This is a genomic window from Citrobacter sp. Cb023 (genome assembly GCF_030336805.1).
GTDB classification, from domain to species: domain Bacteria; phylum Pseudomonadota; class Gammaproteobacteria; order Enterobacterales; family Enterobacteriaceae; genus Citrobacter; species Citrobacter braakii.
Genome location: NZ_JAOWCV010000037.1, coordinates 57,672 through 115,342, shown reverse-complemented (window position 1 = coordinate 115,342; position 57,671 = coordinate 57,672). Strand labels below are relative to the sequence as shown.

Annotated in this window: 54 protein-coding genes, 1 tRNA gene and 1 pseudogene (2 of these 56 cut by a window edge); 28 read left to right on the top strand and 28 right to left on the bottom strand. The window is 48.1% G+C overall.

The annotated features are described in order from the left end of the window. From OGW44_RS13390 to OGW44_RS13365, 6 genes are all read right to left on the bottom strand, one after another. Nucleotides 1-248: the 5' portion of a RusA family crossover junction endodeoxyribonuclease gene (locus OGW44_RS13390; protein WP_185654504.1), read on the bottom strand. The gene continues 139 nt to the left of window position 1, outside the view; the window shows 248 of its 387 coding nt (coding positions 1-248); its start codon is at nucleotides 246-248; its stop codon lies beyond the left edge, outside the window. Beyond that, a complete protein-coding gene (locus OGW44_RS13385) occupies nucleotides 245-1,564 on the bottom strand; it encodes a phage N-6-adenine-methyltransferase (protein WP_185654503.1) in 1,320 nt (439 codons plus the stop codon). Before OGW44_RS13385 ends, OGW44_RS13390 begins: the two co-directional genes overlap by 4 nt. Further along, on the bottom strand, nucleotides 1,561-2,418 hold the full coding sequence (locus OGW44_RS13380; RefSeq protein WP_185654502.1) for a conserved phage C-terminal domain-containing protein: 858 nt from the start codon (nucleotides 2,416-2,418) through the stop codon (nucleotides 1,561-1,563). Before OGW44_RS13380 ends, OGW44_RS13385 begins: the two co-directional genes overlap by 4 nt. Continuing rightward, the gene (locus OGW44_RS13375; RefSeq protein ID WP_185654501.1) at nucleotides 2,408-2,587 is read right to left on the bottom strand and encodes a DUF4222 domain-containing protein; all 180 of its coding nucleotides are present in this window, start codon (nucleotides 2,585-2,587) and stop codon (nucleotides 2,408-2,410) included. Before OGW44_RS13375 ends, OGW44_RS13380 begins: the two co-directional genes overlap by 11 nt. A gap of 172 nt (nucleotides 2,588-2,759) precedes the next feature. After that, the gene (locus tag OGW44_RS13370) at nucleotides 2,760-3,326 is read right to left on the bottom strand and encodes a YmfL family putative regulatory protein (protein WP_101701439.1); all 567 of its coding nucleotides are present in this window, start codon (nucleotides 3,324-3,326) and stop codon (nucleotides 2,760-2,762) included. A gap of 28 nt (nucleotides 3,327-3,354) precedes the next feature. Then, nucleotides 3,355-3,552 (bottom strand): Cro/CI family transcriptional regulator, encoded by a 198-nt coding sequence (locus OGW44_RS13365; RefSeq protein ID WP_185654500.1) that lies wholly within the window; start codon nucleotides 3,550-3,552, stop codon nucleotides 3,355-3,357. A gap of 99 nt (nucleotides 3,553-3,651) precedes the next feature. Here OGW44_RS13365 and OGW44_RS13360 point away from each other — a divergent pair, with 99 nt between their 5' ends. Next, nucleotides 3,652-4,308: a LexA family protein gene (locus tag OGW44_RS13360; RefSeq protein ID WP_101701440.1), complete on the top strand. Its 657-nt coding sequence runs from the start codon at nucleotides 3,652-3,654 to the stop codon at nucleotides 4,306-4,308. A 195-nt stretch (nucleotides 4,309-4,503) separates the two neighbouring features. Further along, nucleotides 4,504-4,626: pseudogene (locus OGW44_RS25805) on the top strand (hypothetical protein); the annotation flags it as partial. Nucleotides 4,627-4,722: 96 nt separating this feature from the next. Here OGW44_RS25805 and OGW44_RS13350 read toward each other — a convergent pair. After that, complete coding sequence (locus OGW44_RS13350) at nucleotides 4,723-4,962, bottom strand: hypothetical protein (protein ID WP_070810425.1); 240 nt, start codon at nucleotides 4,960-4,962, stop codon at nucleotides 4,723-4,725. 305 nt (nucleotides 4,963-5,267) lie between these two features. Between OGW44_RS13350 and OGW44_RS13345 the strand changes: the two genes are divergently transcribed. The 10 genes from OGW44_RS13345 (at nucleotide 5,268) to OGW44_RS13300 (ending at nucleotide 10,335) form a co-directional block, all read left to right on the top strand. Continuing rightward, the gene (locus OGW44_RS13345; protein ID WP_001515608.1) at nucleotides 5,268-5,639 is read left to right on the top strand and encodes a YfdP family phage-associated protein; all 372 of its coding nucleotides are present in this window, start codon (nucleotides 5,268-5,270) and stop codon (nucleotides 5,637-5,639) included. Nucleotides 5,640-5,695: 56 nt separating this feature from the next. Beyond that, nucleotides 5,696-6,523 (top strand): YfdQ family protein, encoded by an 828-nt coding sequence (locus OGW44_RS13340; RefSeq protein ID WP_185654499.1) that lies wholly within the window; start codon nucleotides 5,696-5,698, stop codon nucleotides 6,521-6,523. A 128-nt stretch (nucleotides 6,524-6,651) separates the two neighbouring features. After that, on the top strand, nucleotides 6,652-7,191 hold the full coding sequence (locus tag OGW44_RS13335; protein WP_161623388.1) for an HD family hydrolase: 540 nt from the start codon (nucleotides 6,652-6,654) through the stop codon (nucleotides 7,189-7,191). Beyond that, nucleotides 7,179-7,355, top strand: a complete 177-nt coding sequence (locus tag OGW44_RS13330; RefSeq protein WP_185654498.1) for a hypothetical protein — start codon at nucleotides 7,179-7,181, stop codon at nucleotides 7,353-7,355. The genes OGW44_RS13335 and OGW44_RS13330 overlap by 13 nt, the downstream gene beginning before the upstream one ends. After that, nucleotides 7,352-7,606 (top strand): hypothetical protein, encoded by a 255-nt coding sequence (locus OGW44_RS13325; protein ID WP_048217441.1) that lies wholly within the window; start codon nucleotides 7,352-7,354, stop codon nucleotides 7,604-7,606. The genes OGW44_RS13330 and OGW44_RS13325 overlap by 4 nt, the downstream gene beginning before the upstream one ends. After that, nucleotides 7,603-7,947, top strand: coding sequence for a hypothetical protein (locus OGW44_RS13320; RefSeq protein WP_185654497.1), 345 nt, complete (start codon nucleotides 7,603-7,605; stop codon nucleotides 7,945-7,947). Before OGW44_RS13325 ends, OGW44_RS13320 begins: the two co-directional genes overlap by 4 nt. Beyond that, on the top strand, nucleotides 7,940-8,383 hold the full coding sequence (locus tag OGW44_RS13315) for a hypothetical protein (protein ID WP_161623386.1): 444 nt from the start codon (nucleotides 7,940-7,942) through the stop codon (nucleotides 8,381-8,383). Before OGW44_RS13320 ends, OGW44_RS13315 begins: the two co-directional genes overlap by 8 nt. 1 nt (nucleotide 8,384) lies before the next feature. Next, nucleotides 8,385-8,954, top strand: coding sequence for a 3'-5' exonuclease (locus tag OGW44_RS13310; protein ID WP_161623385.1), 570 nt, complete (start codon nucleotides 8,385-8,387; stop codon nucleotides 8,952-8,954). A gap of 38 nt (nucleotides 8,955-8,992) precedes the next feature. After that, nucleotides 8,993-9,199 (top strand): hypothetical protein, encoded by a 207-nt coding sequence (locus OGW44_RS13305; protein WP_024135505.1) that lies wholly within the window; start codon nucleotides 8,993-8,995, stop codon nucleotides 9,197-9,199. Beyond that, nucleotides 9,160-10,335 (top strand): site-specific integrase, encoded by a 1,176-nt coding sequence (locus tag OGW44_RS13300; protein ID WP_161623384.1) that lies wholly within the window; start codon nucleotides 9,160-9,162, stop codon nucleotides 10,333-10,335. Before OGW44_RS13305 ends, OGW44_RS13300 begins: the two co-directional genes overlap by 40 nt. A gap of 40 nt (nucleotides 10,336-10,375) precedes the next feature. Here the strand turns inward: OGW44_RS13300 and OGW44_RS13295 are convergent, their stop codons facing one another. From OGW44_RS13295 to OGW44_RS13285, 3 genes are read right to left on the bottom strand one after another with little or no spacing between them, the layout of a single operon-like run. Further along, the gene (locus OGW44_RS13295) at nucleotides 10,376-10,762 is read right to left on the bottom strand and encodes a protein-export chaperone SecB (protein WP_101701370.1); all 387 of its coding nucleotides are present in this window, start codon (nucleotides 10,760-10,762) and stop codon (nucleotides 10,376-10,378) included. Between the two features lie 3 nt (nucleotides 10,763-10,765). Then, nucleotides 10,766-11,194, bottom strand: a complete 429-nt coding sequence (locus tag OGW44_RS13290) for a hypothetical protein (RefSeq protein WP_161623383.1) — start codon at nucleotides 11,192-11,194, stop codon at nucleotides 10,766-10,768. Beyond that, complete coding sequence (locus tag OGW44_RS13285; protein WP_161623382.1) at nucleotides 11,191-11,748, bottom strand: hypothetical protein; 558 nt, start codon at nucleotides 11,746-11,748, stop codon at nucleotides 11,191-11,193. The genes OGW44_RS13290 and OGW44_RS13285 overlap by 4 nt, the downstream gene beginning before the upstream one ends. Before the next feature lie 208 nt (nucleotides 11,749-11,956). Between OGW44_RS13285 and OGW44_RS13280 the strand changes: the two genes are divergently transcribed. Together OGW44_RS13280 and OGW44_RS13275 are read left to right on the top strand one after the other, a co-directional pair. Further along, nucleotides 11,957-12,059 (top strand) — tRNA-Leu (locus OGW44_RS13280). Between the two features lie 190 nt (nucleotides 12,060-12,249). Beyond that, on the top strand, nucleotides 12,250-12,432 hold the full coding sequence (locus OGW44_RS13275) for a hypothetical protein (protein ID WP_049271027.1): 183 nt from the start codon (nucleotides 12,250-12,252) through the stop codon (nucleotides 12,430-12,432). A gap of 190 nt (nucleotides 12,433-12,622) precedes the next feature. Here OGW44_RS13275 and OGW44_RS13270 read toward each other — a convergent pair whose 3' ends face one another. Both OGW44_RS13270 and OGW44_RS13265 read right to left on the bottom strand, forming a co-directional pair. Continuing rightward, nucleotides 12,623-13,369: an SDR family NAD(P)-dependent oxidoreductase gene (locus OGW44_RS13270; RefSeq protein WP_016157243.1), complete on the bottom strand. Its 747-nt coding sequence runs from the start codon at nucleotides 13,367-13,369 to the stop codon at nucleotides 12,623-12,625. Between the two features lie 70 nt (nucleotides 13,370-13,439). Continuing rightward, nucleotides 13,440-14,129 (bottom strand): helix-turn-helix transcriptional regulator, encoded by a 690-nt coding sequence (locus tag OGW44_RS13265; protein WP_047414848.1) that lies wholly within the window; start codon nucleotides 14,127-14,129, stop codon nucleotides 13,440-13,442. Between the two features lie 456 nt (nucleotides 14,130-14,585). On the opposite strand from OGW44_RS13265, the gene OGW44_RS13260 reads away from it, so the two are divergent. After that, on the top strand, nucleotides 14,586-14,942 hold the full coding sequence (locus OGW44_RS13260) for a KPN_00521 family repetitive protein (RefSeq protein WP_016157245.1): 357 nt from the start codon (nucleotides 14,586-14,588) through the stop codon (nucleotides 14,940-14,942). A 58-nt stretch (nucleotides 14,943-15,000) separates the two neighbouring features. On the opposite strand, the gene OGW44_RS13255 is transcribed toward OGW44_RS13260, so the two are convergent. Further along, nucleotides 15,001-16,434: an EAL domain-containing protein gene (locus OGW44_RS13255; RefSeq protein WP_185654496.1), complete on the bottom strand. Its 1,434-nt coding sequence runs from the start codon at nucleotides 16,432-16,434 to the stop codon at nucleotides 15,001-15,003. Between the two features lie 116 nt (nucleotides 16,435-16,550). Next, nucleotides 16,551-23,489 carry an autotransporter outer membrane beta-barrel domain-containing protein gene (locus OGW44_RS13250; protein WP_185654495.1) on the bottom strand — a complete coding sequence of 2,313 codons (6,939 nt, stop codon included), beginning with the start codon at nucleotides 23,487-23,489 and terminating at the stop codon, nucleotides 16,551-16,553. A gap of 973 nt (nucleotides 23,490-24,462) precedes the next feature. On the opposite strand from OGW44_RS13250, the gene OGW44_RS13245 reads away from it, so the two are divergent. The 5 genes from OGW44_RS13245 (at nucleotide 24,463) to OGW44_RS13225 (ending at nucleotide 31,146) form a co-directional block, all read left to right on the top strand. Beyond that, a complete protein-coding gene (locus OGW44_RS13245; RefSeq protein WP_049271013.1) occupies nucleotides 24,463-25,233 on the top strand; it encodes a winged helix-turn-helix domain-containing protein in 771 nt (256 codons plus the stop codon). After that, nucleotides 25,223-25,735 carry a FidL-like protein gene (locus tag OGW44_RS13240; RefSeq protein WP_185654494.1) on the top strand — a complete coding sequence of 171 codons (513 nt, stop codon included), beginning with the start codon at nucleotides 25,223-25,225 and terminating at the stop codon, nucleotides 25,733-25,735. Before OGW44_RS13245 ends, OGW44_RS13240 begins: the two co-directional genes overlap by 11 nt. A 263-nt stretch (nucleotides 25,736-25,998) precedes the next feature. Beyond that, nucleotides 25,999-26,565 (top strand): Slp family lipoprotein, encoded by a 567-nt coding sequence (locus tag OGW44_RS13235; protein WP_049271008.1) that lies wholly within the window; start codon nucleotides 25,999-26,001, stop codon nucleotides 26,563-26,565. 278 nt (nucleotides 26,566-26,843) lie between these two features. After that, on the top strand, nucleotides 26,844-28,001 hold the full coding sequence (locus tag OGW44_RS13230; RefSeq protein WP_185654493.1) for an efflux RND transporter periplasmic adaptor subunit: 1,158 nt from the start codon (nucleotides 26,844-26,846) through the stop codon (nucleotides 27,999-28,001). Nucleotides 28,002-28,029: 28 nt separating this feature from the next. Beyond that, nucleotides 28,030-31,146: an efflux RND transporter permease subunit gene (locus OGW44_RS13225; RefSeq protein ID WP_185654492.1), complete on the top strand. Its 3,117-nt coding sequence runs from the start codon at nucleotides 28,030-28,032 to the stop codon at nucleotides 31,144-31,146. A 361-nt stretch (nucleotides 31,147-31,507) separates the two neighbouring features. On the opposite strand, the gene OGW44_RS13220 is transcribed toward OGW44_RS13225, so the two are convergent. Continuing rightward, nucleotides 31,508-31,855: an HdeA/HdeB family chaperone gene (locus OGW44_RS13220; protein ID WP_131346601.1), complete on the bottom strand. Its 348-nt coding sequence runs from the start codon at nucleotides 31,853-31,855 to the stop codon at nucleotides 31,508-31,510. After that, complete coding sequence (locus OGW44_RS13215) at nucleotides 31,855-32,451, bottom strand: DUF308 domain-containing protein (RefSeq protein WP_047358942.1); 597 nt, start codon at nucleotides 32,449-32,451, stop codon at nucleotides 31,855-31,857. Before OGW44_RS13215 ends, OGW44_RS13220 begins: the two co-directional genes overlap by 1 nt. 280 nt (nucleotides 32,452-32,731) lie before the next feature. On the opposite strand from OGW44_RS13215, the gene OGW44_RS13210 reads away from it, so the two are divergent. Then, nucleotides 32,732-33,358: a YfdX family protein gene (locus tag OGW44_RS13210; RefSeq protein WP_016154099.1), complete on the top strand. Its 627-nt coding sequence runs from the start codon at nucleotides 32,732-32,734 to the stop codon at nucleotides 33,356-33,358. A gap of 74 nt (nucleotides 33,359-33,432) precedes the next feature. Here the strand turns inward: OGW44_RS13210 and OGW44_RS13205 are convergent, their stop codons facing one another. The 6 genes from OGW44_RS13205 to dpaL all read right to left on the bottom strand — a co-directional run bounded on the left by OGW44_RS13205 (nucleotide 33,433) and on the right by dpaL (nucleotide 43,221). After that, nucleotides 33,433-36,675: an ATP-binding protein gene (locus OGW44_RS13205; RefSeq protein ID WP_185654491.1), complete on the bottom strand. Its 3,243-nt coding sequence runs from the start codon at nucleotides 36,673-36,675 to the stop codon at nucleotides 33,433-33,435. A gap of 4 nt (nucleotides 36,676-36,679) precedes the next feature. After that, nucleotides 36,680-37,294, bottom strand: coding sequence for an acid-sensing system DNA-binding response regulator EvgA (gene evgA / locus OGW44_RS13200; protein ID WP_016157256.1), 615 nt, complete (start codon nucleotides 37,292-37,294; stop codon nucleotides 36,680-36,682). Between the two features lie 466 nt (nucleotides 37,295-37,760). Beyond that, nucleotides 37,761-39,047 (bottom strand): MFS transporter, encoded by a 1,287-nt coding sequence (locus tag OGW44_RS13195; protein WP_047358943.1) that lies wholly within the window; start codon nucleotides 39,045-39,047, stop codon nucleotides 37,761-37,763. 78 nt (nucleotides 39,048-39,125) lie between these two features. Beyond that, nucleotides 39,126-40,718 (bottom strand): N-acyl-D-amino-acid deacylase family protein, encoded by a 1,593-nt coding sequence (locus OGW44_RS13190; RefSeq protein ID WP_047358944.1) that lies wholly within the window; start codon nucleotides 40,716-40,718, stop codon nucleotides 39,126-39,128. A 67-nt stretch (nucleotides 40,719-40,785) separates the two neighbouring features. Beyond that, nucleotides 40,786-41,970, bottom strand: coding sequence for a YgeY family selenium metabolism-linked hydrolase (locus OGW44_RS13185; protein ID WP_047499508.1), 1,185 nt, complete (start codon nucleotides 41,968-41,970; stop codon nucleotides 40,786-40,788). A gap of 36 nt (nucleotides 41,971-42,006) precedes the next feature. Further along, the gene (dpaL, locus tag OGW44_RS13180) at nucleotides 42,007-43,221 is read right to left on the bottom strand and encodes a diaminopropionate ammonia-lyase (protein ID WP_431819029.1); all 1,215 of its coding nucleotides are present in this window, start codon (nucleotides 43,219-43,221) and stop codon (nucleotides 42,007-42,009) included. A 376-nt stretch (nucleotides 43,222-43,597) separates the two neighbouring features. Between dpaL and OGW44_RS13175 the strand changes: the two genes are divergently transcribed. After that, on the top strand, nucleotides 43,598-45,346 hold the full coding sequence (locus tag OGW44_RS13175; protein ID WP_137366520.1) for a sigma-54 interaction domain-containing protein: 1,749 nt from the start codon (nucleotides 43,598-43,600) through the stop codon (nucleotides 45,344-45,346). 79 nt (nucleotides 45,347-45,425) lie between these two features. Here OGW44_RS13175 and OGW44_RS13170 read toward each other — a convergent pair whose 3' ends face one another. Further along, entirely contained in the window at nucleotides 45,426-45,926 is a 501-nt protein-coding gene (locus OGW44_RS13170; RefSeq protein WP_016154103.1) for an anti-virulence regulator CigR family protein, read from the bottom strand. 309 nt (nucleotides 45,927-46,235) lie between these two features. Between OGW44_RS13170 and melR the strand changes: the two genes are divergently transcribed. The 6 genes from melR (at nucleotide 46,236) to galE (ending at nucleotide 53,145) form a co-directional block, all read left to right on the top strand. Beyond that, nucleotides 46,236-47,174, top strand: a complete 939-nt coding sequence (melR, locus tag OGW44_RS13165) for a transcriptional regulator MelR (protein ID WP_016157262.1) — start codon at nucleotides 46,236-46,238, stop codon at nucleotides 47,172-47,174. Nucleotides 47,175-47,367: 193 nt separating this feature from the next. Beyond that, the gene (gene nhaC, locus OGW44_RS13160) at nucleotides 47,368-48,828 is read left to right on the top strand and encodes a Na+/H+ antiporter NhaC (RefSeq protein ID WP_016154105.1); all 1,461 of its coding nucleotides are present in this window, start codon (nucleotides 47,368-47,370) and stop codon (nucleotides 48,826-48,828) included. A 124-nt stretch (nucleotides 48,829-48,952) separates the two neighbouring features. Continuing rightward, nucleotides 48,953-50,125, top strand: a complete 1,173-nt coding sequence (locus tag OGW44_RS13155) for a MalY/PatB family protein (RefSeq protein WP_016157263.1) — start codon at nucleotides 48,953-48,955, stop codon at nucleotides 50,123-50,125. 154 nt (nucleotides 50,126-50,279) lie between these two features. Further along, nucleotides 50,280-50,915, top strand: a complete 636-nt coding sequence (locus tag OGW44_RS13150) for a carbonic anhydrase (RefSeq protein WP_016157264.1) — start codon at nucleotides 50,280-50,282, stop codon at nucleotides 50,913-50,915. 208 nt (nucleotides 50,916-51,123) lie between these two features. After that, on the top strand, nucleotides 51,124-52,062 hold the full coding sequence (locus OGW44_RS13145; protein WP_016154108.1) for a glucosamine inositolphosphorylceramide transferase family protein: 939 nt from the start codon (nucleotides 51,124-51,126) through the stop codon (nucleotides 52,060-52,062). A gap of 66 nt (nucleotides 52,063-52,128) precedes the next feature. Next, nucleotides 52,129-53,145, top strand: coding sequence for a UDP-glucose 4-epimerase GalE (galE, locus tag OGW44_RS13140; RefSeq protein ID WP_047414821.1), 1,017 nt, complete (start codon nucleotides 52,129-52,131; stop codon nucleotides 53,143-53,145). A 46-nt stretch (nucleotides 53,146-53,191) separates the two neighbouring features. Here galE and OGW44_RS13135 read toward each other — a convergent pair whose 3' ends face one another. The 5 genes in view from OGW44_RS13135 to OGW44_RS13115 are tightly spaced (at most 31 nt apart) and all read right to left on the bottom strand, a layout consistent with a single transcriptional unit that may run on beyond the window. Continuing rightward, on the bottom strand, nucleotides 53,192-54,583 hold the full coding sequence (locus OGW44_RS13135) for a DUF4832 domain-containing protein (RefSeq protein ID WP_185654490.1): 1,392 nt from the start codon (nucleotides 54,581-54,583) through the stop codon (nucleotides 53,192-53,194). A gap of 31 nt (nucleotides 54,584-54,614) precedes the next feature. Next, nucleotides 54,615-55,022, bottom strand: a complete 408-nt coding sequence (locus tag OGW44_RS13130; RefSeq protein ID WP_016154111.1) for a hypothetical protein — start codon at nucleotides 55,020-55,022, stop codon at nucleotides 54,615-54,617. Between the two features lie 2 nt (nucleotides 55,023-55,024). Then, nucleotides 55,025-56,137 carry a glycosyltransferase family 4 protein gene (locus OGW44_RS13125; RefSeq protein WP_185654489.1) on the bottom strand — a complete coding sequence of 371 codons (1,113 nt, stop codon included), beginning with the start codon at nucleotides 56,135-56,137 and terminating at the stop codon, nucleotides 55,025-55,027. A 1-nt stretch (nucleotide 56,138) separates the two neighbouring features. Further along, nucleotides 56,139-57,350, bottom strand: coding sequence for a glycosyltransferase family 4 protein (locus OGW44_RS13120; RefSeq protein WP_049043335.1), 1,212 nt, complete (start codon nucleotides 57,348-57,350; stop codon nucleotides 56,139-56,141). A gap of 14 nt (nucleotides 57,351-57,364) precedes the next feature. After that, nucleotides 57,365-57,671, bottom strand: partial view of a glycosyltransferase family 2 protein gene (locus OGW44_RS13115; RefSeq protein WP_016157269.1) — the 3' portion only. 683 nt of this gene lie beyond the right edge of the window; the window shows 307 of its 990 coding nt (coding positions 684-990); its start codon lies off the right edge, out of view — the gene reads right to left on this strand; its stop codon occupies nucleotides 57,365-57,367.

Below are 57,671 nucleotides of genomic sequence, written 5' to 3'. Positions count from 1 at the left end.
AACAGGGCTTTGTTGTAATTATCGATATCCCGACGGCGCGCATCCGGCGGGTACAGAGTGATTTCAACCGCTGCCAGTTCAGTCGATGGCTTCGGGAGACGTCGTAATTGCTCAATGATCGCCACGCAGGCAGCGCTCTGGTATTTACGGCCATCAGCGCTAATGAGGTGACGACCGGCCAGCGGCCCCTTGTTAGGGGCGCGCCAGTAAGTGTTCACGCTCGGAGGAAAAGGCAGGATCAGTTTCACGCGGCCTCTCCCCGCATATTGCGAACAAGTTCAGAAGCGGCAGTAATGATTTCGCTGGTGGCCGTTCGTTCCAGCCAGAGTTGATTGATGTTGGCTTTCAGCTTGTTCTGCTGTGAATCATCCAGCATGTCAGCGCCATCCACCTGATCGAATACAATTCCAACCTCCAGCGGCCAGATACGGGACTCGGGATGCGGATCGGCTACTGGTTTAGCTTTATCACGGATGTGCATGCGGATCTGGCGAATATTGGACCAACTGGAAACATCCAGGCTTCCCATAGCTGCAATGAAATCAGTACTGTTCATGCCATATTCACCGGATGCTTCAAGGGCAACAGTGCGAATACGTTCCGACATATCCAAGCGTGTAGCGGAGTCATCGAATTGAATCGACAAAAGCCACTCATCCACACCGAACAAAATGCTTTCGCGGATGAGCAGCTTAGCCTTGTCGATCGTTAATGGTGATACCTGTGCAAACTCAGGTGCATCGACCGAATCAGCCGCCCAGGTATGCCCGAACTTCGACTCACTAAAGGCGTATTCTTCTTTATCGCCGAACGCAGCTCTAACGCATGCCCACGCCTCGACACCGCTGATAGCAAAAATATCTTTTTGGGTTAGTGGCAACTCTGCTACTGACTTATCTGCTACAGGTGGTGTGACAGTTGCAGGTTGAGACTTGCTGGCAGCAAATTGTGCCAAAGCCATAAACGCCCGCCCTTTTGCCTCCAGTTCTGTGCGGTTGATATAGCTGAACCGCTCACCACGCCACGACTTATCGAATACAGCTATGGCACCGGCAAAAAACGCGCTGGTGGGCTTCTGTTTTTCGTCAGCAGGTATAAACCACACTGGCAGATCGAACCCAATGCGCCCACGGATGAATACGATGTGATCGGCATCTTCCGGCCACCACGTTTCGCTCGGCGCAGCTTTTATCAGGAACACATAACGACCGCCCTTTTCGCGCTGGGCTGCTGCGTAGTTCATGATGTGCGTCATGCCGGTGATCGCCTGTTTCTCGTGGTACTGCGAACGGCTATACGGTGGGTTGCCATAACCTACACCGCCCAGTTCTGCCAGACGATCAGACCAGTCCTGTGTCAGTGCATTATCTTCGGCGGTGTACCATGCCGGGCACTTCGCGTTGTCGTCGTCAGCAAACAAGTCCAGAACTAATGGACCAAATAGCGCGTTGATACCCCAAAAAAGCATATCCGGTGTCCGCCACTGATCGCCAACCTCTTTCAGTTCGTGGGCTGGTTTGTTGCGCAGTGCCGCCAGAGCCTGGCAATATTTGTTTAACGTCATCCTCTGAACCCCTCTGGAATCGTTGTTTCAACCGGACCAAAAGCCATCACATCGCGCTTTTTCGCGCCCCAGTCAGCGCGTTTAGGCCGTCCCTTCTGCTCCCAGCGGGTAGCGCTTTGCAGATAGCTCTCGAATTTCTTCGGGCCGAACAGCGTTTCCGGGCGCATGTACTGGTACTGCTCGTCGTTCTCGTGCCAGTGCTCATGCTTCAGGTCGATAACAAGTTGCAGGTCTGCAACGCTGTATCCCTCACGCAGTCGGGCACGGATGTTCTCCAGGGATGTTTTTGATTTCTGATACCGGGATCCGCTGATCTGGTTCAAATGGGTCAGAACCAAAATTGCCTGGTCAGTAATCACGACTTCAGGGTCTGGTTGCGCTGCAACCGGACAAGAGGGTTTTGAAGTTAATTGTGGATCTTGTTTTGATTTTACTGACGGATCCCCGCCAGATTCTGACGGGTCAAAACCGCCATTTTTGCCAGATTTCGACGGGTCAGTTTTTGAGGCGTCAAATTTTGATGCTTCAGATTTTGACGTGTCAGAATCTGACAGTTGAGAAAATGCAGCAGCCTGAAGTTTCGCCACATTCAGGCGGTACACGTTCGACGCATTACGGTTTCCATTACGGCGCTGTGTACGCGTGAGCCAGCCATCTTTTTCAAGCTTTGCGATTGCCGTTCTGATAGTGCTCGGCCCTGCGCCAAGCTGACGAGCAATAGTTTCAATGGACGGCCAGCACACGCCCTCATCGCTGCTGAAATCAGCGAGGCGAGCCATGATCGCGACACTAGACAACTTCATGCCCGACGCCGCGCAACCATCCCATACGTAGCCGGTTAATTTAGTGCTCATGATCGTCCGTTATCTCCCTGAACTTTTGCCTGAAATGCTCAAGTGGGCTGAAGCATTCGTGCGGGTAGCCATCACGCAGATAGATAACGCGCTGTGTTTCTGGCTCCCAGCGGATAACACGGACTGGCACTCCACGGTGGTCTTTGAACCTTCGGTTAAGATCGCGCACAGGCGTTTTGCCCTCCGGTTATAGACCCCCACAATTGAAACCGCCCTACTGTGGTTACAAGGAACCCAGCGGTTTGATAATCTGCGTTCATACCGAAACAACGGAGTACCCGAAACCGGGATCATCCTGAGTTGCGGTAGACGGTTAAAAGCCGTTAAACTGCTCATGCGGATTATTTCTCCATACTCGAAGAGTTGTTCGCCAAGGCGCCCGGAGCTGCACACTCGCGGGCGTCACTCTTTTCTGGCGCGCAGAAAACACGGAATAGCAGCGTCAAATGCTCCTGCCACTTAGCCATTACCTGATAACTGTTCTCTTCAATCTGCTCACGTTCTGCCGGATCAATAACCCCGTCGGCGGTTGCCTTACGCAGGTACTGCGAGTGTTTGCCAATCCATTCGATTGACTCCATCAGACGCTGGTTGATATCGCCGTTATCAAGATCATCTACTTCCACCAGCGGAACGAATACACCACCACTACGGCGGGCTATCGCATCGGTGACATACTTAGTACCGCTCGCATCCTGAAGCACCATCGCCCACTCAAGCGGGAAAATTTGATCACCTTCGTTACGTAGTCGGTTATAGAGTGCATCCGTTGAGAGTTTTCCAGCGCGGTACAGACCAAGCCATTCAGCTGCTTCGGCATACCCACCAGACATTTCGGCGATCGTTCTTTTGATTGCAGCCACCAGCCAAGCTGGTTGTCGCTCTACTTTCCAGTGTTGTTTATCCACGGTTGTCCCCTAATTTCTGTGGTTTTAATCACGCAGCCGAATGATTACGCTTTTCATAAAGGGATTGGTTAACTTTCAAATCACCTTTCGTCAGCGCCTGGATCTCAAATGCCCTCCCCTTTGGGATAACTTCATCCCAGCCCGATACAGATGCGTGGGAGATATTCAGCGCCTTGGCGGTTTTCCCTACGCCACCGAAGTAAGAGATAACGTCATTCTTTTTCATTTTTCCCTCTGGAGTTAGGTCATGCAGTGCATAAATAGTAGGATATCTTACATAAAATGGTCAAGCACTCCTACATTAGAAAATGGTAGGATTGCCTACATGAAAATGAATGATCGAATCCGAAGCAGACGAAAAGAGCTGAAGATGACGCAATCTGTCCTGGCAAAGCTTGTCGGGGTAAACCGCGTCACGATCACCGGCTGGGAATCTGGTGACTATAAACCTGGCGGTGAGAACCTTCAGGCGCTTGCTGCTGCTCTTGAAAAGACACCGCAGTGGTTGCTGGAGGGTAAGGATGACGGGAAACAACAACCGCCAACAATGAACCCAGAGCAGAGATTCGGAATTAGATCAGTTCCCGTTTTAACGTGGGTGCAAGCCGGGGAATGGACTGCCAATAGTGGTGCGATAACGGAACGAGACATTCAAGACTGGGTTTACACTTCAGCAGCTGTTTCAGAGAGCGCTTTTGCACTAATAGTCCGCGGTGACTCAATGACTAACCCAAATGGCGCACCAAGCATCCCGGAGGGCTCTCTCGTCGTCGTAGAACCTGACTTTGGAGATGCCAGCCAAGCAAATGGTAAAATTGTCATTGCTCAGCTAATGGGAAGTGACGAAGCCACTATAAAAAAATTCGTCATTGATGGTCCGCTTAAATACCTTGTACCTCTCAATCCCAACTACAGGATGCTCGAGGTAAACGGCAACTGCCGTTTGGTCGGATTAGTAAGACAAGTGATAATGGATTTATAAGGAAACCGGGTTATCCCGGTTTTTTTTCACCCCTCAATGTAAGTTATCCAACATTTCCTCTTGACCTTTCTTTGTAAGTTATCCTACATTAAATAAACAAACAGCGAACAGGCAGGACGCCCACGAAGTAGCCGCCCGGGGCATATGAAGGCCGGGATGATTCGCTAACACATAAAAATTGCATAGGAGTTCACGGTGGACGCAAACGAACTGAAGCACATCATTGCTCTACTGCTGGAAGATGCTAAGCGAGTTCAACAGCTCGAGCCGAATTCCGGGACTGAATCGCGCATTCAGCTTGCGCAAACAGCATTAAAAGAGGACCAGCAGGACATAAATGGAAAGAAGCGCCTCAATGGGGTCGAAATTGTTGAGGCGATTTTAGAGCGAAGGGAAAGAACGGCACATCTCGATTCAGAACGGCTCGGTAGGGTCGCTATTTAATGGATCCAACAACCTTATCGTCCTGAGGTAAGTTTCGCGCTCTTTTTCAGTGATATCAGGCTTTTCAAATAGCGCGCGGAAATGGGCGATAGAACTTTCAAGCTCTTTAGTATGTGGTCCTTCAGCCTCTGTAATAGCAATAGCCAGCCTTGATATAGCCAACTCAATGGCATCGAGCCTGGCATGGTTGAGATAAGTAACATTGCTCATAAAAAAAATTCCTTCGTGGTTGTAGCGACTTAGAAGGATACCACCGCGCCTGATGTGGTTAAAAGCAGGCTAAAGCAATAACAAGTAACTCCCTGTTCTGGCGGCCCGGTGTTTTCCCATTTGTCCGGTAACCGCCAGCCTTTTTCAGGGCACAACAGAAAAGGGCATCACCGGGCGACGGGCTCATAACCCAATCCACCCGGGCAAGAGGATGGCGATTGCAGTCGCCGACAAATGCAGGTGTCCTTCTCTGTTGTGTATGGAGAAAGTTCGGCGGTTGCAGCCGCCTTAACGAGGGTAAAACCATGAGTAATGACCGCATGACCGTAGTGCCAGATTTTCTTGGCGAACTGGATGCCGGCGTGTTCATGAACAAAATCGCGGCAGCACTTAATACCACCGCGCTTGGCGTTCTGAACAATGGCAACAAAGGCAAAGTAGTCCTCACCTTTGATTTTGAGCGCATGGGTAATTCCGTTGAAGAGAAGCGCGTAAAGATCAAGCACAAGCTGAACTACAGCACCCCGACACCGCGTGGTAAGGCTTCCGAAGAGGACACAACCGAAACCCCGATGTGGGTCAACAAAGGCGGGAAGCTCACTATCCTGCAGGAAGATCAGGGCCAGCTGTTCGGGATCACTGGCGCGGTGGATGGAAAGCTTAAAGCGGCTCAGTGATCCGCAACAACAAACTCACTGATACCACTTTGATCATCAGTTAATAAGGAATTTTTATGTCTCAGTTAGACAGCGGTACATTTCAGCAGGTAAAAGACCTGGTCCTTTCTGGCTACCACCTGAATGATATTCAGGACCTGGCTTGCCCGACCGCATTGCTGCCAGATGGCACTAGCGTTGAAAGCCTTGAGCGCTTTTCTCTGGAGCGTTTCCGCTTTCGTGGCGCAATGACCACAACCAGTATTGACGACTTCGCACGTTATTCTAAAGGTTACGCCAGCGACAGTGAGCCAGCTCGTTGCTTTATTGACGCTGACAACATGACCGCCCGTTCAGTGTTCAACATCGGCACACTGGATAATCCCGGTCACGCCGATAACGTGGCTTCAATCACCCTGAAGAAAACCGCCCCGTTCCGCGCGTTACTGCAGATCGACGGTCAACGTCTGAAGCAAAAGCAAATCGCCGAATGGCTTGAAGACTGGAGCGATTACCTTCTGGCGTTTGATGCTGATGGCAATACGATGCAGATTTCCCAGGCGGCTCAGGCTGTACGTCGTATCACTATTCAACAAGCAACCCAGCAGGACCATGAAACTGGTGATTTCGCTGGTAAAAAATCCCTGATGCAAAGCGTTGAAGCTAGCAGCAAAGACGTAATGCCTGTGGCGTTCGAGTTCAAATGTATGCCGTATGAAGGCCTGGGCGAACGCCGCTTTAGCTTGCGTAACAGCCTGCTGGCCAGCGATGAACCCTGCTTTGTTCTGCGCATTGTCCAACTTGAAGCTCAGGAAGAAGCGATCGCCAACGAATTCCGCGATTTGCTGATCAGCAAGTTCGAAGGCGAATCAGTGGAAACTTTCATCGGTAACTTTAAAGCCTAATTGCTCTGCATTAAATCCCCGGCGCCGCGGGGATTTATTGAAGCGTAATTCCATTAATTATCGCCAACCGGCGAGGGATTCGTGCAACCAAAATCTGCGTGGTGCAGCGCGCCAATATGGAGAAAACCATGAGCTACATTCAGACATTATCCGGCAAAAAATTTAACTACCTGACCGCCACTATCGACGATATCGATGTTGAGGATATCGCGACTGCTCTTTCCAACATCTGTCGATTCGCTGGGCATCTTCCAGAGTTCTACAGCGTGGCCCAGCACTCTGTGCTTGTAAGCCAGATTGTGCCGCCAGAGTTCGCCTTTGAAGCGCTGATGCACGACGCTGCGGAGGCATATTGCCAGGATATTCCTGCCCCGCTCAAAGCCCTGTTACCTGACTACCAACGCATGGAAACTTATGTTGATGGTCTTATCCGCTTTAAATTCGGTATCTCTCTCGAACAAGCTGCTGTCGTGAAATATGCCGATCTAACCATGTTAGCCACCGAGCGCCGTGATCTGGAAATCGATGACGGTTCGAAGTGGGAAATTCTCGAAGGTATTCCCTGCTCTGATCTCGTTCAGGTTATCCCTCTCCGCCCTGGTCAAGCCTATGGCCTGTTCATGAATCGCTTTAACGAGTTGATGGAGCTGCGCCAATGCGCCGCATGAAGGTAAAAGAACTCGTAGCGGAGGCTTATGCCTCTGTTGCTGAATTGCCACCAAAGCATGCACCGCTTATGCGCGAAGTCGTCACCAGACTGGAAGCTACGTTCGCAGCATTAAAAGAGTCTCTGGTGCAACTGGAACAGGAACGTAAAGGTAAAACGCCATGACCGTATTTGAATATCTCCAGGCTCATCCGAATACCACCAGCGGTGAAATCGCCAAAGGTATGAACAAAAAGACACCCGCGGTCGCTGGCGCATTATCGCAACTCTATGGCACCGGCCGGATCGTGAAGTCTGGTGTTCGCAAGGGCATTCCAACATACCGTGTTAACGATATGCCGTTTGGGTGCAGTAACAGCCTAACCATGATGTTTAACCAGTTATTGAATAGAGCCAGACAGGGATCAGCACAATGAGTAAATCACTGAGCGCACGTTACATCCGTCGCTGGACTGTCGAATTTAAAAGCCGCTGCGACTCAAAACACAGTCCGTACTGGCGTAAGCACCACCTTCGCAGTTACATCCGGGAATGCGCCATGACCACCGCTTATTCCATGGTCGAGCGTATGGCAGAGGATAATGCAATGGTAGATTTTCAGGGGACTAATCGCGGATGGTCGCCGGAGTTCTCTGCCTGGTACCACGAACGCCGTGAACAGTATCTCAAAGAGGCGCGCTACTACCTGAACGAAGACGCCACCAATGACGAAGTCGACGAGGAAATCCAGAACGAGCTGGGGGCATGGAATGACTAAAAGCACAATCCACCCGGCGCATGGTCCTGTATCACTCGATCGCCTGCACCTGATACGCGAACACCTGCAGCATGATACCCAGTACTCAAACGGCGGGAACAGAGCTTACATTCTCGCTGATATGTTGAATGTGATTGATGAGGTGCTAGCATCGAGGAACGCAGAGCCAGTATTTTTCATCGAGGTTGACGGAGACGACTGGATACAGGCTGGCAGGATTCCGGGCAGTACGTTTGATTTTAATAATCTGCCGGATGGCGTCAATAAGCTCTGGGCCGCCCCGCAGCCAGCGCCAGTAGTGCCGGATGAAAAACCGATGCCAGAAGCGTCGAAAATGCATGCCATAGACGCTGTAGCTGCAATCGCTGAAGTCAGGGGATGGAACGCCTGCCGCGCCGCAATGCTTAAAGCAGCACCAAAAAAGGAGAATATTTAACGTGAACAATTTAATGATCGACCTTGAGTCTATGGGCAAAAAACCGAATGCCCCTATCGTCTCCATTGGTGCCGTATTCTTCGATCCGCAAAGCGGTGAATTGGGTCAGGAGTTTTACACCGCCGTTAACCTTGAAAACGCTATGGAGCAGGGAGCGGTGCCAGATGGTGACACTATTCTGTGGTGGTTAAGACAAAGCTCAGAAGCACGATCAGCAATCTGTGTTGATGATGCGATGCCAATATCGTCTGCCCTATCTGAACTGAGCCATTTCATTAATCGGCATTCTGATAACCCAAAATATTTAAAGGTTTGGGGCAATGGAGCTACTTTCGACAACGTTATATTGCGCGGCGCATATGAGCGCGCCGGCCAGGTTTGTCCGTGGCAATTTTGGAACGATCACGACGTCAGAACCATCGTCACATTAGGCAGAGTTGTGGGTTTCGATCCAAAGCGAGATATGCCATTCGATGGGGTTGCACATAACGCACTGGCTGATGCCCGCCACCAGGCGAAATATGTTTCAGCGATTTGGCAGAAACTAATCCCAACCACCAGTAACAGCTAAAATTTTCCCCGGGTGCAGCCGGGGTAATGGAGAAATATATGCTGAGCCTCGATTGTGTTCCCATCTCAACTTATTGCAAAGAGACTGGCGAAACCCCGGATGCCATCAACAAACGTGTGCAACGTGGAGTATGGCGTGAAGGGGTTCAGGTGCTAAAGGTCGACGGCGTTAAGGAAAGATGGATTGATCTTAGTGAGGTTGCAAAATGGGCACGACAGAATCGCCTAAGCTCCCGCGCGGCGTAACTATTAGGAAACATCGCAACGGCGAAACCATCAATATTACTTTCACTTATAAAGGGGTTAAATGCCGTGAGCCCCTTTCTAATCTGGACGTAACCCCTAAAAACATCAAATATGCCGAGCGCACACTCGGCGAAATCCATAACAAGATCGAAAGGGGGACTTTTGTTTATGCGGAATACTTTCCCCGTTCTACCCGGTTAAAAATTTTCGGCAACGCTGCCGCAGGCAAAACGGTGAAGATGTACCTGGACGAGTATCTGATAATCTGTGAAACGAGGAAACTATCTCCTTCGACAATTGGTGGATATAAGAAATGCCGAAGCGCGCTGTCATCACTTCATATTTTTCCTGCAAGTGAGTTAACTCCAGCCGCATTGAAGACATGGATCCAGAGCCAGAAAACAACATTGAAGACTATCCGAAATCAGCTGTCATTCCTGCGTTCTGCTTTGGATGAGGCGGTGACGGATGGTGTGCTTCAGATTAACCCTGTATCACTGGTAACAGCCTCACGATACCAAAGTGATAAATCAGAGGCAGAAAGTAGTTATGTGGTTGATCCGCTATCACCAGCAGAAGTTGATACTTTGCTCTCTGCTGCTGGCAATAAGCAGTGGGAGAATCTTTTCCGGTTCGCGATACAAACAGGGCTGCGTAGTTCCGAATTGTGTGCTCTTCGTTGGCGTGATATTGACTTTGTAGGGAAGACAGCCCACATTCAGAACGCCAGCGTAGTTGGCGTCATCAAAGGAACAAAAACAAAGGCCGGTACGCGGAAAGTAGAACTGACTGAAGAGGCATTGGTAGCTTTAGCCAGCCAGAAACTGTTCACTTTTATGAAGGATGAAACGATATTCGAAGATCCAAAAAGTAACAAACCATGGGCGAATGCAGATGCCATAAGGAAAAAAGCATGGGTTCCAACTCTTCGTAAGGCCGGTATCAGATATCGCAATCCATACCAGACTAGGCATACCTATGCCACTAGACATATCAGTAGAGGGGCTAACTTGTTTTGGCTGTCTGGGCAGATGGGACATAAAGGCCCAGAAATGCTTTTCAGACATTATGGTCGATATATGGAAGAATATGACAAGTATGCGAACAGGAAGAAAGACATAATAATAAAATATTAGGACAAAATTATGTGAGAGCTGATAACCAGCTCTCGTTCAATCAATTATCTTGTAGCTTAGCATGTTCTACAAAATTGACCGCCGGCAATGATACCGACTCCAGCCCTGCATTTAACAATAAAGTAGCGACAAAAGCCCTCACATAAGGGTATGCAATTGCAGGAGCGTTAACAGAAGGATAATGAGAATCGAGAAAATCCTTGGTTATCTCTTCATCACACTGAAACAAGAATTTCTGGACAAAAAATAATTTGAATTTTTTATGAGATGTTAATTCAAAATCGAAAGAAATAACGAATGATTTTTTTTCATTCTCATTAAAAAGACAAGAATGGGTAAACGAAAAGTTATTACTTTTTTCTATTTCATCATCAAAATGTTCGATACTAAGGCTTTCAATATAATTATTTAATAATTGAAATTTCATTATCTATGCTGCCTGTGCAATGTCATTTGATTGACTTATAACTATCCCACCCGCAGCCATTGCCAGTAAAGCATTATCATACGAGCAGAAAAACGCCGCATCACGCGGCGTTGCTGTAAAGTTTAATTCTTGAGAGTCAATACTTTTTCCTACCGTGTAAGAATTAGAAATAAAAGTATTAGGCAAACTAATGTTTGGAGTGAACATTATATTAGATACAGATTGAGTAGCGACCAAATCACCAGAACTAAAGTGGCCGTCAAAAAACTGGATCTTAGGACCGACAACACCCATGGTTACATTTTGTAACGATTTTGTATCGTCAAGATCATCTTCAACTAACCCATAACGCTCCATCCTTTCAATGAGCACTTTTGGATCAGTAGACCTGATTGAGCTCAACGTCTTCTCAAGCCATTGATTGATGTTCATTGTACTTTCCTCCTTTCTACAGCATAGCGTATGCTCTTGATGCTTGCAGCGGGATCTTTTACACACATAACTCGACAGTTCGGTATCCCTGCATCAACTCCAAAATTTAATTCTTCAGCTGTAGTTTTAATATACTCTTTACGAACGATGGCGTCGACATCATGCTCACACATTACATAGTTGCAAAAGGCACATTTGTCAACAAGCATCTCACCGGTGGGCCTCTTGCCTTGTTCCTTAATGATCTTCATGTACTCATCCCTGATGAGATTCAGTGCGGCAATGTGTGTATCATCATTAAAATCAAGGAAAGATTCGGTTTCAATTAAAGCTTCAAGTACTGATAAAGAAGAATATCTAGGCCTGCTAGATGGGGCTCTTGAATTTGCCCACTGTGCTGCTTTTTCAATCGGCTCCAACAAACCTTTGGCTTCAATGAAGAAATAAGCACCAGAGCCAAGCCAATCTTTCTTTCCTGAACTAATCCGGAAAGTTGAAGACATTATAGATGAAGCGTTAAAAACACTCGTTCCATGGAAACCTGTCCACTGCATCCGATCACTCATCTTTTTCTAGTTTTTCCCGCCTTAAGCAGGGTAAAATAGGATGGCACATTCTATAGATTCATACTATTTGAAACAAGGGTTTTCAGCTAATTCTTACTCATATCTTGTTTTTTGGTACATCGAGGCCATGGCATCATGATTTATGATTGTAATCAAGACTCATCCATAAAATGTTATTGCGATCAATAGTCATAATGGGGCCGTAGAGTATCCACAGCTTTGGTTAAAACAAAAAAAACGATATAAAACAAATAAATATAAAACTTCGGACGCGGGTTCAACTCCCGCCAGCTCCACCAAAATTCTCCATCGGTGATTACCAGAGTCATCCGATGAAGTCCTAAGAGCCCGCACGGCGCAAGCCCTGCGGGCTTTTTTGTGCTCTCAATTTGTCCCGCGAAGTCCGAAGAGAACTAATTAAATCCGAACCTTTTAGGCACCTTGTTAGGCACCTCATAAAGCTTTATTGTTTTTGAGGTGCCTAAAACTATGGAAACCCGGCAATGGCAAGACAAACCAAACCTCTATCCGTTAAAGAAATCGAATCCGCCAAACATAATCAATGTAGCCGCCTCACGCGCCAAGAAAAACCTGTATGTGGTCGGCTCGGCTGCAGCTTGGGAGGGAACCGGCCTGCAGGTCCTGCAGCGACAACTGGCAGAATCAGCGTGACAATCTCCGAGGTGACCCTCACGTAACGGACCGGCCACTACGTGCCAGCAGCGGAAGTTATTAATAGCATGATGAATGGACCAATGGAGAGCCGATCATCCATACTCTTGTTAATCCAGACTGGAAATATTGTTATCACTAGCCCTACAACACAAGAGTTAACTCTATATTCTGACGCTTTAGAGGAATTTTACTCTGCTAAATAACCACCATCGATTGGATATACTCCTCCGGTACAGAACCCTGAATTGTCTGACAGCAAAAACAGAATGAAGTCTGCTATTTCTTGCATTTTTGCCATCCTTTTCATAGGGTGGCTATTTGCGAAACTACGTACGATATTTTCTGGAAATTCACTCATTCGTGGGGTTTGGACATAGCCCGGAGCGACTGCATTGATTCGAATGCCTTGACATGCAAACTCTAGCGCTGCGGTTTTGGTTAAACCGATTATACCATGCTTAGCCACGGTGTAAGGTGCTAATCCAGGAATGCCAACCAGACCATTTACTGCAGATAAATTAACTATAGAGCCACCAAATTTCATCATCTCAGGTATTTCATATTTTAGGCAGTAAAAAACGCCGCTCAATGAGGTGGCAATGACCTTATCCCAGTTTTCAACCGTCTGCTCGGTTATGTTTTTACCATGTTCACCTGTTAAGCCTGCGTTATTTACAGCACAATCAAGTCTGCCGAAATTTTTGATAACTTCATCTATCATTTGCCGTACTTGTTCGGGCTGTGACACATCACATCCGATCCCCAGCGCTTGTTGTCCCTGTGAAGATAATCGTTTCGCTTTTTGTTTAGCCTGCTCTGACGAGCGGGAGACAATAACGACCTTAGCTCCATGTTTGTGTAATTGCTCTGCGACTGCCTCACCTATACCTGCAGTACTTCCTGTTATGACAGCAACTTTATTCTGGAAATTCATAATTCACCCTATGAAGTCGAATTGAGTCTTTCATCTGGGTTAGTATACAAATTAGCTGTGACAGTTTTTGTCAGTACTCTTTCTCCTCGCAGATTCCTTCTTTTATTCTCCATTTTTTCAATAAAACTGTCCTGCTTTCTCTATATATGGAACCCAGTTGTACTATCTCTTCAATCTTGTCAGTTCTAAAATGACGAAAATCATTTCTCATCTCACACCATGCAACCAAAAGCCAGCATGACTCCATATATACCAATCCGATGGGCCATATGGCTCGAGAAGAGTAAGTATCTTTCTTGTCACAATACTTTATTTGGATTCTCTTGCGCTTTTTAATAGCATTGCGGATGTCTTCAAAAAACACCTCATTATTTTCTGAAGGGCCGATCAGATAAGATTGACTCTCAATAAGATTTTTTAATTCACCGGGAATGACAGCGTGGATTTTGGCAAGTGCATTCCTTGCGGTATTTTTAAAATCATAATCCGTATTATGAGATACCCAATTTAACCCAAGCGTAATAGCATTGATTTCTTCATGAGAAAGGTTTAAGGGTGGCAAATGAAAGTCAGACTTAATGATATAACCAATTCCAGCACCACCTTCAATGCACACGCCTTGATGCTGTAGCGTTTTTATATCTCTGTAAAGGGAGCGCACACTTATTCCTAATCTTTCAGAGAGAGTGGATGCAGTGATCGGATATCTTTGCGCCCTTAATATCTGTAGTAGTTCGAGAAGCCTTTCTGTTCTGGTCATGTTGATAAATCCATCTTGATTCTGAGACAAAATCTTAAAGCATCTGTTCGATAAGCATCTTAGTACAAAGTAAGCGTACACGCTTAAGTTGAACTTCCCCCTGGATTAAGGATAGCGTTGCATCAACCCGTTGAACTCACACCTCATAGAAGACCTTTAGCCCAGTTAGCCTGTCCGCTGTATGCCAGAGACGCTCTAAAAGTTGATGGTTCGTTTTGCAGGGAGACTTACACATACTTAATATGTCCATGCTTAATAACGACAACCACTTATTATTTAACCTAACACTGAGTGCGGCTTTTTGACCCACCACAAAATTACCGTATTGATCGCTCCCAGCTGCACAAAATGGATAAATACCGTTATCAGCACTTACAGTTTTTTCCTAAAGCCAGCGCTTCGTTCGTGTGCCATGCTTAATCACGCTAATAACTTATAACGCTAAGCGAGGATATTATGAAAAAGACAATTATCGCATTATCTGCAATTCTGCTGGCTTCTCCCGTTATTGCCGCGACGACACACGCAACTGATAATGATGTAGCCGCCGCACACGAAAATGCTAATACCGCAAAAGAAAAACTGCATCAGGCGCAGAATCAGGGCGAAGAGCAACAGTTAAAAGCAAAACATGCTGCTGAAGGTAAACAAGATGACCTGAGCAGTAAAGTGAGTGAAGGCTCACAAAAAGCCTGGAATACAACCAAAGAAGGTACTGAAAAAGGTTGGAATGCAACAAAAGAAGGTACCGAGAAAGGCTGGAATAAGACCAAAGAAGGTGCTGCCTCCGTTGAGAAAAAAGTCAGCGAGTAATCTTCCAGCCATTCAATAATAAAAAGCCGCTTTCGCGGTTTTTTATTATTAGCAATCCTTATAATAAACGTAGAAACGCATTAAAGGGTATTGGTTTACTGAACAGATACCCCTGCCCAAAGCTAACGTTAATCCGTCGCAGCCTCTCCATCTGTTCTTCACTTTCTATTCCTTCCGCCACCAGTGGGATCCTGGCCAGTTCAGACAGGTGAACAATATTGCTGATGATAGTATCACTCACGCCGCCTTTACCCAGTGAGTCGATAAACATCTTATCAACTTTCAAGAACCGCGGCGAAATGCGTTGCAGCGCAGCATAGTTAGAATATCCGGTCCCAAAATCATCCAGGGCTAGCGCAGCGCCTGCCTCTTTCAAGCGCCTCAGAACACTTTCACGGATCAGATTCTGCTGCCGTTCGGTGATTTCCAGCATTACGCCAATATGAAACAAGTTCATCCGCTGAATAAAGGCGATAGTGGCATCGGTAAATTCATGATCCTCCAGTGAAAGTGGAGGAACGTTAATACCGATATGAAATGGTATATCACTCTGAGCCCTAAGGCACCGCATATCAACCTCTACCTGCGTCAACAATTTTAGCGTCAGCGCATTGATCAAGCCGCTATGTTCAGCCGTGTGGATAAATTCGTTAGGGGGAATAATTCCCTGCTCAGGGTGATTCCAGCGAACAAGCACTTCAGCCCCGACGATTTTTCCGCAGGCGAGTTCAACGACGGGCTGATAAAACGGAATAAATTCATCATTATTAATCGCACGCTGCAGTATTTTTATCGGTGATATCCGCTGCGCCCGGCGTAAGTGGAAATATAACAGCAAAGACAGAACCACAAATAAAATAAGAAGATAATGATTATCCCGCACATAATCCGCAATGCCATCCTGTGAATCCGTCACAATCCAGAAAGGATAGTTTTGCGAGGCCATCTGCACGAAAGGATGTTTTTCTGGATACAATAAAAAATGCACATCAATTTTTTCTTTACGGGCAAAATCCATAAGAATTTTATCGATCGCCGCTTTATATACTGCAACAGCCACCACCTGCCCCTGAAACGGAAAATAGATTATATACATCTCCGTGTTCAGCCGATAAATCTGTTCAATCATCAGTGAATGTGTGGTCGTTCCATTGGAAATAATCCCCGGCGATTCTCGACCTTCAAGAGAAGAGCAGTTCCACTCACCGTTCCTGATGATACTGACTGAACGAATCTTCTCGCCAGACGCCGTTAGAAGACGCAATTTTCGTAGCAGATCGTCAGTGCAATTCTCTTGTATATGTGCGCTGGCTAACACAGCCAGTGTATTTACGTCGTCAAATATCGTATCGATTTCTTCGACCAGACTATTTATCGCGTGTTCTCTGACTAGTTGTCCCTCTCTATCCCATTGCTGCCATGAAGTCAGCACACCGGCCAGAAGAAAAAGCAACACCAGCATGATGGGTGTGATTTTCTTGGTTACAGACATGATTAACTCGTGTTGTTGAACAGAGCACCCCGAAGGACGCTTTTTGAGATTATTTCAGGAGGAAATGGCCAGACTGACATGCGCCAGTCTGGCTGAACTTGCCCGGTAGAATCAGCTTAGAAGTTCCATTTCACACCTACCATCGCAGCGCTGTCGTTATACCCTTTGTCGCCAGCCTGAACCCCGATATTGCCCCACAGATTAAGACGAGGACTTACCTGTCCCTCCACACCCACTTTTACCTCGGCAATATTTTTCGCTCCATCCTGGCGCACATTCACGCCATCCATGGTCGTACTGAAATCGCGTGAATTGTGCAGCCAGTTCAGCTCGGCAAACGGCTGGAATTCACGCTCTTTAGCGTTATCCATCTGGTGATGGCTCTTAATCCAGGTTTTCAGGCCCAGTCTGGTCTGCACATTACCATTACCGTTGCTGGTGATACGGGTACCGTTACTTTCACGATGGTCGTTCGCCTTCACTCCCATCCAGACTGCCTGCGCCTGAGGTTGTATGTACCATTCGTTCAGCGTTCCGTGACTGCCGGCAAACTCGCCCATTTTTTGGGCATACCCCATTTCCAGCGAAGCGGTAACCCCTTTCGATTTGTACGATTCGCCTTGCAGGTCATCGCCTTTAACATTGTTATCAAACCAGCTGTACTGAGCCCAGCTGTCCAGCCAGGCGCCGTTATGCGACGCATCATTGGCATACCACGTGGCATAAACGCCGGTGCTGTAGCCATTCACTGAGCCTTTTGAACGATAGCCCGTGCGTGAAGACTGGGTATTGCTGTGATCGTTACCGTAGCCCGCCATCACGCCAAGGTGCCAGCGATCAAGCCCATTCTGGCTCCATTGCGCAATGTCCCCCCCCAGTTGCAATACGTAACGGTTGCTCTGGGTTTTCAACTGGCCGCTACCGTCACGCCAGTTGTTGTGCCCACCGACGTGGCGCATCCACATGCTGGTGACTTTCTGCTCGCCGGTCAGGGCATCGATATACTGCGTTTCGCCCAGACGATCGTGCAAACGGGTGACGAACATGTTGTTGGCTGCCGCCAGGTTAGCCGTGTAGCTGCCGCCTTCCGGACGCAGATCTTTATCGGGATCTGGATCCGGGTTTGGCTGCGGATCGGGGTTGGTTTTACCGCTGGTCAGATACCAGTTGCCGCTGTTTTCATCCTGACCACGTCCAAGGCTGTAGTCATATGCCCCCGCCACAATACGGCCAGCCTGAATAAACTCACCGTCCGATACGCCATCAACATGGATAACTTCGATACCATCAATCGTTGCAGCACCTTTCCCACCGGCGTTAGTGACGCTGACAGAAGTAGTGCCACTGGTATCACCTTTCACCACCAGCTTATCCGTAACGGAATTGTCATCCCCCAGCGCAGTGTTTAAGGAAAGATGACCATCATTACCCGTGTAATTGCCATTGACCACCAGTTGATTACCGGCCTGCTGACCATTCACACCGGTTGCGAGGATACCGCTGTTAACCAGGTTTCCCTCTACAGTGAACAGGAGGTTGTCACCGGTCCCGGTACCCACCTGCAGCACACCGGCGTTATTCACATTACCTGCGACGCCCCCTACGCCCGAGAGCATCCCCGCCGTAGCAATGTTGACCTCGGTACTGGCAAGCGTGACTGGAGATGTGCCGTCACCCAGAACCAGGCCGCCCTGCTCAATATCCGTTTTCCCCGTCCAGGCGGCGTTATCACCGACAGTAATGGATCCGGCTCCCAGCTTGGTCACGTCGCCGCTACCATAAACGTCGTTATTAAGCTGCCAGGCGGTATTACTGTCCAGCACCAGTGAACCGCTATTGTGCACCTCTGCGCTGCCCAGATTTTCTGCTGTGAACGCGGTGAGCCGGGAATCCGCATCAATAGCAAATTGGCCCGTAAAGGCACTATTATTGCCCACCAGCGCGACATCACTTTCGGTAAGTTCAATCCGTCCGGCATCGCTGATGCTGTTGTAAAGCACACCTGCCGCCTTATTCATCGTCAGCGTTCCCGCCGCCACAATATCGCCCGTGCCGAGACCCAGCGTCGTGTTCATCAGCACGCGCGCACCTTCTGCAATGGTCGTTTTTGCCGTCAGCGTGCTGTTTTCACCGGTGATGGTCAGCGTATCGCCATTGATGTTTAGCGTGCCGCTTCCGGTCAATATTCCATCGGCTGTTCCGCCCTGCTCCAGGGTCAGGCTACCGCCATTGATGTTCAGCAGTGAGTCAGCCCCCGCCGTCAGCTTACCGACAGTCTGGCTATGACCATTCATGTCAAAACCGGTATCGGCGGCCAGACGTAGTTCACCGGTCTGTCCCAGTACATTATCGTTTTTCATCAGCAGGTTGCCGCTGCGCACATCGGTGATACCGGTGTAATCGTTATCCATATTCGATAGCGATACCGTCTGGCCTTTGGCGCTGTCAAACGCCAGATCGCCACTGCCAGTCACGCGAGCGCTCAGATCTGCAGCATTACCGGTTTTTCCGTTCGCATCCAGGACCAGTGCATTGTCTCCGGATGCGAGCAGTTCGACTTGTGTCAGACCATAGCTAATGTACAGTCCATCATCGTTATCCCCTCCGGTGAGGCGATAATCATAGGTTCCATTCGCAACAATCTCGCCATTTTGGCTGATACCGGCTTCAACCCCATCGCTGATGATATTGCCATTGCTATCGGTCAGCGTCAGATTGCCCGCACCGCCGGTGACGGAAGAATCAGACGTTGCCAGTTGAATCAGGGACTGCGCATCGTCCTGCTCAAGAAGTGATAGCGTGGTATCAGCCAGCGGACGATCGTTCGTAATCGTGCCGGTATCAACCTGCACGGTTCCGCGTCCGGAGAGATCCATCGCGCCAGCATGAATTGTTCCTTCGGAACTGCTCTGCCCCGGCGTCACCCCGTCAAAGCTGATGGTGCCGCCGTTAAACGCCAGGCCTCCGATATTTTGCTCACCGGACCCCACGTGGGTGACGTTCCCCTCGCCTACATTTAATGTTGCCTGGCTCAGCGCCTGAGTGTTTAATCCAGCCAGCTCAAAGGTGCTGTTCGTTAGCGCCAGCGTACCGTTGAATCCATCTGCCGCATTGTTGCTGGTAAAATCAAACGCATTACCGCTGGCATCAACGGCGACAGTTCCGGTTCCCGCCAGATGGCTATTAAAAGCCAGCACAGCGTCAGAATTCAGCGACAAGGTGCTGGTCGTATCAATGTTGTAACCCGTACCGGTCGCATCGTTTTGGTTATCACCCAACGCAAAATCAACATTATTAACGGTAAATACTGAACCAGCAGTGAGATCGATATGCTCCATGCCGGTAATAGCATCGGCGTGATTGAGGATGTACTGTGCGTTATTCAACTGAAGTGTATCCTCCCCATCACCACCATTGAGGCTGGTAAACAGCGAGGTTTCTGTCTCTTTGACATCTTTCAGTAGGTACAGATCGTTACCGCTGCCCGTCTTGATGTCGGTTGCGGTACTGCCAGACTCCAGCGTAACGGTGTTATCACCGCTCATCAGGTTAACCTGACCAACAATGCTGGCACCCGCCGCGTTAGTAAACGCGATGCCTGCCCCCGAGAGCATTTCTACCGCTTTTTGCGACGCATCCAGCGCTTTAATAACGCCTTTATTGATAAACGTTTCCAGGGAACCGTTATTAACATTCACCACCGCGTGGCTGGTCGATTTCGATGTCAACTCACCAGCCTGTTCAACATTTTTGGTCGAACCACCGACAATCAACGCTTCACCACCGTTAGCGTCGAGTACGTTAACGCTGACGCCCGTTTTCAGGTCGGTTGACGCATTGGTGACGATCCCTTTACCCGCAGCCTGCTCAACATTGATAACCAGATCGCGCGAGTCAGACATATCCAGCGTTTGATTCGTTTCGCTGCCGTCGATATTTTCAAACAGGATCCCCGTACCGCTCCCCGTTACATTAATCGTTCCGGAGTTGGTCTGCGCCAGGGATGCTCCGGTATGAATACCGATTCCATTCCCCACACTGATAGTTGTATCTTTTAGCTGGATACCCGCAATGTTGGCGACGTTTTCAATCGCGCTTCCTTTACCCGTACTGTCCATCGTGATGATGGCTCCATCGACCAGCAGACCTTTCGCACCGGCGGCCAACAAGATACCGTGCGCGTCCCCCGATGCTTTGGTTTCTCCCGAACCCGTCAAACTTAATGACGCATCATTGCCCACGAGATAGGCTGCGGTGCCATCCGTCGCGGTAACCGTCGCATTGTTGTTCACAACGGAATCAGCGCCTTCGATGCTGACCGCCACGCCATTAACCTTGATGTCGCCGTCGTTATTCAACGTACCACCGGAAACCAGCACGCCTGTGCTGCCCGCCTGGTCAAAGTCGATGCTGCCTTTATGGTTGAGCGTACCGCCGTTGCGGGCGATGTAGCCGAAAGCACCATCCGCCGTATTACTGGTATTCAGCGTGGCGTAACTGGTCAGGATTGAGTCACCTTTCTGATTCTCATCGACATTCCCGGACAAGTCATAATAATTACCGTCCACAATCCCGGCGGTGGTATCTTTACCGGAAAGTTTCACGATCACCGCGTCTTTGGTGATAACCCCATCCGCTCCGCCTTCAACCCGAATCCCGGTCGCGCCGTCACCCGTGATACTCAGCGATTGCGAGCCGGAATCAAAATGGCTCCCCGTCCCGGTCACCTGCAGAATAGTGCTGTCGGTGCCTGATGCCGTCATTGTCGTACCAGACGACCCGCTGCCATCAAAAGTCGCACCACCTTCTATGCGATATAATGTTGACCCTTCAGTCGAGACATCTTGCGTATTGGTAGAGGAGGCGTTTACTTTTGAACCTTCACCATAAATAAAATAGCCAATCTGGTTTTTGCCACTGGTAAATGAGACTTTGCCTGTATCGGTAATATCGATAACACCGCCGTCACGAACGTGCAGACCAATAGCGTTATCAGCAGCAAGATTCACACTCCCACTCATCGTGAGTTGAGACCCGGTCCCCTCGACCCAGGCACCAATATTTTTTAATGTATTATCCGTGGTACTACCATTGGTGATATTTATCGTGCCCGAATGAAGCGCCTGACTCCCTCCCTGCAGTTCAATACCGCTGGCGCTGTACCCATTGAGGTTAATCGTGCCGCTGTTTATCAGCCCTTTTGCACCGTTAATCCCCATCAGGCCAATATTTTGCGCTGAGCCGATGCCATTGATGTCAATGACGCCGTCCTGGGTAACGTTGATTGCACCAGGAGACGCACTGCCGTTTGCCTGAATGGCAACAGCATTCTCGACTTTTTCTCCGATCGTGATGTTCCCGGTGTTATTGATGGTTCCACTCTTCACAAACATACCAATGGCCGGAAGAGTGACCTGAACGTCACTGCTCGCCTCATCTTTTACCGCTTGTGCAGTGCGTCCGATGTAGAGCGTCCCGTTATTAGTAGCCACGGCATTACGTTGAACAAACACGCCGTAGGTATAGACACCATCGGAAGATTTCGCAGGCTCACCTCCGGTGGCAATATTCATTACTCCGTTATTAATAAAGGTCGCCGTGTCATTCATCAGCACGCCATAGGCGTTATAGATATCCTGATGCGAGGCAAGGTTGATGACGCCGTCGTTCTTTACCTTTGTCGTCCCGGTCGCGAGAATCCCGGTATGGGCGCCAACCCACGCATTTTTCACATCAAGACTGGTACCCGCATCAATAATTCCATTGTTATTTACGATGCTATCACGCGCTGAAACGACATAATCACCACCGGCTGCACCGGCGGCAACCCCCAGTGTGCCGTTGTTATTGAGGGTGGCTCCGTCGGTCAGCGTCACCACGGAGGTATCGCTAAAAACCGCCTGAATATTGGCATCAGCAGAAATATTGACGACAGAGCGCGCACCGGAAGCTTTAATAAAACTGTTCACATCACGATTCGCAGCCTGCAACACCGCATCGCCATCCGGGATATTGGTGTCGAAGTGAATGTTTTTCTGTTCCGTGGTATAGGCTTTATGAAGCTCAGCTTCGTAGTCCGTGGGCGAAAGTTGCCCAGCCTCTACGGCTTTCACCAGAGCATCATTGTAGTTTTTTAAATCATCAAGATTATTAACCGTATACTCGCCAAGCGCGCTGGAGAAGGTGCCGTTATAGGTTGCGGTATCAAAGTTATAATCTTTACCGGTATTTTTCGCGACATTACCAACGTTACCGCTTTGCACGATGGTTTTGGCGTTGTAATTCAGTACCGCGTCTTTAGTGTCACTGGCGCTGCTCTCAACGTTATAAACTCCAGAGACCTTGGTGACAGCATTGAAGATATTTGCCGAGTTCGATGCCCAGCCGCTTTCCGTTGAACCAACATTCACATCAAGCGTGCCGCCTGATGTCACTGTCGCCAGCTTCATATTCACATACTGCCCATCACCGACGCTGACCCCCAGATAAGTCGTCAGATCGCCAACGCTGGTAGAGGCAAAATTATCGCTGTCATACACCTGGACTGTACGCGAAGCCCCGGTGATGGGGTCAACGTATTGAATGCTGTGGGTACGACCACCTAAAGTCGTCTGCGTCAGATTTATATTTTCACTACCTGACGAAATATAACCATTATCCATTGCCTGCTGAATAGTCATCGTTTTAAAGCCCGATGCACCAGAGGCAATGCTGCCATATCCTTTAGTACCGGTGATAATATTCATGTTTTCACCGTCACCGACAACAAGTTGCCCTGCGCCATTAGCGTTAGTCGACGGTAAGTAATCAGGCAAGACGTAGTCAGCGGCAAAAGCATATATTGAATGCGTAGCCAGTACGGCACCTATTATACTTAGCGCAATTCTTGAAATATTAAATTTATGCGTTCCAGATTCAATGCGAGCAGAACTATTGGTTTCCACAGAAGCACCACAACGTTTTGCCAGTTCAGAAACAACAACCGCGCAAGAGTGCGAAACACTCCATACCACTTTAAAAATCTTGTTCATCATTACCATTCCGAATAATTCCACGAATACCCTTCCTGGGAAAAATTCGTGGTCACATAGCATTATGGGATGCTCATAATTACCCAGCGGTCAGATACCTCTTCTCTGGAGTTTTTTCCGCTGAAACATTGAGCGATCTGTACATGACGAATGGTATTACCGCATCAACAACCAATCTATTTATACTGATAAATTTGCAATTTATAGATGTTTTATCTAAAAAGACAAGTGATTATAGATTTAAGTATCGATATCATCACAGGAACACATAAGCAACTGTTAATGAATTGCATAAACAATGTAATATGACGACCTAATTTTCTACACAATAAACAAACATTTCAAATTAAATAAAACGCATATTAATTTATTTCATATCTCGTAAAAAAATTTATAATAACAGCTCTTAAACAACTAACAACTTATAAGATAAATCTTATTGCATGGGTTATATTGAAAAAATATAACCCATTTGAGTTACTTAAATTATAACTGCGAGAAACAGGGATTTCAGTCAGTCGAAAACACACCTCGCGATAAGCAAGTTCCGCGGCATCTGTACCGCCAGGGGTTGAATGTAATAAGTAAAAAATATCAAAGCCTTTCTAATTGTTGTTTAAGACGCTTGATACCATACTATTTTTAGATTATTTTACTTAAGTAACTTTTCGTTTACTCATTATAAAAATGCCACTTACTAAAGTTACTGACAATTTGTAAATCAACCAGAGACTCAGAACTACGCAGTCCTCAAACCGGCGAATGATTATAATGGTCTATCTGAAAATAGTAGCACTCTTATAATTTAATCAGAGTGAAGCAGGTATTTATACTTAAAATGAATAATTTCATAGTTTTTTATGCCAGAGGGGATATTTTACAATGCTCAAATGCCCCCCTCCTCCTGCCTCGGCCCTGTCACATCTCACGATACTGTAGTGAAGAAGAAATACCACTATGGTTTATAATTAAGTAATACTCTGTTAATGATGAAAAAATGAAATATCTAATTAACAATGAAGTTACATTTAGGACTGATGATGGCGTTTTGGCGAGTCTGAGTCCGTCGGACAACTCACTCACCCTGTCTATTACCGCAAACAGGATCTTCACCTATCTCCTCGAGCAGGAAGGGAAAGTAGTCTCGAGAGAAGAGATGTTTACGAATGTCTGGGACAAAAATGGTCTGCAAGCCTCAAACAACTCATTAAGCCAGTATATTTCTTTGATTCGTAAAGGATTACAGGAGCTCGGTTGTGAACACGAGATCATTCAAACCGTACCACGGGTCGGCTTTTTCATCGCTGAAGGATTGGTAACCACCATAGAGGAACCGCCTTTGGTTTCCGCGGTGTCCCTCACTCCCGCAAAAGCCACACCTTCCCTGTCAAAACGCGTAAAAATGATGCTGCTTGCAGCTGGGGGCGTCTCATTATTCATGCTTCTTTACCCAGTCAACACATTGTTTAACAGCACTCAAAACCACCTTCCCGTCGTGCAGTTGTATAAACTTGGCAATATCGATCTCTGTCCGGTCTATACCGTTTTTGAAAGCTCACGAGAAGTGGCAACTGCGAAACTTGAAAAAGCCAAAAAAATGGCTGATTTACACCTGAAGTGTCTGGCTGGCGCATTGTTTATTTTCCAGCCTGACGATCTGTACGTCTACGGCGAAAAAGGTCGCATATTTTTATCTCGCTGTACTTTCAATAATGCAGAAAAAACAAAGTTTGCTGGATGCAAGGACCTTTATATCCATGAATACTAAATATAAAACCAAGATATTACTTGCAGGAGCGGCCGTTCTGGTCGCTGTCAGCGCCTTGTTAAGCGCGACTGGAATCACCCTCATTCCAGTCAATCAGGGAATAAGCGTGCATTGCGTCTCCACACTTTCACTACCCGAACTGCCCGGGGGTGGGAAATACGATGGTAGCCTGATGATCCAGTTGCAAACAGATAACACTGGCGTCATTGATTTCTCAGGGATTATTACCACACCCCCACTGGCAGACAACCGCCCAGGACGTCGCCTTATCCTGCAACGCTCCGTCAGTTTTAATTATCGGATAAAAGATAAAGGCGTCGTTTTTCTGCAAGACGTGAAAATGAGTAAACACAGTCTGGATAACGTGTCGGATGAGATGTTTATCCATAATATCTATGACCCGTTCACACCCAGTAAGCGTGCGCAAATATATAAAATTAATAATGCCTACCTGTTAGGCAATACCTTTTCGCCAACGAACGTCTGCGTTAGTAAATCGTAGTAATAAGCCGTAATCCAGGATTGCCTACCCGCCTGGCTAAACCAGGGCACGGTAACGCATTGGACCTGACTCCACGTGTGGCGACAGTAAATCGCTTTCCCTGTCGCCACACACTTTCGCCCTATCCAGCGACCAGATAAAATACAGCCTGTTATTACCATAAGCTACAATAATATTAATTTTAGATAATCAACGGCACGTTTGCTGACAATAATGAGCAAAGGGTTACTATAGGCCTGTCTTTTTTTTAGCAGGAAAGTAAAATGAAAAAAACAAAAGGGTTGATAATTGTTGCCCTTGCTTTCACCCTGGCGTCATGTGCTTCAATTCCTGAGAATATCAAAGGTAATAATCAACCAGATATACAAAAAAACTTTATCTCCGTGCATAACCAACCGGGATTATATACCGGTCAGCAGGCCCGCTTTGGGGGTAAAGTCATCAATGTGATTAACACCAAAACGGATACATTACTGGAAATCGCCGTTCTGCCACTGAACAACTATGCTAAACCGCAAATAGACGCGAGCTATCAGGGGCGTATTCTTGCCCAGCAGAAAGGTTTTCTCGATCCGGTAAACTACAGAAACCATTTCGTTACTATTTTGGGGATAATACAAGGAGATGAACCAGGATTCATCAACAAAATCCCGTACAACTTTGTTAAAGTTGATTTACAGGGCATTCAGGTTTGGCATTTAACGGAGTCAGTCAACACCACCTATAATATGTGGGATTACGGCTATGGCGCGTTCTGGCCTGAACCCATGTGGGGCGCCCCCTATTACGCTAATACAGTAACTCAGGTAACTCCGGAGCTAGTGAAATAATCTCTGTAGTAAGATGGCGCGAATATATACCGGAGTCGGGTACTGACAAACGCCCAGCACATCACCCCGCGTTGACCTTATTGCGCCATCCTGCTTTATGAGATCCTTCGCTTAGCACGCATTCTTCCTGTTACATATAATTTTACCCGCTAACACTTGAGCGAAAAAATGGGCTTTAGCCATCTCATGCCTGAGCATCTTTTGTTATTTACCGATAACTCTCCCACCCTGCCTGTAATAAAAGAACATTGGTGTTTACGATTTATTCAGGGATTACTATGAACAGAAAATGCTTACTGTTGATACCATTATTTTTTAGTAGCGTCATCATCACCGCCTGCGATAATAAACCTGCAGTAAAAACCACCGCGATGGAGCCCGAGGTCGGCGTTGTTACCTTAGCGCCCTCTTCAGTGAATATTAAAAGTGAACTTCCAGGTCGCGCGGTTTCATTCGAGATCGCCGAAATCCGCCCTCAGGTTGGTGGGATCATCATAAAACGCAACTTTATTGAAGGTGATAAAGTCAGCAAAGGAGAGTCACTGTATCAAATAGATCCTGCCCCGCTGCAGGCACGACTGGATTCAGCCAAAGGCGCGCTGGCAAAGGCACTGGCGACGGCCAATAATGTGCGTCTGACATTAAATCGGCAGTCAGCGTTAATAAAATCCAATTACGTCAGCCGCCAAGACTACGACACGACACGCTCACAGCTTAATGAAGCAGAAGCCAATGTCGCCGTCGCCAAAGCGGATCTTGAGCAGGCCACCATCAACCTTCGTTACGCTAATGTCACCTCACCGATTGATGGCATCAGCGGTAAATCCTCCGTAACCGTGGGTGCCCTGGTCACCGCAAATCAGGAAAACGCGCTGGTCACCGTTCAGCGGCTGGATCCGATTTATGTTGATTTAACACAGTCAGTACAAGATTTCTTACTCCTGAAAGAAGAGAAAGCCAACGGCAAAATTGCCCAGCAACAAGGCAAAATTCCAGTTGAGCTGATGCTGGAAAACGGCAAACCCTATCGCCATACCGGTACGCTTGAGTTTTCCGATCCCGCCGTCGATGAGACCACCGGATCGGTGACTTTGCGCGCCGTGTTCCCCAATCCTGAAGGTGAAATTTTACCCGGCATGTATGTCACGGCGTTGCTGGACGAAGGCAGCCAGCAGAATGTTTTGATGGTCCCCCAACAGGGGATTACGCATAACGAACAAGGAAAAGCCACCGCGCTGATCCTTGACCAGCAAAACGTGGTGCAACTGCGCGAAATAAACGCCGTGAAGGCCGTTGGCAATCAATGGCTGGTGACCGCGGGATTACGCCCCGGCGATCGGGTCATTGTGTCCGGATTACAAAGAATTCGTCCGGGAATCAAAGCCCGGGTCCTCCCTTCAAAACTGACCACTCCTGACGCGGGAACTGAACAGTAATATTTCAGGTATTAAGGACACTTTCTTCATGGCCAACTTTTTTATTGAGCGCCCGGTTTTCGCCTGGGTGCTCGCCATTATCATGATGTTTACGGGCGGTATCGCGATAATGAACCTGCCGATCGCCCAATATCCACAAATCGCTCCCCCAACCATTACCATCAGCGCTGCCTACCCAGGGGCAGACGCAAAGACCGTTGAAGACTCCGTAACTCAGGTGATTGAACAGAATATGAATGGTCTTGATGGCCTGATGTATATGTCATCCACCAGCGATGCGGCAGGTAATGCGTCGATTATCCTGACCTTCAAAACGGGCACGTCACCCGATATTGCGCAGGTTCAGGTACAGAATAAACTGCAGCTGGCGATGCCTTCTTTACCGCAGGAAGTACAGCAGCAAGGGATCAGTGTTGATAAATCCAGCAGCAATATTTTGATGGTCGCCGGCTTTATCTCTGATAATAACAGCCTGAGCCAATATGATATTGCCGACTATGTGGCCTCGAACATCAAAGACCCAATAAGCCGCACTGCCGGGGTGGGGAGCGTACAGTTATTCGGTTCGCAATACGCCATGCGTATCTGGCTGGATCCGCAAAAGCTCGACAAGTATAACCTCACACCTCAGGACGTCATTACCCAGCTCAAAGTTCAGAACAACCAGATATCGGGCGGGCAGTTGGGAGGCATGCCTCAGTCAGCCGATCAGCAGCTAAATGCGTCGATAATCGTCCAGACGCGCCTGCAAACTACCGATGAATTTGGCAAGATCTTCCTTAAAGTTCAGCAAGATGGTTCCCAGGTTCTGCTGCGCGATGTCGCGCGAATTGAGCTGGGTGCGGAAAATTATGCAACGGTTGCACGCTACAATGGAAAACCCGCCGCCGGGATTGCAATTAAACTTGCCGCTGGCGCGAATGCCCTGGAAACATCCCAGGCAGTCAAACAGGAGCTGAACAGATTATCGGCCTGGTTTCCGGCCAGCATGAAAACCGTTTATCCCTATGACACCACTCCGTTTATCGAAATTTCGATTCAGGGGGTTTTTCATACTTTGATTGAGGCAATCATTCTGGTATTCCTCGTCATGTATCTGTTTTTGCAAAGTTTCCGCGCAACGCTTATTCCCACAATCGCCGTTCCGGTAGTGATCCTTGGCACCTTTGCGATACTCGACATCGCGGGTTTTTCGATTAATACGCTCACGATGTTTGGCATGGTGCTGGCGATAGGGTTGTTAGTCGATGATGCCATTGTGGTGGTTGAGAACGTAGAACGCATTATTGCCGAAGAACACTTGTCACCAAAAGCGGCGACCCACAAAGCGATGGGCCAGTTGCAGAGAGCGCTGGTCGGTATTGCCGTTGTGTTATCCGCCGTATTTATGCCGATGGCATTTATGAGCGGAGCAACCGGTGAAATTTTCCGTCAGTTTTCTATCACCTTAATCTCCTCCATGCTGCTGTCGGTGTTTGTGGCGATGAGCCTGACGCCAGCACTCTGCGCCATGCTGTTGAAATCCCACGAGGGAGAAAAAGCAAACACACATTTTCTGTTTACCCGTTTCAATCACTTTATGGAGAAATGTACTCAGCACTACACGGACAGCACCCGTAAACTGCTACGTTGCACAGACCGTTATATGGTCGTGTACTTAGTGATTGGCGCGGGCATGATTGTGCTGTTTCTACGTACCCCGACCTCCTTTTTGCCTGAAGAAGACCAGGGGGTATTCATGACCACCGCGCAATTGCCTTCGGGCTCAACGATGGTGAACACCAGCAAAGTGCTCGGGGAAATAACGGATTACTACCTGACGAAAGAACAGAAAAATGTCGCTTCGGTTTTCACCGTCGGCGGATTTGGTTTCAGCGGCCAGGGGCAAAACAACGGTCTGGCGTTTATCAGCCTGAAACCGTGGTCAGAACGCGTTGGTGAAGAAAACTCAGTTACCGCCATTATTCGACGGGCGATGATGGCCTTAAGCACCATCAATAATGCCGTCGTTTATCCGTTTAATTTACCCGCTGTTGCAGAACTGGGAACGGCTTCAGGTTTTGACATGGAGCTGCTGGATAACGGTAACCTTGGGCATGAAAAAATGATGCAGGCCCGAAACGAGCTTCTGGCGCTGGCCAACCAGTCGTCCGGTGAGGTCGACGGGGTGCGCCCGAATGGTCTGGAAGATACACCGATGTTCCGCATTCATGTCAACGCCACGAAGGCAGAAGCTATGGGCGTTGCATTATCGGATATTAATCAGACCATCTCCACGGCGTTCGGTAGTCGCTATGTCAATGATTTCCTGAATCAGGGACGCGTTAAAAAAGTGTATGTTCAGGCCGATACGCCGTTCCGTATGTTGCCGGATAATATTAATCACTGGTACGTACGTAATGCCTCCGGCGCTATGACGCCGCTTTCGGCCTACTCATCCACCGAGTGGACCTACGGTTCTCCCCGCCTTGAACGCTACAACGGTCAGCCTGCAATGGAAATTCTGGGCCAGCCGGTCGAAGGGAAAAGCAGCGGCGATGCGATGAAATTTATGGCATCGCTGATAAATAAGCTGCCCGCAGGCGTCGGCTATGCCTGGACCGGTCTGTCTTATCAGGAGGCGCTGTCCACAAACCAGGCACCAATGCTGTACGGCATTTCGCTGATCGTCGTGTTTCTGGCACTGGCGGCACTGTATGAAAGCTGGTCGATACCGTTCTCGGTAATGCTGGTTGTGCCAATCGGGGTGGTCGGCGCTTTGCTGGCGACCGACTTGCGCGGCCTGAGCAATGATGTTTACTTCCAGGTAGGCCTGCTCACCACCATGGGGCTCTCGGCTAAAAACGCCATTCTGATCGTCGAGTTCGCCGTCGAGATTATGCAAAAGGAAGGAAAAACGCCGCTTGAAGCCGCAGTAGAGGCCGCGCAAATGCGCTTACGCCCTATTTTGATGACGTCACTGGCCTTTATCTTAGGGGTTATCCCTCTGGCAATAAGCAACGGCGCGGGCTCTGGTGCGCAAAATGCCGTCGGTACGGGTGTTATTGGTGGGATGCTGGCCGCAACAGTGCTGGCGATCTACTTTGTTCCGCTGTTCTTTGTTCTCGTAGAAAACATGCTGGCGCGATTCAAAACACGGCGCTGATTCCCTGCCCTCGTACGTGATTATCCCTGGGATAAGTTTATTAAATCCCAGGGATTCTCAATGCTCTCTCAGAGAAAGGGTTCCGTTCACCTTAAGTTCTTCATTTCATTACAGCGACGATACTGTGACTACGTTAAGAGTGGCATTCTCCACCACACTTGAGTCCCTCTGCTCTGCGGGTAATCAATGCCCGGTGGTGCTTCGCTTATCAGGTCTACGGTTGTTAGCGGGCCCTGCTATCCAGCGAATTTCTCGTGGATAGCAGGGTAAACATTACGGGGATTTTTTCTTGTAGGATAACAACTAAGGTAGGTACAGAGGTTGTCAATTCTGACTCATGCCAGGCTATCAAAACGGGTAATCAATAGTTCAGACCGGAGCCCTTCAGATTGACGGCCAGCTCGCCCAATTTAGTATCAGGGTGTCGATGACACATTTTAATCATCTTCGGTACAGCGGCAGTTTCCACCTCGTGCAGGGGAACATAATCATCGCCTTTAAAATCCGAATTTTTATTAACAATCACAAAGGCAATTGCTGTCATGTATTGCCGACTCATATCAACGAATTCTTTACAGGTCATATCTTGTGGCGCCGCTTCCGTTGCCTGTGTAGCAAAAGCACGGCTCATCGGCGCCATAACAGAGGCCATAAGAATAGCTGTAGAGACAATCAATTTAATATTCACAATGCGCTCCAGAAGTAGCATTAATTTTTATCGGCGAGTTTTTCAGTTTGTACCAACGACGCATTTCTGCGCAGACTGATAAAAGCCAAAGAGCTAAAAATCATCTCAACGCCTATAAAGATGGAGGTAAACACATAAGAACGGTCGGGATCCATATTCAGCCATACGGCTGCAATAAGCAGGTCAAAAATACCGATAAAAATATTCCATCCATAGCCCGGACTGCGGAACATTTTGACGCCGGAAGCAACACGAAAAATCCCGCCAAGAATAAACAGGCAGCAAAAAACCATTGCCAATGAATTCATACCAATCACAGGATTTTCGAGGAAACAGTATCCCAGCAGCAACCATGCGATAGCAAAAAAGGCATAGGTAAATTTGGCTTTCAACTGCTTTTTACCCGAGGAAAACAGGCTGTAAATAGAATAGAAGCCGCACACCAGGAACATAAAACCTGTTGCATAGCTTAAGTAAACACCTGCAGCGATTGGATAGATTAAGCAGCAGATGCCGCAAACCAACAACAGCACGGCCATGATTGTGGCGTGTCTTTTATAATGAAATAGTGTTTTTTCATTAAATGCTTTCAGGCTACGCTGATTAAAAACAAACATACATCCTCCGTTACATAGAAACGCAATGTAACCTACTAATAAAAGAGTAATATTCACTTAATACATATCACTTACAATGGGATGATAAGACTTTCACTCCGAATTCGTATATAAGAATAAAGGAATGTCATTATCCGTTTAATCTTACAGGTGTCAGACGTCTGACACCTGTAAGATTAAACGCTCATTATTCTATCCTGGCTCTGATTCCACTCTTCGAAGTTATTTAATATGCTTATTTCGTTTGGTGAGATATACCAAATTTATTCAGGAGAAAGTAATGAAAAAGATTATTCTTGCAGGTCTGCTTGCAACCATGATGGGCTCAGCCCCGGTACTGGCAGCTACCACTACCACGCCGGCACAAACTGCTACCGCCAATGTACAAAAAGAAGCTGCCGATATTATGCAGGTCGCAGTACAAGGTGCAAACGCGATGCGTGATATTCAGCTTGCCCGTCTGGCCCTGTTTCATGGACAGCCTGACAGTGCTAAAAAATTAACCGATGACGCCGCTTCCCTGCTTGCGGGTGACAGCCACGACTGGGCGAAATTTGTAAAAGCTGCGCCTAAAGCCAAGATGATTGACGATCAGTACGTGATTATTAACGCTACGATTGCGCTGTCAGAAGACTATATTGCCACCCCAGCTAAAGAATCTGCTATCAATACAGCGAATGGCAAAATGGCTAAAGGCGACTGGAAAGGTGCTGTGGATACCTTGCAACTGGCGGGTATCAGCGTGCTTCAGACCCAATACCTGATGCCCCTGAATCAGACGCGTAAAGCCGTTGCCAGCGCTCAAAAACTGCTGTCTTCAGGTAAATACTATGAAGCAAACCTTGTGTTAAAGGGTGCTGAAGAAGGCATTGTGATCGATAGCGAGATGCTGGGCGCAGGCCAGTAATACTCAGCACTACGGAGTGTTGAACCAGGACTTTCTCTCCTGATCGGGTTGCTACGGCAACCCGATCAGGGGGGTTAATGGCTAATCAAACTGTTAATCTCAATCTCAATTTCCCGCATGACGGCAACAATCTTCTGTAATGCTTCCTGGCGTACTGCCAGAGGAAGATCGTCATGTCGCATCGATTCAAAAGGTTCGCATAGCGTCTGAAGAGCAGTAATGCCCAGAATTTGCGCCGAACCATGCAACCGGTGAAGGGCTCGCAAAAACAGCTGGGGTTCGTCTTGCTCAACGGCTTTCTCAGCCGCCTGTAAATCGCTAAACGTTGCCTCGCGGAATGTTTCGAGTATCTCGTTCATTAATGCGCGATCGCCGCCAGTATTTTCCGTCAAGACATTGAATTTCAGATGCCGGATTGCACAAGGAGACGAATAACCGGTTTCGATTTTGCTTAATTCATGCGTCAGTGTCTGAATCGACACGGGCTTAAACAGACACAAATTCATGCCGTTTTGCAGACACCTGTCACGTGACTGTGGGAGCGCGCTGGCCGTCAGTCCCCATATTTGTAAATGAGGCTGCTGACGACGTAACGAAGCCGCAAGATCAAACCCGTCCTTCTTCGGCATATTCACATCGGTTATCAACAGGTCGTATGATTTTTTAGCCAGTTTGGCTTCGGCTTCCTCACCATCACACGCTTCATCCACGCTGTAACCAATGGCGTTCAACTGTCGCTTAAGCAGCAGGCGATTGGTCGGGTTGTCATCTGCTATCAAAATAGACAGACACGGCAGCGGCAACAGCGCCCCCGGCGTGTTGCTATCCGGTACAATTGACTGGCGGGCAGTCTCAACCGGCAGCGTTATGGTAAACGTGGTTCCTTGCGCCGGGACGCTCATCAACTCCAGCGTACCGCCCATCAGCGTCACCAGCTCTTTGCAGATAAATAATCCCAGACCAGACCCCGTTTGTTGACGCCCACAGCGCCCCTGAGCGTAGCGACGAAACAGCCCGGTCTGCTCCTCTTCGCTAATCCCGCAACCGGTATCGCTAATGGCGATGGTCAGGGTACCGTGATTCTCCCCGTCTGGTGTTAAACGGGCCGTCACATGAATGCTACCCTGCTCGGTAAACTTGAGCGCATTGCCCACCAGGTTGGTGAGAATTTGCCGCAAAGCTTGTTGATCGACAAACACCCGCTCGTTTGCCGGCAACTGGCTTACGCAAGCAAGCGTAACGCCTTTCTGTCTGGCTAAGGCATCAAAAGAGTGACACTGCAATTCAATGAGCTGCGAGAGATCCGTCCATTGAGGAACAACCTGATATTTACCAGACTCAATCTTATCAACGTCCAGAATCTTACCGATCAGCCCAAGCAGTGACTGGGCTGTCGCTGCGGTAAGAGCAATCGCCTCTTTTCGTTGTGCCGGGCTGAGTTCTGAGCTCGACAGTAATTCCAGAAAGCCCACAATCGAGCTGACAGGGGTACGTAATTCATGGCTCATGCTCGCAAGAAAGCGACTTTTGGCCTTGGTTGCTTCAATCGCTTTATTTTTTTCGGTTTCCAGTTCTTGAGATAATGCCTCTTTGAGATGAAGCTGCTCTTCCAGCTGCCGCTGCGATTGTTTTCTTTTATTGACCTCACGGGAGAGTGAGATCCCCCAGATCAGGCTAATTGCTATCAGCAACAGCGCAAACACCACCAGTTGATAGAACTGTTTGCTATACCGACTCCAGAGATCGACCTGCGTATTAGAAATTTTCGACCACTTCTCCGTCATCTGCAAAATCTCACGCGGCGGTATCGCCTGCAGCGCTTTATCCATGACGGACTTCAACATGGGCTCGTGGGGAGAAACCGCAAAGCTCACCGACGCGCCAGGCATATCTGGTAGCCTAAAAAAGTGCATGTTTTTCTGGTAGTCATGATCGACCATGAACCTTGCCGACAATTCGGTAACAATTGCCGCGTCAACCTTGCCATCCCTGAGCATAGTCATCGCGACGCTGCCAGTATCAGCATCCACCCAGGTGGCCTGCGGGTAGCGTTGTTTCAAGTCACTTTCCAAAACATGCCCGGCGGGCAACGCAATACGGATCGGTGTATTCAGTAACGAGTCGGCCGTTTCATCGCGGGAAGTGATAATCACAAACGCCACATTCATCAGCGGATCGCTAAAGGTCGAATTGTGCTGATTTTGATTTGTCAGGGTGATAGTGGGATACATATCCCATCGTTCGCCGCTTATTTGTTTTGTCTGTTCACTTTTGGTGTTGGCCAAAACCGGCTCAAAATCAATCCCCGTTTGCAGATGAATAATATTCAGCAAATCGCCAAGAATTCCACGTAACTCACCGCTGCGATCGACAAGCGTGTAAGGCGGATAATCTGGATTGATAAGAATGCGAATAGTATGTTTCTTCTTCAGCCACGCTTTTTCCTGATCGGTAAAAGGAATAGGCGCATTCAGAAAAGCAAGGTTACCGCGGTTCAGCCAGTTCTGCATGACCTGCATATGAATTTCATTACTGATTGACGTAATGAAACCATCAAGAATATTTCTTAATACTGGCTGGTCGTCCTTCACCACAAAATAATTATATTGCTCTTGTTTATCAAAGTAGTGCGTAATAACCAGTGATTGCGAAAAATATCGGGAGACACAATGACTGCTGGTGATATTGTTCCCAATATAATATTGGTTATCACCGTTCACTACTGATGCCATGGCCTGATACTCGTCGTCGAAAAATGAGACTTTAGCTTCAGGAAAAGCATCCTGGATAACATCAAGAAAAGGACAATCTCGCACACACGCGACGCTAACCGGATGCTCCGAGGTCAGCGGCAGCATAGTGTTTTTTAGCGAGGTCACAAGCGTCGGCCACGTCGTCAGCAATGCCGAAGTGCGCAATAAATGGCCGCCAACATCTTGTCGCCGGGACAGCTGAGTTATCAATGTATCTACATCGTTACTGGCAAGTGCGGTCAGCGCTTCTTGCTCATTATCATACTGCTTTATAACAATTTTTATATTGAGATTCTTTTGCATTAGCGCAAGATAATCCGCGTTGACGCCCCGATAATATTCACCGCTATTTTGATAAACAATGGGGGAGACTTCCGGTAACCAGGTGCCAACAACCAAGGTTTTTTTATGCGCTAACCAGTTTGTTTCTTCACTGTTCAGGCCGATATGTTGTACTGAGGTATTATAGTTACTTTTTAGCTCAACTTGCCGGGCTGAGCTTACACCCGTAGAAAACCCGATGGTAAATATGACCATCAAAAAAATAAACAAGCGTTCCAGCATTACTCTATCCTATTTTATTTCTTTGCGCATAATCATAAATTTCCATTAATGACGAGCAATCTAATTTCTCCATCAAACGGCTTTTATAGGTGCTTACCGTTTTATTACTGATGTTCATTTTGCTGGCAATAGTGCTGTAATCCATACCGTTAAGAATATAACGCAACACTCTCATTTCCTGGGTCGACAACGTATCAAGCTTATCCTGTTCGCTGACAGATGAGCCAGTAAAATGCTCAAGGGAAAAGGGAAAATAGCTATACCCATTTTTTGCAGCTTCGATTGCGGCAAGAATATTATTCATACCCTCTTTTTTACTCACAAATCCGTTGGCACCGTATTCGGCGCTACGTTTGCCGTAAAAAAATTCATTTTTGGCTGAAATGATAATGATTACACCAGCATAGTGCCGCTTTCGCAGTTGCTCCAGCACTTCGATGCCGCTGATGCCCGGAATATCCACATCAATAATCAGTAACTCCGGCTTAGTTTTCTCAACGGTTTGGACCACATGCTCTCCGCTGTCGAGCTCGGTGGTTACGGTAATACCATTAGTATCGAGTAAGTTGCGGATGGCTATGCGAGCTAATGGGTGATCATCAACGATTATCGCGTTCATTGCGTATAAGAATCCCGATAAATAAAGAGAGGCGATGGCTATCGAGCAGGTGAGCCTTAAGCATTATAATTTATAAAAATAAGGCGTTATCAGGTAAATCCTAACACATTCACACGTATATTTATTAGTTTTTTATAAAAACGAAGAATAAGGTATAAATGCAACACTGCATTTTACAAATTTTAAACCTTGAGCCTATCTAAATATCAAACCATTAACACAACCAAAAGGAATATTCCTACATGTGTAGGATTAATCCCTCATCTATTATGATTCATTCTTAATGGCCGGGGTCATATAACCAGGGGGGGTCATCACAACGGCAAAGGTGTATATGCAGAATAGCTATCTAAGAATCATTTTTATACCAGGTCAAATCTGGAGAAAAAGATAATAAACCTGCTGATTTGATAGTAAAACGCCCTGTGGCTCAGGAATCAGCAGAGCCACAGGAGTCAGTCATGAATCAGGCTTTACTGGGCAACGCCCCAATAGCATGGGAGCTTTTCACGGTCAGCGTAACGACGGCAGAACATAACAGCGCGGCAATCATAAAGATAAAGGCGCTGTTATAACTTCCACCACTGCTTTGAATCAGCCAGCCGATGATAGGTGCAGAAACGACTCCCGCCATCTGACCGCCAAAGTTAACGATCCCGGATGCCCGCCCCATGATGTTGCTGGGAATGGTGTCCATCAGAATGCCCCAAAATGTCGCCATAGCGAAGAACATGAACAGGGCTGAAATACACTGATAAACCACCGCCATATCTGCACTGCTCACGCTGAAGGTCAGGTACAGGAAACCCGCGGCAATAACGGAGGTCACGACATACAACGTTTTACGCTGGGGTTTAAATTTATCTGAGCAATAGCCGCCTAACAACGTTCCGCCTGCGCCAAACAGGAAGGGAATGGCCGCCATGACGCCGGTTTTTGCCAGAGAAAACTCACGAACGGTGATCAGGTAGCTTGGCAGCCAGGTTGAAAAGCCCCAGAAGGTGATATCAAACAAAAACCAGATACTTGCCATTTGCCAGAGCACCGGCATTTTGAGGACGTCTTTAAACGCGATGCCGCTGGTGTTTTGCAGGCTTCCCTGCTCGTCAGCAGCCAGTTCCGCCAGATCCTGCTGCGTAATTGCGGGGTGATCTTTCGGATTGTCACGGGTAAATAAGTAAATCCCCGCCGCGATAAACAGACCCGGAATACCTAGCACGATAAAGACCATGTGCCAGCCAAAGGCCCCGATTATGCTTGCAGCTACCACTACCGCCAGCGCCGGGCCTAAGGTGTTTACCGTTGACTGAATCGCCGTGGCGCGGCCACGTTCTTTCGACGGGAAATAGGTTGATATCATCTTCCAGGAAGCCGACGGGAAACAACCTTCACCAACACCAAAGAAGAAGCGAACGGCCAGCATTAGCGGCAGCGTCAACACGGCACCGGTTAAGCTGGTGAAAACAGACCACCAGGCAATACCGATGGCCATGATTTTGCGCGAACCAAACTTATCCGCCAGTAAACCGCCGGGAATTTGAAACGCGGCATAACCAATAAAAAAGGCGCTAATAATTAACCCTTGTTGGGTTGTATCCAGATTTAAATCTTTGCCGATATAAGGGAGAGAAACGCTCATCACCATTCTGTCGAGAAAAGAGAGCAGCCACGCCAGCCAGATCAATGTCAGGACGGTATACCTTGCTTTCCAGGTCTTTGGTTTACCTGAAGGTAAAGACGTTTGTAGGTTCATTGTGATGTCCTTAGGGTGTAGTGATCTACCGCGGCCATAAATGGTCGCGATAAATCAATGCGTGTTTAGCGTTATTTATTAATATTGTTTTCTAATAACCGTACCGCTACAGGCATAACTTTCAGTGCCATTGATTAAGGCAATGCGCCCATTAACCATGACAATTTCAATCCCTTCCGGATATTGATTGGGTTCAACAAAAGTGCCCTTATCGGCAATGGTGTTCGGATCGAACATCACAATATCCGCCGCATAACCCACTTTCAGCAGCCCACGATCCTGCAGGCCTAATACCTCAGCGGGTTTGCCAGTCATCTTACGGATTGCCGCTTCCCAGCTCAGACATCCCTCTTCACGCACATATTTACCGAGCACACGAGGGAATGCGCCAAACACGCGCGGATGCGGTTTGCCAGCCCCCATTAAACCGTCGGTACAGACATTTTGCTCAGGACGGCAAAGGAACTTAATCACATGCTCTTCAGTACCGTAAAAGTCGACCATCCCAACGGCGTTTTCTTCTTCAAACAGCAGATCGAAGGTGGCGTTGTACGGATCTTTTCCGCGTAGCTCGCCCAACTGAACGAGGTTCAGACCGACGGCATCCTGGTTTTTTGTCGTTTTCACGCTGGTGACAAAAATCTGGTCCAGCCCGGCAAAATCGATAAAGTTATCCCAGCCAGGAATGCCCTGCTGAATATCGTCGATCATTTTGGCGCGCAGTTCAGGCGAGGCCAGCCGCTCAAGTAATTTGTCAGTGCCACCGGAGTGGACCCACGGCGGCAGGATCACGCCGAGCATCGTGCTGCCCGCCACATACGGATACTGGTCGAAAGAGATACGAATCCCCTCTTCCTGCGCCTGTTCCAACATGCCCAGCATCTGGTCAATCAGCCCCCAGTTTTTCTTACCGCAAACCTTCATATGTGAAATATGCAGCCAGACACCGGTGGCGGTGGCGATATCAATCAGTTCCTGCGTTGAGTTGATAATATCGTCCGCTTCACTGCGCTGATGCACCACAAAGATCCCGTCATATTTCGCCGTCACTTTGCACAGTTCAATCATTTCGGCGGTATCGCCAAAGGCGCAAGGCATGTAGATGAGCCCAGTGGAAAGACCAAACGCCCCCGCTTGTAACTCCCGCTCAAGGATTTCGCACATCTTCGCCACATCCTCACGAGTAGAGGGGCGCCCATCCAGGCCCATGGCTTCCATGCGTACGTTGCCATGCGGAACTAAATACGCGAGGTTTGTCGCCGGATGACGCGATGCCAGCAGATTGAGGTAGCCGTCTGTGTTTTTATATTTCCAGTCTATTTTGTCGGTATCGCCATCCAGTCCGGCGATATTTTTACGCCAGGCCGGAATATATTCTTCAGGCAACGGCGCCAGGGCGACACCATCCTGCCCTAACAGCTCGGTGGTAATACCCTGACGAATTTTTGCCGACAGCGCGGGGTTAATAATGGCCGACAGGTCAGAGTGCGTATGGGTATCAATAAAACCAGGACAAATAATTTTTCCCGTTGCGTCAATAACCTGCTCATTAACGCCAGCGTCAATTTGACCGATTGCGACAATGCGTCCTTCGTCAACCATCACATCGGCAATTCTGCCTTCACTGCCCGTTCCATCGATTACATTTCCGTTTTTGAAAATGGTTTTCATCGTTATTCTCCATAGCGGTGTCGCTTCACGACACCACTTGTAAGGTAAGAGGTTGTTATCTTTATTTTTATTGGCGATAGAGTGTCTGAATGATGCTGTAATAGCCGCTGGCCGAGCCGGTTAACTGATCAATCTCGATATATTCATCGATGGTGTGGGCCAGGTTTTCGCGTGAAGGTCCGAAGCCGATAGTTTTAATTCCCGCTTCGCCCGCATAGTGGCTGCCGTTGGTGCAAAATGAGTACTGTGTGATGGTTGGATTAAACCCGGCCTCGCGAACGCCAGCCAGAGCGGCCTGCACGAATTCGTCAGACTCGTCATACACCCAGCCCGGGAAGAAGCGCTCGCCCTCAATCGTGGCACCGGTATAGCAAGACTCCTGACCTACCGCGTAGGAGACACGGGCCTTAAACTGCGGATCCTGTGCGGTAAGTTCCGCAAGCGCATTTTCCAGTGGGGCAATAACACTTTCTTTGGTTTCACCCACCAGCAAACGACGATCGTAGGTTGCGCGACAATAATCCGGCACTACCGAAGCTCCCGGGTATGGCGAAGATTTAATGTCGGTAAGCTCCAGAATGCCAGGCCCCAGTACCGGGTGCGTGGGCGGAGTGATTGTGCGAATTTTGTCGATCAATTGCGCCATTTTGTACACCGCGTTAATGCCTGCCTGCGGGTTGGCGGAGTGTGCGGGTTTACCAAACGTTTCGACCACAATTTCAGCGCGGCCACGCTGACCAATTTTCAGGTTTAACTCGGAAGCTTCACCGATGATCACGTAGTCCGGCTTATAGCGCTCGCTGACCAGCCGGGCAGCAATACCTTCAAAGCACTCCTCATGCACGATGCAGGCAACGTAGATTTTGCCGGCAAAATTACGCTGATTGTCCTGGCCGAAAAAACCCACGGCGGAAATCATCGCCGCCACGGCACCTTTCATATCGGTTGTACCGCGACCATAAATTTTGCCATCGTCGATATCGCCGCCGTACGGGTTGCGGCTCCACTTCTCTTCGTTGACCGGCACGGTATCGATATGTCCATCGAGAACCAGCGTTTTCCCCGGCTGATTGCCGACAATGCCGCCCACAATGTTGCCGTACTTATCAACGTGGATGTCATCGAACTGGTAATGCTGCATCATTTTTTTTATGGCATTAACCACTTCCCCTTCCTGACCGGAATAACTTTTTTGTTGGATCAGCGCCTGACAGTTTTTAATGACTTCATCAATACGTTTTGCAGATAACATGGGTTTCTCCGTTATTTCTCTCAATCAGGAAATGTGTTATTTGATGCCCGGGTACTGACCGCCCCAGACAATATCCAGATATTGTTGCGGGTCGGTGTCGCCTTCGGTACTGACCAACAGCACGCGGGAATGCGCATCCAACCCCAGTTGTTCACGCGTTTGCGCCAGTTCAGGTGAGGTCATCAGCAGCGCCAGCAGACCGGAAGTGACCGCGCCGGACTCACCAGATACGATCTGCGGATCGCCCGCCAACGGATTACCCAGCATGCGCATGCCCAGCGCTGCGACTTCATCAGGGCAGGAGGCAAATGCGTTGGCATAATCACGTAGCAGTTTCCAGCCGATGCTGTTCGCCTCACCGCAGGCGAGACCAGCCATCACGGTTTGCAAATCGCCGCCCACCGCAATTGCATCCCCCTCTTTAGAACGGGCAGAGCGGTAAAGACAATCGGCAATTAACGCTTCAGCGACGATCACTTTCGGGCGGTGTGCCCCCCAGGCTGCCGCCACCATTCCCTGCACCATTCCGGCAAACGAGCCAACGCCTGCCTGAACAAAAATATGCGTCGGCGCAACCTGATGCAGCTGGTCTATCGCCTCCAGCATCAGCGTGCCGTAGCCCTGCATAATCCACTGCGGGATTTTTTCATACCCTTCCCAGGCGGTATCTTGCACCACAATCCAGCCATGCTTTTGTGCCTGTTCCGCGGTCATGCGAACCGCATCGTCATAGTTCATGTCGACGATTTCAGCGGTAGCGCCTTCATTACGGATGGAGGTCAAACGCTGCTGCGAAGAGCCCTTCGGCATATAAACCACGGCGTTTTGCTTCAGTTGGCGCGCCATCCACGCCACACCGCGACCGTGGTTGCCATCGGTGGTGGTGGCAAACGTGACGGTTTGGAGATCGCGGCGTACCTCTTCGCTGGTCATCACGTCAAACGGCAGTTCACTGATATCCTTGCCGATTAATTCCGCGATATGGCACGCCATCGCATAGGAGCCGCCCAACGCTTTGAAGGCTTTCAGGCCAAAACGCTGAGACTCATCCTTGAGATAGATATTTTTAACACCCAGCTTTTGTGCAAGAGCCGGCAGCGTATATAACGGCGTCGGCGCATAACCCGGAATAGACCGATGAAAATTCAACGCTTTTACCAGTTCCTGGCGACTAAACGGTGCCAGCGGCGCGTTTGGATGTTCGGTAAACGGTGTCTGGTTGATAAAAAATGATAAGTTTTCCTGCATCATAAAACCTCATTGTTCTGGTATTTCACTCCCTGTAATAGACGTATACAGAGATATTTACGCTATCGGTATTGCCAATAGAGCAAAATGCTTACCAGTTTTTTATTAATCGAGTAAAACTTTATAAATATTTTAATAAAGGCTTTATTTTCAACCAATTAAAAAGAGATCAAGATGGGTACTGAAAAATACCACAGCGTTAGTTTATCGCCTCGTTTGATAAATTCTCACAATTGATAAATAGTGTGATCGCGGAAGATAAAATAAAAAAAACATCCAAAAACAGAGCGGTAGATTGATTTTTCGCAAATCATTTTTGCATTGCTTCGCATATTTATCATCTCCCTTGAGAAATGCCACTCACTGCCGGAGAAGTACCATGATTTCAGTACTCAGCAATATCCAGGATGATATCTGCAATTATGCCGACGCTATTTCTGGCATAACCGGAACGGATGTTGAAATCATCGATGAATCCTTAATGCGCATCGCTGGCACCGGTAAATACCGACATATGCTCAATGAAAACGTGGCAAAAAATGGCTACATCTACCACCACGTTTTGCAGGTCCGAGAAACGGTTCTTATCAAAAACCCCGGCGAACATCCGCTGTGTCAGTTATGTGAAAAACACCACTACTGTTCTGAAATGCTGGATTTGAACGCACCAATTTTTCTCAACAATCGTGTGATTGGCGTGATCGGAATTATTTGCTCAACCCAGGCGCAGCGTGACGCGTTATTGAGCCAGATTGATAAGTTTGTCACTTTTATTGAGCAAATCGCGGTGATGATCTCCAGTAAGGTCTTTGAATGTCTGGAGCGTTTACGCGCGCAGGAAACCCTCGGCGCATTTCGGCGTCTGATCGATGCCATGGACCGCGGCGTTGTAGCAATTAATGGCAATGGTCTTATCTGGCATGCCAATCATTCAGCCGATCGCATTCTCAACCGCGAAGTTCAGGGATTACCGCTGACCATTGAAACAACCGGGGACAGTTTGTATGGCGATGAAGAAGCATGGCTGACGCTTGAAGGCCAGAAACACCATGTACTGTGCAAACAAATTTCGCTCTCCTCGCTGGATAACGATCGCTTAACGATGGTCATCTTTCGTGATGCGCACGACTACCTGAGTAACCTTACTCCATCCCCTTACGAGTCTGACACGCAGGTGCGGCTGATTGGTCACTCTTCCTCAATGGAGCAGCTCAGAAGCACCATTAGCAAAATTGCCAACAGCTACGCCAGCGTGCTCATCACCGGGGAAAGCGGCTCGGGTAAAGAGGTCGTGGCATTTGCCATTCACCAAAACAGCCCCCGTAAAGCCGCCCCTTTCGTGACAATCAACTGCGCGGCAATCCCCGAGCAACTACTGGAAAGCGAACTGTTTGGCTATGTACGCGGTGCATTTAGCGGTGCAGATCCCAAAGGACGAATGGGGAAATTTGAACTGGCCAACGGCGGCAGCCTGTTTCTGGATGAGATCGGCGATATGCCGCTGCACCTGCAGGCCAAGCTGCTCAGGGTGTTGCAGGAAAAAGCGATCACCCGCGTGGGTTCTAATAACATCATTAATATTGATGTGCGCATTATTGCCGCGACCAACAAAAATATTAGCTCGATGGTGGAGAATAATCAGTTTCGCGAAGACCTTTTCTATCGCCTGAATGTCGTCCCTCTGGTGCTTCCTTCCCTGCGTGAACGCAGGGCTGATATCGCCGTCCTCGCACAATACTTTGCCGATGAGTTTTCGGTCAGTTACCAACGTGCACCGCAAAAACTGCCCGATGACGTTATTAATCGCCTTTATGCCTGGCACTGGCCGGGGAACATTCGTGAATTACGCAACGTCATCGAATACATTTTTGTGATGCGCGGAGAAGCCGCCGGGATCAACGCCAGCCATCTGCCCCCTTATTTACTCTCCCCGGCTGACAGCAGGAAAACCACGATGACCGCACAACCCCGACAGCTGGCGAACCAAGGAAAACAAGCGGAAAGGGACGCCATCGAAAATGCCATCCAGCGATTTGGTTCAAGCGTGGAGGGCAAAAAACAGGCTGCATCAGAACTGGGAGTCAGTATTGCCACGCTCTATCGAAAAATAAAACTGTATGGTTTGTGAGCCCCACTTTTTTAACAATTAAGCCCGCGTAGCGCGGGCTTGTGGTGGGTATAACAGAGCAAATTAAGTACAGGGATACTTAATCAAACACACCATTGATAACCGCGGTGACAATTGCCGTGCTCAGTGCAATCAACACCAGATTGTCGCCAACAACCTGCCATTCATAACCCGGGTAATACGGCAGTTGATTCAGCATCGAGGATGGGACACTTTTCTTAGCGATCCCCGGAGGAAGTGGTTTTCCTCGCGCCAGATTTTTGGCGATGCCCGGAGGCAGTGACTTATATCCCGTCAAACCATATCTGACGGCGTACTGCCTGGCCACGTTATAGCTAATATCACTATCAACATGGTCCGGCTTGCCATAATTTTTACGCTGTTCCGATTGCGAGTTGTTTTTTGGGCCTGGGTTTCCTTTCTGGCTATGACTGCTATTACCCTTATTCCCACTATTACCATGGTTGCCGCTATTACCATTTCCGTTGCCATTACCGGGGTTAGCCGAAACGGGGATAGCGCACATCGACATCGCGGCAACGGCAACTAAAGCCGTTGCTAAAGTACGGAGCCTGGACATGATGATTCCTTAAGATATGGATACATACAAAATGTATGGTATTGCGTGAATATTGGCTATCGCTATGAATCCGATTTATTGGCAGAAAAACGCTGTCGCTTTGCAAAGTGAGCAGCTTTGATTGACCGTTTTTAAAATTAAAACCCGCCATTCCCGTTAACTCAGATCGGCAAGCGACAGGCACAGGATCTGAGTTTTTGGGAATAACTTCGCGAAAATGGAGAGAAAACGGCGTTTTTTTTCGGTTAAGCTATGTTCATGCTTTGGCGCTACCCATGGTCAGATTCACTATTCAGGAACCCACCCATAATGGCAAAAAGTACCCCGCAGCTGCCGCTCGACCCACATATGTGTCGCAGCTATGAAAAAAAGTCGCGAAGTCCGCTGGCGCTCTACTCAGAGTATCAGCGTATGGACGTCGAGCTGCGGGCTCCGCTGGCCATGACCTACAGCCACTGGCACGGTCAGGTTGAAGTGAATGTGCCGTTTGATGGCGATGTGGAGTACCTTTTCAACGACGAAGTGGTGAAAAGCAAACAGGGCTTTATCACGCTGTTCTGGGCCTGCACACCCCATCAGCTGACGGATGCCGGGCACTGTAAACAGATGGCCATCTTCAACTTACCGATGCATCTGTTTTTGTCCTGGCCGCTGGACAGGGAACTAATCAACCACGTGACGCATGGGATGGTGATTACGTCGCTTGCCTCGCAGCAGTTGAGCGCTTTTGAAGTGCAGCGTTGGCAGAGTGAACTCAACAGCGACAATGAGCAAATTCATCAATTAGCCATTGATGAGATTGCCCTGATGCTCAAGCGATTTAGCCTCGCTGGCTGGCGGCCAGTGCTGGGTAACAAAACATCGCGCACCCAGAAAAACAGTATTTCACGGCATTCACAGTTTTACGTCAGCCAGATGCTGGAGTTTATTGCCGCAAACTGCGACAAACAGCTTACGGTCGATGCTATTGCCGAACACGTTAAGCTCAACCCAAATTATGCGATGGGCATTTTTCATCGCGTGATGCAACTAACCATGAAACAGTATATTACCGCAATGCGCATCAACCATGTGCGGGCTTTGCTCAGCGATACGGATAAAACAATTCTGGATATCGCTACAATTGCAGGTTTCCGATCCAGCAGCCGTTTTTATAGCTCATTTCATAAATACGTCGGCATGCCGCCGCAGCAATATCGCAAACTGAGCCAACAGCGCCGAAATCATTCACCTTATGCCGAGGGGTAATTTATTCGTCAAACTCACTCTTACCTTACTACCAAAATATAAGCGTCAGAATAGCAGGTCAAAATAGATAATCTGCAGCAGTTAATAAAATAGGGTTCAGCCATGAACTCTGGCAACTATGTTACCCATTTATGGGTGACCTGTAGCAGGTATTTATTTGACGTGTTCAACCATTATCGATTGGGATGGAATTATGGAATTAAATAGCTGCACCGCCAACAACAGAAAGCCATTGTCTTTCTTTTGGTCAGTTTTACCCATGATAGTCATGCTGGGTGGCATTAGCATCGGATATTTTATCTTCAATATTCGAGCTGAACCCATGATCCTCATGGGAACCGCAACCGCCTCGTTTATCGCCATCGCTCACGGCTACACGTGGGATGACATTCTACAATCTATTTGCAATAAAATATCTGAAGCGCTTCCTGTCATATTAATCGTCGCCAGTATCGGTTTCTTAATTGGCGCATGGATGGTGTCAGGCACTATTCCAATGATGATTTATTATGGTCTGAAGTGGATTAACCCGCAGTATTTCTATATTTCAGCATTTATGCTGGGAGCGCTGATCTCAGTCTGTACCGGCACCTCCTGGGGATCTATCGGAACCGTCGGGATCGCCATGATTGGCGTAGCGATTGGTCTGAATGTTTCGCTGCCCATTGCTGCTGGCGCTATTGTCTCCGGCTGCTGGTTTGGTGATAAGCTTTCTCCGGTTTCTGACTCAACCAACATGGCGGCGCTGGCTGCCGGTGTAAACCTGTACTCGCATATCGGCCATCTGCTGTGGACCACCGGCCCGGGATTTATTATTTGCTGCGTCGTATACAGCTATATGGGCATGGGCATTGATGCCTCATCCAGCGCGCCAGCCAATATCACCAACTTGATGAACGCTATCGGCCAGATTTATCACTTTAACATTCTGCTACTGTTGCCACCGATCATCGTTTTGTATGGCTCACTGTCAAAAAGACCGCCAATCCCGATGCTCTTTTTATCCACAATAGTCTCGATGATTCTGGCATTAGCCTTTCAGCAATTTACCGCATCATCGGTTGGCGAATCCGTGGTTAGCGGTTTTAAGCTCGCGATGCTCACCGGAGATAACCTGCCAACACTGTCATCAGATGTTTCGCGCTTACTGGAACGAGGCGGCGCCATTTCAATGTTTAGCAGCTTCGTCACCGTCTTCAGCGCCTTCAGCTTTGCCGGCGCAATGAGTGCGACAGGCTCTTTGCACACCGTGATAAACGCGCTCACGAAAGGCGTTAAATCCACATTCCGCCTGGTGGCCACCACGATTGTGACGACGTTCACCATCTGTGCCTGTACGGCAAATGGAACCTTGCCACTGCTGCTGTGCGGCGATGCCTTTAAAGAAGAATATAAAAAACGAGGGCTTGCGACAAAGAACCTCTCGCGTACTACCGAAGATGCCGGAACCGTTGTCGAACCGATTATCCCCTGGTCTGCCTCGGGCGTTTATTGCGCCACGATGCTGGGCGTGGCGACGCTTGATTATTTGCCATGGGCAATCCTCTGCTACAGCGGCATCATCTTTGCCCTGCTGTGGGCTGCCACCGGTATTGGCATTGCTAAATATGAACCAAATGAAGCTACAGAGCATATGGTTGAGCAAAAATCATAGGCTAATAAATAGCTAAATATTGGCTACCACCAGGGTAAATTTAATATATCAATTAGATATACAGAAATATTCTTCACTGTTGCGTTGCTTAAACTATTTTTCAGAGACTGTCCAGGAGTCAGCAATGTCTTTGTTTGATGATATTGTCATAAGGGATGTTAATTGCCGTAAATACGGTCAATTACAACAGATGTACGGCACCACCGATGTATTACCGCTGTGGATTGCAGATATGGATTTTGTGACGCCAGAGCCAATCATGAGCACACTGCGTTCAGTGGTATCGCAGCCAGTACAAGGCTACAACCTGGATTATCCGCAATGGAAAGAGTCCGTTATTCATTGGTATGCGCAACAGTATGATGTCGACATAAAGCCACACTGGTTGCATTTTATTCCCGGCGTCATAAAAACTATCGTGCTCTCTCTGATGGTGTTTACCCGACCAGGTGATAATGTTTTAACCTGTACGCCAATATATGACCCCTACCCTAATCTGGTAAACACCAGCGGCAGGAATTTGATTCAAACGCGCCTCATTGAGAAAGATGGTCATTACGAATTTGACTGGCATGATTTCAGCGAAAAACTCAAGCAGTGCAAAATGTTTCTTTTCCCTTCGCCGCATAATCCGGGCGGTATGGTGTGGTCGCGGGAAACGCTGGAAAAAGTAAGTCACTATTGTCAGCAAGCTGGCGTCATTATTCTCTCAGATGAAGTGCATAGTGATTTAACCCTGCCAGGCAAGCGCCATCTGCCGTTTTTTACTTTAGACGAAGCGACAGGGAGTCAGTCAATCGTGCTGACCTCAATCAGTAAAACCTTCAACACGGCGGCGATCCAGGGCGGAATTGCCATTATTAAAAATGATGAATTACGCCATCAGTTCTATGGTTTCCTGGATAACTGCTACCTTGCCGAGACACATTCATTACAGCAGGCGGCCATTTACAGCGCCTTTACCCATTGTGGCGACTGGCACCAAAAATTATTAGCCTACCTGGCCGACAATGTGGCGTTTGTTAAAAGTGAAATTGAAAAGCACTGTCCCTTAATCTCCATTGTGTATGGCGGCGCATCGTATCTTCTGTTTCTGAACGCGGAAAAAATGAATCTTAGCGATGAACAGCTAAGCGCATTTTTTGTGCAGGAAGCAAAACTGGGTCTGTCACCAGGCGCACAATATGGCCCCGGCGGAGAGGGTCACATGAGACTCAACGTTGGGTGCCCGCGCTCGGTACTGGTAGAAGCGATGAACCGACTGAAAGCGGCGTACCAAAAACGACAGAACGCGTAGCGCGCATCACACTATTTGCCCCGCCACGGTGGGGCAAAACTATACAAAGATGTTGCAGAACTGCTATAAAGTTTTTCCGTTCTGTCGGCTGGTGTTAAACTGGAAAGTGTGATCTTCATCATAACCTGCTTAAACAGAGAAAAGAGACACTGCTATGCAACATATCATTGAGGGCTTCCTCAACTTCCAAAAAGAGATTTTCCCTCAACGTAAGGAACTCTTTCGCAGCCTGGCATCCAGCCAGAATCCCAAAGCGCTTTTCATCTCCTGTTCCGATAGCCGCCTGGTGCCAGAACTCGTTACTCAGCAAGAGCCCGGACAGCTTTTCGTTATCCGCAACGCCGGTAATATCGTTCCGTCTTTTGGACCGGAACCCGGTGGCGTATCTGCTACGATTGAATACGCGGTTGTCGCACTTGGCGTGACGGATATCGTCATCTGCGGACACTCCAACTGCGGCGCGATGAAAGCCATTGCCGATAGCCAGCCTCTGGATCCGATGCCCGCTGTGGCTCACTGGTTGCACTATGCCGATGCCGCGAAAGCCGTGGTTGAGAAGAAAACCTGGAATAACCCAATCGATAAAGTTAACGCCATGGTGGAAGAAAACGTTATCGCACAGCTCAATAATATTAAAACGCATCCTTGCGTCGCGGTTGGGCTGCGAAATAATGCGCTTCGTCTGCACGGCTGGGTATATGACATCGAAAGCGGTGAAATCCGTACCCTTGATAAAAACAGCAAAACCTACGTTTCCCTTGCAGATAACCCGCAGGTGCATTTCGAGTAAATTTTCCCCTGGAGCAAGGATGCTCTGGAGAGCTTTTACCTACTTTTGTGCTATAGACAAAAAACATGCTTGCGGCTAGTTTTAAAATAGCCACTGGTGTTCTCACATCAGTTTTCGCACATTTATACAACGTTGCGACAGGTCTCATGAACTGAGCCGCAAATAGCTGTTCATACATGATGCAGGCGATAAAAAGGAGCGGGTACGAATGCAAGCAAAAATAAAAAGAATAATAAATATGTTATTCTATCATGAGTCGTGGGATATCATGATTATTAAGGATCATGGTACACACTTATTCCCGAATAATACACTGGATATATTAAGTAAATCCGCTGCACAGCAGTTAAAAAAGAAATATACGTTTCAGGCCGATCCTTTTCTTATTGAAAAAGATGATAAACTGTTTGTCTTTTATGAAGCTTTTAGCTTTCGCAACTCGAAAGGCACGCTCCGATGCCGTATTCTTGATCGTGAACTGGTTGAAATTGATGACGTGAAACTTGAAGGTTTTGACGACCTGATGTGTCATTTGTCATTTCCTTTCCTGATTAATATTAACGATCAGCTCTTCATGATTCCTGAATCATCAGAAAGAAAAGAAGTGATACTGTTTCAGTCAGTAGAGTTTCCTACGCGCTGGAAGAAAATTAAAGTTCTAATCTCTGACACCGAAGTGACAGATAACATTTTTCTTTCAATGAATGAGACCTGCTATCTTATGTCGACCACCATGGATAATAAAATAATTATTCATTCGGCCGAGCATCTCCACGGACAGTGGCAGAGAATTACTCCTGCATTGAAGGTGAGCAATCATCATCATCGGGGAGCAGGTGCGCCTTATCTTGTCGATAACAAAATGTATTTCTTAACCCAGGAATGCACACCTGAAACATATGGAAAATCTATCTACATCAAAGAATTAGTCACACTGAATGACGCTAATTTTGATGAGAATCTGATCGAACAAATCAATTCGTCGATCAACCACAGTGACGGCGTTCACACGCTAAATTTCTCAAGTAATTATATTGCCTATGATACAAAAATAAATAAGTTCAGTCTGTTGGCAATCTTTAAAAAAATATCATATAAGTGTATGATTAAATATAGAAACGTATACCTTTCCCGGCAAAATAACTGATCCACTGGATCCTTGGGTGCATTGCTGGAAAATCGCTCGGGTTTTTAGCATTTTTCTGGAGTCTGTATGGCTATTCTTGTCACTGGTGGTGCAGGTTATATTGGTTCACATACTGTTTTAACGCTACTGGAAAGAGGCGATGATGTCGTTGTCATCGATAACCTGGCGAACGCCAGCCGAATCTCGCTGGACAGGGTCGCGGAACTCACTGGAAGGGAACCCATTGTCTATATCGCTGATGTTCTCGACAGGCAGGCATTAAAAAACATTTTCGCCAACCATAACATCACCGATGTCATTCATTTTGCGGGCCTCAAATCGGTTTCCGAGTCGATAAAAGAACCCCTTGCTTACTACGAAAACAACGTCACTGGAACGCTGGTTTTACTGGATGAGATGCTGGCCTCAGGCGTTAATCGATTCATTTTTAGCTCATCTGCTACGGTATACGGTAATCCGGAAAGCGTGCCGCTGAGCGAGCAATCGCGTACGGGGGGAACCACCAATCCGTACGGTACCTCTAAATTAATGGTCGAACAGATTCTGGCCGATTTCTCCCGCGCGCAGCCCGATTTCCGCATTACCTGCCTGCGCTATTTCAACCCGGTAGGCGCCCATCCATCGGGTCGAATTGGTGAGGATCCCAACGGTATCCCCAATAACCTGGTGCCGTACATCTCCCAGGTTGCGATTGGTAAGCTGAAAACCGTGTCGGTGTACGGTAATGACTATCCAACCCCCGACGGCACCGGCGTTCGTGATTATATCCACGTCATGGATTTGGCGACCGGCCATTTAGCCGCGCTGGATAGCCAGAACAAAGGCGCTGCCTACAAGGTGATTAATCTCGGTACCGGGGTCGGTTATTCTGTGATTAATCTGATTGAGGCGTTTGAAAAAGCGGCGCAGAAAAAAATAAGCTATCAGTTTGTCGACAGAAGGCCCGGCGACATTGCCGAATGTTGGTCTGACCCGTCACTGGCATACAAAGAGTTGGGCTGGAAGGCCATCTACAACCTTGATGAAATGATGCGTGACACCTGGAACTGGCAAAAAAACAACCCGAATGGTTATAACATCTAATGTACCCGGCAACGAGCCTGAGCCTCAGGCTCGTTGCCGTGACGGGCTAGTGTGCCGTTATCGTTGATACGCGATACCAGCCGCTGCTCTGCTTTCCTTCGTTGGCAAAGTTAATTCTTGCCACCCCGGATTTATCCAGCATCGAAACCTCAATGGCGTATTGCCCTTTCGCCAGTCGGCCCGGCATGGGCAATGCGTAGCTAACCTGATAAACGCCCGGGAGCCAACGTCGTATATCATCCGCCGTATTCCCCTGCGCCACCACCTTATTGGCGCTATCCACCACACGAAATGCCAGCGTGTAGGGCAGATAAATCGGTGCGATACCTTCGTTATACCAGGTACTGTTCAACCTTAGCGTTTGACCGCCGTCCCACACGGACTCATGGCTCAAAGACGCTAAGCGAAACCGATAGCCCAGTTTGGTCAGCGCATCATCAACAATCGGTCGATAATCGCTAGGTATCGCTCTCGATTTCAGGTTGATCGTGCTGGCGTGCTGCTTGACCGCCCAGTCAAAAATGCCCTGCACTTCAGCACGCGTATAGTGGAAGGTATTCTTCCAGTCCTGCATATATGAACAGATTTCCAGACTGACCGGCGCACGTTTCCAGGCATCGTTAAACCCCGAATAGCTCTGCTGTGCTGCCAGTAATCGCTGCGGGTAATCATCGGCCATATGGCTCCAGGAGTCCGAAAATACGCGCAGGTCACCCCAGCAATCCGCCCGCCATCCAGCCCCTCGCGCCACCGCATTCGCCAGGCTTTGCCCACCGCTCATCAACATTATTTTCGGCGTCGAAGGGAAGGCAGAAAAGTGCATTGCGACGTAGCGGTCTAACTGCGCGGTGGTGTACTGCTCCAACAGTGGTTTCAGATCAGGGAAATTGCTGTTATGCCATTCACCCCAGGCCCCCACCATGCCGATATCCACAAAAGCGAGATTCGCATTACCGTCGTAGCGTTTTCCGAATGCGTTCAGCAGACGCTGGCTGTACTCAATAAACAGCGGGTCGCTTAAATCCGGAATAAATGTTTTATTATCGGGCGTCCAGCTGCCTTTCACGCCTTTTTTAATCAGCCAATCGGGAATTTTGGTGCCATCCCCCGGATCGGCAAGCACCATAAAGCGCAGCCCGACATTCATCGCGGGACGATGCGCTGCCGCGTATTTGAAGGCATCATCCACCAGCGCAAAATTATACTGACCTTCAACAGGCTCCAGCTCTCGCCAGTAAAATCGCTCGTATTCAAATCCGGTATTGGGATAATCCGCCAGACCCAGCGTTTCACCGTACCCCTGATGGAAACTTGCCACGCCAATCCCCGGATTGGTTAGCGGGCCCGTTAATGCTTTGGGGATTACGGTCGTTAATGCGGACATAACCGCCAACGGAAAGGACATCAACAACAGCGCAGAAACCCATTTACACTTCATCGCAGTGACGCCCTCCACAGGTTTGTTTACGCTAGCGGTTTTTCAGACTTAACCACCAGTCCCATATACCCACATGAAAATTTTGGAACACATCAATACCTAATGCTGATTTGATCATATACAGCGTCAGCAATACGCAGCAGGTAACGAACAACACGGCTATCAGCAGCAAAAAAGTGAGCAATATTCTCGACAGGGTCGATTCCTGACGATGCTGCCGACGCAAATCTCTGCCAAACAAAAAAACCAGATAATAGCGTTTACTGAAAAAGGGAAAGCTTCGGCGAATATCGATCTGATGCCGCGAAGTCAGAGTCGAGGCCAGGATCGCTTTTTCCACCCCTTCTTTTTGTTCAGGAGTCAACCCTTGCGCAATCGGCTCGTCAAGGTGAGCATAAAATCGTTCGATGACGGGAGGACGATTTTGAGGACTGGTCAAAATTAACCTATATCTTTATCAATTGAGTGATAGACGTTAATCGTCTTTTTGGCGATTTCATGCCAGTTATAGTTTTGCAAATATACACGATAGTCCACGCTATTGGTTGCCGCCCACTCGGTTAATTTCTCGGCCAGGCTGGTCACATCCCCCACCTTAAAATAGGCCTCGGACGGCAGTTGAACTTCGAGGTTAGCCGGAATATCACTGACGACGGCAGGAAGAGAAAATGACATCGCTTCCAGCAGCGCAATGGGCAATCCTTCATGGTATGAAGGCATCACAAACAGCTGTGCCTGCGAAAACACCGCCTGAAGCTCATCACCACGCAAGAACCCCGTCATCACAACGCCAGGGGTGTCCGCGGCAAGCTTTTTGAGGCGAATGCTGTATTCGGTCGGATGATCCGCATCGCCAATTAACACTAACGGCATAGTTAAACCGCTGCGCTGATAGGCGGCGATGGCATCATGCATCCCTTTTTCTTCCACAAATCGCCCAACCACCACGAGGTAGTTTTTCGGCTGCAGCCCAAAGCGGGAGAGCGTATTGTCGATGCTCAGCGCAGATAACGACCGCGGCTCGTTGACGCCATTGTGAATTAAATGCGCATCATAGCGAGCGTGTTTTTTCTGGATCAGTTGATTAATAACCTCAGAAATCACAATCACTTCGTTGGCATATCTCACTGCCCAACGCTCACCCAGCAGCAATATTTTTTTGGCAACGAATCCCCATTTTTGACGATCGTAATCAGGTCCATGGTGGGTGAACACCACCTTTTTCCCTAACATACGTAATAATGGGATCACAAGCCCAGGCCCGATAGCATGGACATGCACAATATCTGAATGGTCGATACTTGTCCTAAATGCCGCTAAAACGGAATGGACAATCGCTTCCAGCGAGCGCTTTTTGGGTGCCCACAGCGCGTAGGTTTCAACTTTCTTATATAACGATCGTTTGTAATTTACATACGGCGAGCGTGCAATCACGCAAATATCAACGTCCAACTGCTGCTTAATGGCAGGATATAGATTCTGACAGTGTGTCTCCACCCCGCCCAATACATCGGGAATACCACGCGTACCAAAAACCGTTATTTTTTTACTCATACTATGGCCTGCTCAGCAGTTCTTTATAGAGCGCCAGTAGAGTATCCATATGTTTACTCAGCGCATATTTTTCACTCAATCGCGCACGACCCTGTAAGCCCATGACCCGCGCCTTCTCTGGCGAGTCGGCCAGTGCATCCAGCGCATTTGCTAACTCTTGCACATTGCCAGGTTCGAATAAAATCCCTTCGATACCATCACGAATTTGTTCCGGGATGCCGCCGATACGCGATCCGATCACCGGCTTGCCTAAGGACATCGCCTCTAATATCGCCATAGAACAGTTTTCATAGCATTCTGAAGGAAGGATCACTGCCCGTGCATGCTTAATAAGGTTATCGAGAGCTTCCCCTTGTTGCACATAACCTAAAAACTCAACGTCCGGGTATTGGGCGACTAATTCATCGTGCAGTGGACCGTGCCCTACAATTTTCAGCGGCGCTTTGTTCTGCATTTTCTCATGCGCCGCCAATAACGTTGCCACGCCCTTTTCACGGCTCAGGCGACCGAAGTACAGCATATAGCCCGCATCACTTACCTCACCCAGAGGACGGCTGTCATCAACGCCATTGACGATGACATCAATGCGCGAATTCGGCAGCGTACGCAACAATACGCCGCGTAAAAAGACGCTCGGCGAAACGATCACATCCAGCGCCTGGTAATTTTGCGCAATATATTGCCAGGTCGCCTCTAAAGAGAGCAGGAGGCTTTTTGAAGCAGAGCCTTCCTGGCAACGATACCTGAAGGCATTGAAAACCGTCCCGGTAATACAGGAATCACACACTTTACCGTCACGCAGCATGGAATAGGCAGGACAGACGATTTTATAGTCATGCGCGGTCAACACCGTTTTGCAGCCAAAATTGCGGGCCACTTTAATCAACGCCGGCGTTAACTGATGGTAAATGTTATGGAAGTGGACGATATCCGGACGCTCTTTTTGTAGTAGCGCCAGCATCTTTTTGCAGGCCTGCGAATTATGAATAAAGTTAACCGCCGTTTTGAGCCCGCCCAGCAGATTGCTCTCCTGGTGGTAGTCCACATTGCCGACGAAATAATCCGCATAGTCCGAAGGGAAATTGTTCTCATGCTGCATCGAGAAATCAATAACCTGTACTCCGGCCTGTTTCAGCATCTCGCGCTCTTGAAAATAAACGGTTTCCGCGCCGCCTTTAATGAAAAAAAACTTATTCACTAATAAAACTTTCATTGCGCCAGCCTTAGTTATTCATGAATGATTTTACTGTCAGGCGGAGTCAACGGATCGCGTACTGGTTTAGTCAACCCTTTAACAAGTCCCGCAGAAAGCACGGCCAGGTTCATTACGCTCTGCAATCCATTCAATAACGATCGATTCTGCACGGTTTTCAAGATAATAAAGGCAAGCAAGGGTAGAAATGCAATATCGAAAAGTTCGAGATTGAAGGTCACCGCCGCAATAAACAAGGCAATCAGATACACAGAAAAAATCGCCTCGTTCTTAACCATTTTTAACGCTTTGCCGAAATAAGGTTTTCCCCACGCACAACGT

Excerpts from the sequence above, each read along its gene's own strand:
- OGW44_RS13385 (WP_185654503.1), bottom strand. The coding sequence starts at position 1,564 with ATGACGTTAAACAAATATTGCCAGGCTCTGGCGGCACTGCGCAACAAA.
- OGW44_RS13380 (WP_185654502.1), bottom strand. The coding sequence starts at position 2,418 with ATGAGCACTAAATTAACCGGCTACGTATGGGATGGTTGCGCGGCGTCG.
- OGW44_RS13365 (WP_185654500.1), bottom strand. The coding sequence starts at position 3,552 with ATGAAAAAGAATGACGTTATCTCTTACTTCGGTGGCGTAGGGAAAACC.
- OGW44_RS13360 (WP_101701440.1), top strand. The coding sequence starts at position 3,652 with ATGAAAATGAATGATCGAATCCGAAGCAGACGAAAAGAGCTGAAGATG.
- OGW44_RS13350 (WP_070810425.1), bottom strand. The coding sequence starts at position 4,962 with ATGAGCAATGTTACTTATCTCAACCATGCCAGGCTCGATGCCATTGAG.
- OGW44_RS13345 (WP_001515608.1), top strand. The coding sequence starts at position 5,268 with ATGAGTAATGACCGCATGACCGTAGTGCCAGATTTTCTTGGCGAACTG.
- OGW44_RS13340 (WP_185654499.1), top strand. The coding sequence starts at position 5,696 with ATGTCTCAGTTAGACAGCGGTACATTTCAGCAGGTAAAAGACCTGGTC.
- OGW44_RS13335 (WP_161623388.1), top strand. The coding sequence starts at position 6,652 with ATGAGCTACATTCAGACATTATCCGGCAAAAAATTTAACTACCTGACC.
- OGW44_RS13330 (WP_185654498.1), top strand. The coding sequence starts at position 7,179 with ATGCGCCGCATGAAGGTAAAAGAACTCGTAGCGGAGGCTTATGCCTCT.
- OGW44_RS13325 (WP_048217441.1), top strand. The coding sequence starts at position 7,352 with ATGACCGTATTTGAATATCTCCAGGCTCATCCGAATACCACCAGCGGT.
- OGW44_RS13320 (WP_185654497.1), top strand. The coding sequence starts at position 7,603 with ATGAGTAAATCACTGAGCGCACGTTACATCCGTCGCTGGACTGTCGAA.
- OGW44_RS13315 (WP_161623386.1), top strand. The coding sequence starts at position 7,940 with ATGACTAAAAGCACAATCCACCCGGCGCATGGTCCTGTATCACTCGAT.
- OGW44_RS13305 (WP_024135505.1), top strand. The coding sequence starts at position 8,993 with ATGCTGAGCCTCGATTGTGTTCCCATCTCAACTTATTGCAAAGAGACT.
- OGW44_RS13300 (WP_161623384.1), top strand. The coding sequence starts at position 9,160 with ATGGGCACGACAGAATCGCCTAAGCTCCCGCGCGGCGTAACTATTAGG.
- OGW44_RS13295 (WP_101701370.1), bottom strand. The coding sequence starts at position 10,762 with ATGAAATTTCAATTATTAAATAATTATATTGAAAGCCTTAGTATCGAA.
- OGW44_RS13290 (WP_161623383.1), bottom strand. The coding sequence starts at position 11,194 with ATGAACATCAATCAATGGCTTGAGAAGACGTTGAGCTCAATCAGGTCT.
- OGW44_RS13285 (WP_161623382.1), bottom strand. The coding sequence starts at position 11,748 with ATGCAGTGGACAGGTTTCCATGGAACGAGTGTTTTTAACGCTTCATCT.
- OGW44_RS13275 (WP_049271027.1), top strand. The coding sequence starts at position 12,250 with ATGGAAACCCGGCAATGGCAAGACAAACCAAACCTCTATCCGTTAAAG.
- OGW44_RS13270 (WP_016157243.1), bottom strand. The coding sequence starts at position 13,369 with ATGAATTTCCAGAATAAAGTTGCTGTCATAACAGGAAGTACTGCAGGT.
- OGW44_RS13265 (WP_047414848.1), bottom strand. The coding sequence starts at position 14,129 with ATGACCAGAACAGAAAGGCTTCTCGAACTACTACAGATATTAAGGGCG.
- OGW44_RS13260 (WP_016157245.1), top strand. The coding sequence starts at position 14,586 with ATGAAAAAGACAATTATCGCATTATCTGCAATTCTGCTGGCTTCTCCC.
- OGW44_RS13255 (WP_185654496.1), bottom strand. The coding sequence starts at position 16,434 with ATGTCTGTAACCAAGAAAATCACACCCATCATGCTGGTGTTGCTTTTT.
- OGW44_RS13245 (WP_049271013.1), top strand. The coding sequence starts at position 24,463 with ATGAAATATCTAATTAACAATGAAGTTACATTTAGGACTGATGATGGC.
- OGW44_RS13240 (WP_185654494.1), top strand. The coding sequence starts at position 25,223 with ATGAATACTAAATATAAAACCAAGATATTACTTGCAGGAGCGGCCGTT.
- OGW44_RS13235 (WP_049271008.1), top strand. The coding sequence starts at position 25,999 with ATGAAAAAAACAAAAGGGTTGATAATTGTTGCCCTTGCTTTCACCCTG.
- OGW44_RS13230 (WP_185654493.1), top strand. The coding sequence starts at position 26,844 with ATGAACAGAAAATGCTTACTGTTGATACCATTATTTTTTAGTAGCGTC.
- OGW44_RS13225 (WP_185654492.1), top strand. The coding sequence starts at position 28,030 with ATGGCCAACTTTTTTATTGAGCGCCCGGTTTTCGCCTGGGTGCTCGCC.
- OGW44_RS13220 (WP_131346601.1), bottom strand. The coding sequence starts at position 31,855 with ATGCTACTTCTGGAGCGCATTGTGAATATTAAATTGATTGTCTCTACA.
- OGW44_RS13215 (WP_047358942.1), bottom strand. The coding sequence starts at position 32,451 with ATGTTTGTTTTTAATCAGCGTAGCCTGAAAGCATTTAATGAAAAAACA.
- OGW44_RS13210 (WP_016154099.1), top strand. The coding sequence starts at position 32,732 with ATGAAAAAGATTATTCTTGCAGGTCTGCTTGCAACCATGATGGGCTCA.
- OGW44_RS13205 (WP_185654491.1), bottom strand. The coding sequence starts at position 36,675 with ATGCTGGAACGCTTGTTTATTTTTTTGATGGTCATATTTACCATCGGG.
- evgA (WP_016157256.1), bottom strand. The coding sequence starts at position 37,294 with ATGAACGCGATAATCGTTGATGATCACCCATTAGCTCGCATAGCCATC.
- OGW44_RS13195 (WP_047358943.1), bottom strand. The coding sequence starts at position 39,047 with ATGAACCTACAAACGTCTTTACCTTCAGGTAAACCAAAGACCTGGAAA.
- OGW44_RS13190 (WP_047358944.1), bottom strand. The coding sequence starts at position 40,718 with ATGAAAACCATTTTCAAAAACGGAAATGTAATCGATGGAACGGGCAGT.
- OGW44_RS13185 (WP_047499508.1), bottom strand. The coding sequence starts at position 41,970 with ATGTTATCTGCAAAACGTATTGATGAAGTCATTAAAAACTGTCAGGCG.
- dpaL (WP_431819029.1), bottom strand. The coding sequence starts at position 43,221 with ATGATGCAGGAAAACTTATCATTTTTTATCAACCAGACACCGTTTACC.
- OGW44_RS13175 (WP_137366520.1), top strand. The coding sequence starts at position 43,598 with ATGATTTCAGTACTCAGCAATATCCAGGATGATATCTGCAATTATGCC.
- OGW44_RS13170 (WP_016154103.1), bottom strand. The coding sequence starts at position 45,926 with ATGTCCAGGCTCCGTACTTTAGCAACGGCTTTAGTTGCCGTTGCCGCG.
- melR (WP_016157262.1), top strand. The coding sequence starts at position 46,236 with ATGGCAAAAAGTACCCCGCAGCTGCCGCTCGACCCACATATGTGTCGC.
- nhaC (WP_016154105.1), top strand. The coding sequence starts at position 47,368 with ATGGAATTAAATAGCTGCACCGCCAACAACAGAAAGCCATTGTCTTTC.
- OGW44_RS13155 (WP_016157263.1), top strand. The coding sequence starts at position 48,953 with ATGTCTTTGTTTGATGATATTGTCATAAGGGATGTTAATTGCCGTAAA.
- OGW44_RS13150 (WP_016157264.1), top strand. The coding sequence starts at position 50,280 with ATGCAACATATCATTGAGGGCTTCCTCAACTTCCAAAAAGAGATTTTC.
- OGW44_RS13145 (WP_016154108.1), top strand. The coding sequence starts at position 51,124 with ATGCAAGCAAAAATAAAAAGAATAATAAATATGTTATTCTATCATGAG.
- galE (WP_047414821.1), top strand. The coding sequence starts at position 52,129 with ATGGCTATTCTTGTCACTGGTGGTGCAGGTTATATTGGTTCACATACT.
- OGW44_RS13135 (WP_185654490.1), bottom strand. The coding sequence starts at position 54,583 with ATGAAGTGTAAATGGGTTTCTGCGCTGTTGTTGATGTCCTTTCCGTTG.
- OGW44_RS13125 (WP_185654489.1), bottom strand. The coding sequence starts at position 56,137 with ATGAGTAAAAAAATAACGGTTTTTGGTACGCGTGGTATTCCCGATGTA.
- OGW44_RS13120 (WP_049043335.1), bottom strand. The coding sequence starts at position 57,350 with ATGAAAGTTTTATTAGTGAATAAGTTTTTTTTCATTAAAGGCGGCGCG.